The sequence below is a fragment of the Glutamicibacter sp. M10 genome, from assembly GCF_025452055.1.
Classification (GTDB): domain Bacteria; phylum Actinomycetota; class Actinomycetes; order Actinomycetales; family Micrococcaceae; genus Glutamicibacter.
Window position 1 is genome coordinate 2,586,229 of sequence record NZ_CP104918.1, and the last position, 57,671, is coordinate 2,643,899.

At 51.3% G+C, this 57,671-nt stretch carries 45 protein-coding genes, 2 tRNA genes and 6 pseudogenes (1 of these 53 running past the window's edge); 10 read left to right on the plus strand and 43 right to left on the minus strand.

The genetic code is table 11. The annotated features are described in order from the left end of the window. From N6V40_RS12700 to N6V40_RS12745, 12 genes are all read right to left on the minus strand, one after another. Positions 1-2,398, minus strand: partial view of a CDP-glycerol glycerophosphotransferase family protein gene (locus N6V40_RS12700; RefSeq protein ID WP_262197892.1) — the 5' portion only. Its footprint begins 1,475 nt before the window's first position; only the first 2,398 of its 3,873 coding nucleotides appear in the window; the start codon lies at positions 2,396-2,398; the stop codon falls past the left edge of the window. A 150-nt stretch (positions 2,399-2,548) separates the two neighbouring features. Further along, entirely contained in the window at positions 2,549-3,823 is a 1,275-nt protein-coding gene (locus N6V40_RS12705) for a CDP-glycerol glycerophosphotransferase family protein (protein ID WP_262197894.1), read from the minus strand. Between the two features lie 48 nt (positions 3,824-3,871). Next, positions 3,872-4,333, minus strand: coding sequence for an FAD synthase family protein (locus N6V40_RS12710; protein ID WP_262197895.1), 462 nt, complete (start codon positions 4,331-4,333; stop codon positions 3,872-3,874). A 155-nt stretch (positions 4,334-4,488) separates the two neighbouring features. Beyond that, positions 4,489-5,523 (minus strand): stealth family protein, encoded by a 1,035-nt coding sequence (locus N6V40_RS12715; RefSeq protein ID WP_262197896.1) that lies wholly within the window; start codon positions 5,521-5,523, stop codon positions 4,489-4,491. A gap of 545 nt (positions 5,524-6,068) precedes the next feature. Next, positions 6,069-6,629, minus strand: coding sequence for a glycosyltransferase family 2 protein (locus N6V40_RS17365; RefSeq protein ID WP_315973680.1), 561 nt, complete (start codon positions 6,627-6,629; stop codon positions 6,069-6,071). Further along, positions 6,554-6,820: a glycosyltransferase gene (locus tag N6V40_RS17370; protein ID WP_315973681.1), complete on the minus strand. Its 267-nt coding sequence runs from the start codon at positions 6,818-6,820 to the stop codon at positions 6,554-6,556. Before N6V40_RS17370 ends, N6V40_RS17365 begins: the two co-directional genes overlap by 76 nt. Beyond that, positions 6,733-6,957 carry a glycosyltransferase family 2 protein gene (locus tag N6V40_RS17375; RefSeq protein WP_315973682.1) on the minus strand — a complete coding sequence of 75 codons (225 nt, stop codon included), beginning with the start codon at positions 6,955-6,957 and terminating at the stop codon, positions 6,733-6,735. Before N6V40_RS17375 ends, N6V40_RS17370 begins: the two co-directional genes overlap by 88 nt. 44 nt (positions 6,958-7,001) lie before the next feature. Then, positions 7,002-7,823, minus strand: coding sequence for a CDP-alcohol phosphatidyltransferase family protein (locus N6V40_RS12725; RefSeq protein ID WP_262197897.1), 822 nt, complete (start codon positions 7,821-7,823; stop codon positions 7,002-7,004). Beyond that, the gene (locus N6V40_RS12730) at positions 7,820-8,857 is read right to left on the minus strand and encodes a glycosyltransferase family 2 protein (protein ID WP_262197898.1); all 1,038 of its coding nucleotides are present in this window, start codon (positions 8,855-8,857) and stop codon (positions 7,820-7,822) included. Before N6V40_RS12730 ends, N6V40_RS12725 begins: the two co-directional genes overlap by 4 nt. Before the next feature lie 7 nt (positions 8,858-8,864). After that, positions 8,865-9,584: an ABC transporter ATP-binding protein gene (locus N6V40_RS12735; protein ID WP_131089755.1), complete on the minus strand. Its 720-nt coding sequence runs from the start codon at positions 9,582-9,584 to the stop codon at positions 8,865-8,867. A 148-nt stretch (positions 9,585-9,732) separates the two neighbouring features. Beyond that, positions 9,733-10,581, minus strand: a complete 849-nt coding sequence (locus N6V40_RS12740; RefSeq protein WP_262197899.1) for an ABC transporter permease — start codon at positions 10,579-10,581, stop codon at positions 9,733-9,735. A gap of 134 nt (positions 10,582-10,715) precedes the next feature. After that, a complete protein-coding gene (locus tag N6V40_RS12745) occupies positions 10,716-11,555 on the minus strand; it encodes an LCP family protein (RefSeq protein WP_262197900.1) in 840 nt (279 codons plus the stop codon). 690 nt (positions 11,556-12,245) lie between these two features. Here N6V40_RS12745 and N6V40_RS12750 point away from each other — a divergent pair. Beyond that, on the plus strand, positions 12,246-12,959 hold the full coding sequence (locus N6V40_RS12750) for an SGNH/GDSL hydrolase family protein (RefSeq protein WP_262197901.1): 714 nt from the start codon (positions 12,246-12,248) through the stop codon (positions 12,957-12,959). 205 nt (positions 12,960-13,164) lie between these two features. On the opposite strand, the gene galU is transcribed toward N6V40_RS12750, so the two are convergent. Together galU and coaD are read right to left on the minus strand one after the other, a co-directional pair. Continuing rightward, entirely contained in the window at positions 13,165-14,064 is a 900-nt protein-coding gene (galU, locus tag N6V40_RS12755; protein WP_131088035.1) for a UTP--glucose-1-phosphate uridylyltransferase GalU, read from the minus strand. Between the two features lie 92 nt (positions 14,065-14,156). Further along, entirely contained in the window at positions 14,157-14,624 is a 468-nt protein-coding gene (gene coaD, locus N6V40_RS12760; RefSeq protein ID WP_131088034.1) for a pantetheine-phosphate adenylyltransferase, read from the minus strand. 112 nt (positions 14,625-14,736) lie between these two features. On the opposite strand from coaD, the gene N6V40_RS12765 reads away from it, so the two are divergent. Together N6V40_RS12765 and N6V40_RS12770 are read left to right on the plus strand one after the other, a co-directional pair. Beyond that, on the plus strand, positions 14,737-15,948 hold the full coding sequence (locus tag N6V40_RS12765; protein ID WP_262197902.1) for an aminotransferase class I/II-fold pyridoxal phosphate-dependent enzyme: 1,212 nt from the start codon (positions 14,737-14,739) through the stop codon (positions 15,946-15,948). Continuing rightward, a complete protein-coding gene (locus N6V40_RS12770; RefSeq protein WP_262197903.1) occupies positions 15,945-16,724 on the plus strand; it encodes a spermidine synthase in 780 nt (259 codons plus the stop codon). The genes N6V40_RS12765 and N6V40_RS12770 overlap by 4 nt, the downstream gene beginning before the upstream one ends. On the opposite strand, the gene rsmD is transcribed toward N6V40_RS12770, so the two are convergent. The 5 genes and pseudogenes from rsmD to N6V40_RS12790 form a co-directional block, all read right to left on the minus strand. Then, positions 16,701-17,285: a 16S rRNA (guanine(966)-N(2))-methyltransferase RsmD gene (rsmD, locus tag N6V40_RS12775; protein ID WP_262197904.1), complete on the minus strand. Its 585-nt coding sequence runs from the start codon at positions 17,283-17,285 to the stop codon at positions 16,701-16,703. The two genes, N6V40_RS12770 and rsmD, sit on opposite strands and share 24 nt — an antisense overlap. Before the next feature lie 18 nt (positions 17,286-17,303). Beyond that, positions 17,304-19,493 carry an ATP-dependent DNA helicase RecG gene (locus N6V40_RS12780; protein ID WP_262197905.1) on the minus strand — a complete coding sequence of 730 codons (2,190 nt, stop codon included), beginning with the start codon at positions 19,491-19,493 and terminating at the stop codon, positions 17,304-17,306. Next, positions 19,483-19,851 carry a fatty acid kinase subunit FakA-related protein gene (locus N6V40_RS17750; protein WP_396268662.1) on the minus strand — a complete coding sequence of 123 codons (369 nt, stop codon included), beginning with the start codon at positions 19,849-19,851 and terminating at the stop codon, positions 19,483-19,485. The genes N6V40_RS12780 and N6V40_RS17750 overlap by 11 nt, the downstream gene beginning before the upstream one ends. 33 nt (positions 19,852-19,884) lie before the next feature. Beyond that, positions 19,885-20,450: pseudogene (locus N6V40_RS17755) on the minus strand (DAK2 domain-containing protein); the annotation flags it as partial. Between the two features lie 22 nt (positions 20,451-20,472). Next, positions 20,473-21,516, minus strand: coding sequence for an LCP family protein (locus N6V40_RS12790; protein ID WP_131088028.1), 1,044 nt, complete (start codon positions 21,514-21,516; stop codon positions 20,473-20,475). Positions 21,517-21,651: 135 nt separating this feature from the next. Here N6V40_RS12790 and N6V40_RS12795 point away from each other — a divergent pair, with 135 nt between their 5' ends. After that, complete coding sequence (locus N6V40_RS12795) at positions 21,652-22,104, plus strand: DUF3515 family protein (protein ID WP_262197906.1); 453 nt, start codon at positions 21,652-21,654, stop codon at positions 22,102-22,104. A gap of 78 nt (positions 22,105-22,182) precedes the next feature. Here N6V40_RS12795 and N6V40_RS12800 read toward each other — a convergent pair whose 3' ends face one another. The 6 genes and pseudogenes from N6V40_RS12800 to leuC form a co-directional block, all read right to left on the minus strand. Next, on the minus strand, positions 22,183-23,295 hold the full coding sequence (locus N6V40_RS12800) for a D-alanine--D-alanine ligase family protein (protein ID WP_262197907.1): 1,113 nt from the start codon (positions 23,293-23,295) through the stop codon (positions 22,183-22,185). After that, a complete protein-coding gene (locus N6V40_RS12805) occupies positions 23,295-24,329 on the minus strand; it encodes an NAD(P)H-dependent glycerol-3-phosphate dehydrogenase (RefSeq protein ID WP_262197908.1) in 1,035 nt (344 codons plus the stop codon). The genes N6V40_RS12800 and N6V40_RS12805 overlap by 1 nt, the downstream gene beginning before the upstream one ends. 33 nt (positions 24,330-24,362) lie before the next feature. Next, a pseudogene (locus tag N6V40_RS12810) lies at positions 24,363-25,045 on the minus strand (lysophospholipid acyltransferase family protein). A gap of 98 nt (positions 25,046-25,143) precedes the next feature. After that, on the minus strand, positions 25,144-26,463 hold the full coding sequence (gene murA, locus N6V40_RS12815; protein WP_131088023.1) for a UDP-N-acetylglucosamine 1-carboxyvinyltransferase: 1,320 nt from the start codon (positions 26,461-26,463) through the stop codon (positions 25,144-25,146). A 256-nt stretch (positions 26,464-26,719) separates the two neighbouring features. Next, entirely contained in the window at positions 26,720-27,325 is a 606-nt protein-coding gene (leuD, locus tag N6V40_RS12820; protein ID WP_262197909.1) for a 3-isopropylmalate dehydratase small subunit, read from the minus strand. A 14-nt stretch (positions 27,326-27,339) separates the two neighbouring features. Then, entirely contained in the window at positions 27,340-28,779 is a 1,440-nt protein-coding gene (gene leuC / locus N6V40_RS12825; RefSeq protein ID WP_262199741.1) for a 3-isopropylmalate dehydratase large subunit, read from the minus strand. A gap of 122 nt (positions 28,780-28,901) precedes the next feature. Here leuC and N6V40_RS12830 point away from each other — a divergent pair, with 122 nt between their 5' ends. Further along, positions 28,902-29,627 (plus strand): IclR family transcriptional regulator, encoded by a 726-nt coding sequence (locus tag N6V40_RS12830; RefSeq protein ID WP_262197910.1) that lies wholly within the window; start codon positions 28,902-28,904, stop codon positions 29,625-29,627. A gap of 37 nt (positions 29,628-29,664) precedes the next feature. Here N6V40_RS12830 and thiL read toward each other — a convergent pair whose 3' ends face one another. The 10 genes and pseudogenes from thiL to N6V40_RS12880 all read right to left on the minus strand — a co-directional run bounded on the left by thiL (position 29,665) and on the right by N6V40_RS12880 (position 40,638). Beyond that, positions 29,665-30,486, minus strand: coding sequence for a thiamine-phosphate kinase (gene thiL, locus N6V40_RS12835; protein WP_396267842.1), 822 nt, complete (start codon positions 30,484-30,486; stop codon positions 29,665-29,667). Positions 30,487-30,680: 194 nt separating this feature from the next. Then, positions 30,681-32,324 (minus strand): GTPase, encoded by a 1,644-nt coding sequence (locus N6V40_RS12840; RefSeq protein ID WP_262197911.1) that lies wholly within the window; start codon positions 32,322-32,324, stop codon positions 30,681-30,683. Continuing rightward, positions 32,321-34,090 (minus strand): dynamin family protein, encoded by a 1,770-nt coding sequence (locus tag N6V40_RS12845; protein ID WP_262197912.1) that lies wholly within the window; start codon positions 34,088-34,090, stop codon positions 32,321-32,323. The genes N6V40_RS12840 and N6V40_RS12845 overlap by 4 nt, the downstream gene beginning before the upstream one ends. Positions 34,091-34,188: 98 nt before the next feature. Continuing rightward, a tRNA-Glu gene (locus N6V40_RS12850) sits at positions 34,189-34,264 on the minus strand. 48 nt (positions 34,265-34,312) lie between these two features. After that, positions 34,313-34,384 (minus strand) — tRNA-Gln (locus tag N6V40_RS12855). Positions 34,385-34,752: 368 nt separating this feature from the next. Next, entirely contained in the window at positions 34,753-36,258 is a 1,506-nt protein-coding gene (gltX, locus tag N6V40_RS12860) for a glutamate--tRNA ligase (protein WP_262197913.1), read from the minus strand. A 157-nt stretch (positions 36,259-36,415) separates the two neighbouring features. Further along, positions 36,416-37,180, minus strand: a complete 765-nt coding sequence (locus N6V40_RS12865; protein ID WP_262197914.1) for a fumarylacetoacetate hydrolase family protein — start codon at positions 37,178-37,180, stop codon at positions 36,416-36,418. Between the two features lie 47 nt (positions 37,181-37,227). Continuing rightward, complete coding sequence (galE, locus tag N6V40_RS12870) at positions 37,228-38,295, minus strand: UDP-glucose 4-epimerase GalE (protein WP_262197915.1); 1,068 nt, start codon at positions 38,293-38,295, stop codon at positions 37,228-37,230. A gap of 73 nt (positions 38,296-38,368) precedes the next feature. Then, positions 38,369-39,462: pseudogene (locus N6V40_RS12875) on the minus strand (branched-chain amino acid aminotransferase). A gap of 117 nt (positions 39,463-39,579) precedes the next feature. Further along, the gene (locus N6V40_RS12880; protein ID WP_262197916.1) at positions 39,580-40,638 is read right to left on the minus strand and encodes a 3-isopropylmalate dehydrogenase; all 1,059 of its coding nucleotides are present in this window, start codon (positions 40,636-40,638) and stop codon (positions 39,580-39,582) included. 194 nt (positions 40,639-40,832) lie between these two features. Here N6V40_RS12880 and N6V40_RS12885 point away from each other — a divergent pair, with 194 nt between their 5' ends. Then, positions 40,833-42,053, plus strand: a complete 1,221-nt coding sequence (locus N6V40_RS12885) for a sensor histidine kinase (protein WP_262197917.1) — start codon at positions 40,833-40,835, stop codon at positions 42,051-42,053. 6 nt (positions 42,054-42,059) lie between these two features. Next, a pseudogene (locus N6V40_RS12890) lies at positions 42,060-42,751 on the plus strand (response regulator). 79 nt (positions 42,752-42,830) lie between these two features. Here the strand turns inward: N6V40_RS12890 and metG are convergent. From metG to N6V40_RS12920, 6 genes and pseudogenes are all read right to left on the minus strand, one after another. Continuing rightward, positions 42,831-44,380 (minus strand): annotated as a pseudogene (gene metG, locus N6V40_RS12895) (methionine--tRNA ligase). 57 nt (positions 44,381-44,437) lie between these two features. Continuing rightward, on the minus strand, positions 44,438-45,442 hold the full coding sequence (locus tag N6V40_RS12900) for an NYN domain-containing protein (RefSeq protein WP_262197918.1): 1,005 nt from the start codon (positions 45,440-45,442) through the stop codon (positions 44,438-44,440). Between the two features lie 37 nt (positions 45,443-45,479). Next, on the minus strand, positions 45,480-46,634 hold the full coding sequence (locus tag N6V40_RS12905) for a glycosyltransferase (protein WP_262197919.1): 1,155 nt from the start codon (positions 46,632-46,634) through the stop codon (positions 45,480-45,482). Between the two features lie 50 nt (positions 46,635-46,684). Beyond that, complete coding sequence (locus tag N6V40_RS12910) at positions 46,685-46,960, minus strand: hypothetical protein (RefSeq protein ID WP_262197920.1); 276 nt, start codon at positions 46,958-46,960, stop codon at positions 46,685-46,687. A 90-nt stretch (positions 46,961-47,050) separates the two neighbouring features. Continuing rightward, positions 47,051-47,536, minus strand: coding sequence for a stealth conserved region 3 domain-containing protein (locus N6V40_RS12915; RefSeq protein WP_262199742.1), 486 nt, complete (start codon positions 47,534-47,536; stop codon positions 47,051-47,053). Between the two features lie 81 nt (positions 47,537-47,617). Then, positions 47,618-48,765 (minus strand): annotated as a pseudogene (locus N6V40_RS12920) (stealth family protein); the annotation flags it as partial. A gap of 503 nt (positions 48,766-49,268) precedes the next feature. Between N6V40_RS12920 and N6V40_RS12925 the strand changes: the two are divergent. Together N6V40_RS12925 and N6V40_RS12930 are read left to right on the plus strand one after the other, a co-directional pair. Then, positions 49,269-50,465, plus strand: a complete 1,197-nt coding sequence (locus tag N6V40_RS12925; protein ID WP_262197921.1) for a polysaccharide pyruvyl transferase family protein — start codon at positions 49,269-49,271, stop codon at positions 50,463-50,465. A gap of 122 nt (positions 50,466-50,587) precedes the next feature. Next, a complete protein-coding gene (locus N6V40_RS12930) occupies positions 50,588-51,337 on the plus strand; it encodes a hypothetical protein (RefSeq protein WP_262197922.1) in 750 nt (249 codons plus the stop codon). Between the two features lie 275 nt (positions 51,338-51,612). Here the strand turns inward: N6V40_RS12930 and N6V40_RS12935 are convergent, their stop codons facing one another. Continuing rightward, the gene (locus tag N6V40_RS12935; protein ID WP_262197923.1) at positions 51,613-53,448 is read right to left on the minus strand and encodes a glycosyltransferase family protein; all 1,836 of its coding nucleotides are present in this window, start codon (positions 53,446-53,448) and stop codon (positions 51,613-51,615) included. Positions 53,449-53,482: 34 nt separating this feature from the next. After that, a complete protein-coding gene (locus N6V40_RS12940; RefSeq protein ID WP_262199743.1) occupies positions 53,483-56,086 on the minus strand; it encodes a polysaccharide pyruvyl transferase family protein in 2,604 nt (867 codons plus the stop codon). A 278-nt stretch (positions 56,087-56,364) separates the two neighbouring features. Here N6V40_RS12940 and glf point away from each other — a divergent pair, with 278 nt between their 5' ends. After that, on the plus strand, positions 56,365-57,537 hold the full coding sequence (glf, locus tag N6V40_RS12945) for a UDP-galactopyranose mutase (RefSeq protein ID WP_262197924.1): 1,173 nt from the start codon (positions 56,365-56,367) through the stop codon (positions 57,535-57,537). Positions 57,538-57,671: the final 134 nt, after the last annotated feature.

The following is a 57,671-nucleotide window of genomic DNA, read 5'->3' on the forward strand; positions in this document are numbered from 1 at the left end:
TCGCTGGCAAGAAGTCATAGAAGATCGACGAGTAATCGGTGATCAATACGTCAATGACAGCAAGTAGTTCATTGGTGTCAATTGAAGAAGGGACTACGGTCGCGTCCAGTTCTGCGTCACCAATGAGTTTCTCGGCAAATCGGTGCGCGCGGAAGAGCATGTGGTGCTCCCCTTGGGCGAGTGTGGCTAGGTCCTCGACCAGGCCACTGACATCGTAGGACTGGTCTTTGAGCTGGCCACGCCAGGTGGGAGCAAACAGAACAATCTTCTGATGGTTATTAGGATCAATCCCCAATTCGGTCAGGATTTCATTCCGTCGCTGCGCGGTCATATTGACCATCTGGTCAATTCGAGGGCTTCCGGTCAGCGCAACCTGGGCTGGGAACAAGCCATCAAGATCGTGGTCCGTGCTCAGGGTCTTGAGCGTGTGGGCGTTCGGGACCATCATGTGTGTGGTCTGCAGGAAGTTGCGCTGCACGTTACGGTGCTCCGCCACTCCATCCTTCACGAGCTTACCCATGAACTTCAGCGGTGTACCGTGCCAGGTGTTTAATACCTGCTGGCCTTCACGGCGCGCGAAGTACGTTGGGAACGTGGCATTGTTGATCAAATATTTTGCCGTGCCCAGCAACCGGATGTATTTGTCAGAATGTTGCTTGATCACTGCAACATCAGGATCATTGGCCAGCTGTGCTGGAACCTCGGAGTATTCGTTGTACACCCAGGCGTAGCGGAAGTTTGCGAAGCGAGGATCCTGACGCATGCCGCGGTAGATCGCGTACGGATGGCAGTGAACATTCTTGCCGTGTGAAGATTCGAAGAGCACCAGGTGCTCATCCAGCTCTTCAACTTCGCGTGCATGAATGGCAAGAGCACCACGACGACGACCCACGCCCTTAAGCGCATCGCCTAGTCCTGCTACTGAGATCTCAGTGAAAAGAATCATGCCAACAAAGTACTGGCACGCCTTCTCAAATTCTCCCAGCTTGGCATAGGCCTGTCCGGCCCTAGCTTGCCACTGACGTTCTGTGGAGGATGCATGCCACAGTGCGGAGGAATACGACCGGGCAGCGACTGACCAGTCACCGGTGGCCGCAGCAATGGCAGCACGTTGGCGATGTTCATTGGCACGTAAGCCAGCTGCCTTCGAACCCTTGAACGAGGTACCGAGGTAGCCACAATCGGAAGCTGCCTGCAAATAACGTTCACTTGCTTCAGCGAATCGGCCAAGCTGGTGGAGGCTATGGGCATAACGGAAGAGCGCAACTGAACTTTCAATGTGCTTCTGCTCCGGCAACAAGTCAACAAACTGGGAAAAGCTTTGTTCTGCGGCTTCAAAATCGCCTGCACGAGAGAGAACTCGTCCTTGGGCGTAGCCGGCAAGCACTCGTTCTTGAACAGTGTCGGCTAAATTCTGCGCGCGCTGGTAGTAATCCGCTGCCTGGCGGAATTCAAACAGACGGGTAGCCGCTTCGCCGGCCCGGTAGTTCAGAAGGTAAAGATTATTGTTTTCTTCAGTGAGCGAAAGCTGAGTTTCATAGGCATCTAAGGCCTTATTCCAGTCATCCTCACGTTCGTGAATCTTGCCGATGCCAATACTTTGAACAGTCTTATCACGCGAGCGAAGTACAGCATTTGAATACGCTGCCTCAGCTTCGTCCTGCTTGCCTTGTTCTTCGAGGCTACGTCCCAAGCCGTACCAATAATTCACATGGCTATCATCAAGTTCTAAGGCTTTACGATAATACTTTTCTGCCTGCTCGAACCTGGACATGTACGTTGCGGCTTGCGCAGTAAGGAAGAACCACTTCGGATCATCGGCATGCTGGTTTTCATGTTGCACGCGAACATCTAGTTCACGCCAGCGCTGGCTGTTATTCAGTAGGAACGTGGCAATCGCCGAAGACGCCTTGGGATCATCCGGGAAATCTGAGACCAGCCCATCGAGGACCGATGATGCTAGGTCACCTTTTCTGGCCACGCGGGCACAACGGGCCCAGCGGATACGCCACGTCATCTTGCTCGGGTCACCCTGGCATGCCGCTTCAAAAAGCTCTAGGGCGCGCTCATACTTCTTTAGACGCTGCATGGTTAGAGCAAGTGTTTGAATCCAACCGTATCGATGGGGCTGACGAGCGATAGCCGCTTCAATTTGGTGCATGGCCTTGGTGTACTGCTTGCACTTGTATAAGCTGAATCCGTAGCGGAATTGAATCTCAGATGATTGCGAAATCCCGGTGGACAACGTCCGCTCGTAGTACCTTGCGGCAATCTTGTAGCGTCCGAGGCGCTCAATACGACGCCCTAACCCCAGAGCAACACGAGTACGAATTACATCCACCAGATTATTTCCTTCAAACATGGTCTTACTCTTGAGTACCAACCAACGAGTACTCACATAACTACCGATTCTGCCCTAATCTATTCGTGATTTACCCGATTGCGATGAGAGTGTTGGACTCGCGTCGGACAAAACTAGTGGCGGACCAAAAACACCCCAAGTCAACCGAAGGAAGACTTGGGGTGTTGATGAAAGACTATTTCAGATTTAGCTGTGCCATCCGCGGAAATTAACCAAGCTGGCTTCACGCTCAACAATCAGTTCCTGCACAAACTCTTGGAACTTCTTAGTTGAATCACCACGGCGCAAGTCACCGAAGTAGAACTGGCGCATCTCTAAACGCTGCCCACGGTGACTATCTTCAGTCAACGCATCATCTAGCAAGGCAGGAAGTGATTCAGCAGATTTCTTGTCAACAACATGGCAGGCCTGAGCGATCGGCGCATCACGATGTAGGTTTTTACGGTTGTTCCGACGGTCCGAAATCACCAAAGGCTTTTCTGGATGCAGATACAGGTAATCCAACCCAACGCTGGATACGTCGGTAATCAAGGCATCGGTGGACTCGAACATAGCAAGGATATTTCCTTGCTCGGAGATCACATGCCCGTTGCCTTCTTCAATGGCAATCTGGAGCAGTTCCTTGATCTGGCGGTGTGCTTGAGCCACGCCTGGAGTCTTGCTTGACTGCACGCGAGGGTGAGGCTTGTAGATGATCCGTAAATCCGGCTTCTCCAGCAGGGCTTCAATAATTGCCACACCGTACTGGTCCAACGAGGTGTAATTATTGTCCTCGTTTTCACCTTCCCACGTTGGCGCATACATGACGTCAAACTTTTCGCTTGGGGCCAGTTCAGGTTTGAAGTCAATGTCCAGCTGTGGGCGTCCAGTGACCAACAATTTGTTGAAGTCAAAGTCAATCAGCATAGCCTCATGACGCTTGATAGCTGCGGGGCCAGCAACAAAGACCTTGTCATAAGCTTTGGCTTTGTTTGAAACCATCGAAAGCTTGTCGCTCTCACCGTGGTTAACGTGAACATGGACCAGACGAGGATGATCCAAAGACTGGAAGTTACTACGTGAATTGTTTACGTAGATGACCAGCTTCAGATCATTGTCATCGTAGGCATCCATAAGATCTGAGAAACGGCGCACAAAAATCTTAGGAAGATCCGTCATCTTACTTGCTGCATTAAAAGCGCTGAGGGTGCGGAAGACCAACAGAACTTGTTCCTTCTCATGCAACTCTTCAAGCACAGGCAGCCACTGGTTCACCTGATAGATCTTGTCTGCACCGTCGCCAAAGTACACAGCAACGGAACCAGGCAACGGCACGTTGGATACACCAACATTGGCGCCAGCCGGCTTATTAACAAAGCCCATGGCCCGAGTCAGACGCTTACCCTCAGGCCGGCGTCCGACTTTGCGTAGTGCGACTTTAACACGGGACTTGATAGAGCTCTTGATATTCAAGCTAGACATAGAATCTTTCAATAAAAGGCTTCAGCAATACGGTGGTTAGAACTACGTTTAGCTCAGTTCTTTAACGATCTGGCTCAATGTATCCAGAGTACTCTTCAATGAAGCCACGTGACGCTCGTCGAATTCACTCAGAACGCGCTTTAGCTCAGTGGTTGAGATTCCATCGGTACGTGGCAAGTAGACAACTTCAACCTCGTCACCGAGGTCATCAAACTTGCCCTTCCAGTCTTCACCTATTCCAAAGACCTTTGCGTCGTACTTGGCGATGTCCAGGCGCTTCTGCTCCCAGTTCTCTTCCGGAATAGCCAAGTCAACGTACTCAATAGCCTGCACGATTTCGCGACGCTGCTCAAAAGGAACCACTGGCTTCTTGCCCTTAATGGCGTTGAACTCATCGGTCGAAACACCGACGATCAAGCGATCCCCCTTGCCCTTAAGGCGCTTGAGGATATTAAGGTGTCCAACGTGGAAGAGGTCAAAGGTGCCGTACGTAAGAACCGTTTTAGTCATTAGTATTCTCCTGCGGTAGTGAGCAAAACACCTCGGTGGCGAGGCCTAAATCACAGGTCCAATTCTGCCTGACCTGTGGTTGCTCATGTAATTGATGTATGAGAGTCTCAAAAAATCATGTCATGTTGAACTGGACGAAAACTGAATGCAGCGCGTCACTTCTCGTATGAAGATTTAAAGGGGAACAGCGCGTCCAGCACCCTCTTTGCCAATTGACCGCGTTTTTCTTTCTCGCTGACACTGGCAACTTCATTGAGGCAAAACATCTGCATGCCGCGCCCTCGAACAAGTCGATAGAGCTTCATTGGCAAGTGATCGCCGCCTAGGTCAACATACGAATAATCAATGTCGGCCGGTACACCAAGCCCCTCGGCGGCAGCAACATAGTGTGCGAGCGAGGAAGGCACCGAAATATCGTCAACGTGCCTAAACTTGTGTCTTGCCGTGGCTTCCACTTCATTGGGAAAAGTTTCCCTAATTAGTTTGTGGATACTGCGAAGTTGCGGATGAGCAACGTGTTTAAACTTCAGCGCTGTTGTTTTCCCGTATTTTGACTCGATCAGCCCTGCATTCAATTTAGCCGCTAGGTTTACTGCAAGACGCGGGTTGGCGGCTTCAGCGTAGTGGGCTTTCGCCAACGAGTACTTCACTGAACCACTTCCGGTGAAGAACACATTTGGGGACATTGGACGCCCGAAGAAGATGTCGTCATTGACGTAGATGAAGTGTGATGAGAGACCCTCGATATTCGCAAGCTGAGTTTCAATCGCATGCGAGTTAAATGTCGGGAGACATTCTTCTGGATCGTCAAAGATCTCAGCATGGCTAACAAGCTTGATCTTTGTGTTTTCCGTGTCCAACCAGCAAGGAACTTGCCCAGCTGTGACCAGATATATGTTCCGGATCCACGGCATGTTCATTTCCAAGGACCGTAGAGAATATTTGAGTTCATCCCTCGACGTATAACGACCGAGATCACGGCTGGTGGGATGCGCCTCTCCCGCTGGAACCGACTGTTTGAATTCGCGATACGAGGTTTGCCACTCAGGATCAGCAGAATCTACCCAGGTATAAACGGCATCTATGGGGGAAGTGAAGTCCTGGACGTCCGGTGCGAATGTCTTTCCGTCAGAATAGACAGCCCACAAAGCGCCAACCCCGGACTGTCGTCTACGGGTGATGCCTGGCATAGAATTAGAACTTTGGACAGACCAAACTTGCAAGGCACCAAAGCTAGCAGCAACAGAGTCAGCGCGTGTGAGCCTGAACCCATCTGCAGAGAAACCCTCGACTAGTAGAGCCCAATCGGATTTTGAAACAGTGGAAATGCCAAGCAAAGGATCTTGTGAAAACTCGACGCCTAAACGCTTGGCTACGGAACGTGAACTGGCAATATTCGCATCCCGAACGTCAGTGATGCTAAGCGCGCTATCCGCGGCGTTGCTGGTCGACCATACAAGAACCTTTTCCCAGAACGGATCAGGGAGACTACGGCTTAGCCGCCCTCTCCACCCGTGGATTCCCAAATTTCACACCGTCCAGCAGTCGTAAGTAACACGCATGAAAATCAGTTCCATGCTTCGTTCAAAAACATCTTACCGCTTGTTCATCCAAAGTTTGAACAGCACAGTGAGAAACATCGTACCAACAGGATAGAATGCGGCTTCGTTTCTTGAGGGTAAATAAAAGTGACTCTTTAGCGCCATGATGCCATAATTCCAGCTGCTGAGTTGTGTTAGATAATCGGCGGTCGCCCAGAAAGGGTCATCCTCAGCAAAGTAATCCAGCGAAGCTTTGCCCGCGGTTCCTTGTACCACGGGCTGCCTTTCCAGCCTGCCTTCCAGCCAGCCAGATACTGCTTGACTGCGTTTGGCTTGTCTCGCATGCGAAGGCATTCGATCAGCATCCATGTGGTCGGGTAGATAAAGCTGAAGGGAGCTGGCAGGTTTCGGCGAGCAAGCCACACCCGGTTACGCGCATTAAGACGGTAGAACTCTTCGTGCCTTCGTGGGTCAACTACTGGATGGGCGATACGCATATCGCCTGCGTACCAGACGTAGGTTCCGGTATCCCAAATACGCCATGCCAGTTCAATGCCTTCGTGGGCGTACCAGAATCCGCCGGCCCATCCGCCGGTGAGGTCGAATAGCACGCGAGTCGTGACCAAGCAAGTTTCGCCAACGTGGAATACTCGGCTCGGTTCTTCAGCAGTGCGCTTCTTTAGACGTGGAATCCAACGGGTTGGATCTTGATCACTGTGCTCCGGATCAGTAATTCGCGGCTGAAGAAGACCCATGCGTGGATACTTTTGAATCGCTGCACAGCAGCAATCAGAAAATCATCATCTAAGAACCAGGAGTCATCATCCAGGAAGCAAAGATACTCGCCCTCAACTTGTCCTACTCCTGCGTTCCTACCGGCAGGAATTCCCAAGTTCTCCGGTAAAAGTGAGTCTTGATGCCTGCAGGTATATCGGTCGGGTCCCAACCGTTTCCCACGACTACGGCATCAATGGTGACGTCTGACTGCGACAACAATGAGTCAAGAGCCCGACGTAGCTCGACCGGACGGTTGCCCATGGTCAGTACGACAACACCGATTGTTGGAGCCAATCGCTTTTCCATGCACTCCCTTTTCCGTTTATTCGAATTGATACTGCGTCCAAGCTCTAAGCCTTCAAACGCGACGACACCATGTTTGATAGGAAATGGCCAATATTCACCAGCACACATGCCGGTAGCAGGATCCAAATCATCCACTTTTCAGCTAGACCCGGAGCTCCAGCTAGAGCGGAAATAATGGAGCAAACCAGAATGAGCAAGCTTAGTTCCACGGCGTGCAATAGACGGTGGAACGGAAGGAAGCGTGCAAGCGAGCGCAGGCGGCCAATCAAAGTGGTCGTTGAAACAGCTCGTGCTTCGGCAGTATCTGGCAATTTAGTTAGACCCGCCATGCCACGCGCAGCATGAACCATAAGCGACTGCGAACGGTTCAGGACCAGCAAGACCGACAGGCAAGCCCCCATAAATAAGGTCGGCCAGGCTTGTTCAGTGAGCATGCCATCAGCGGACAGCTCCTTGAACACTCGATAACCCAAGGCAATGGGAATCAATGCCTCGGTGGTGTGGTGACCCACCATGTCGATGAAAATTCCACGTGGAGATTGTGAAGCGCGCCAGCGGGCTACCTCACCATCTGAACAGTCAAAGTACAACTGCACTTGGGACAGCACTACAGCAAGTACGGGCCCCCAGATGCCTGGGATCAACAGTGCCAAAGACATGCACCAACCAGCCAGAATCATCAAACCGGTCACGCCGTTGGCTGTGATTCGAGTTCTTACCAAAACTGCGGTCAGATAAATTGAGATGTGTCGCAAATACAGTTCAGCAGTCCAGTGCTCCGCATTTTTCCTTGCTTTGACCTCCGGCGGCTGGCAAACAGCGCGGAGTTGCTCAAGCGTTGGATTTTTTGGGCGTTGAACGCTCACTTAACACGACCCTTATCCAAGGTACCTGCGGCACCAAAAATACGGCCCTTCAGATAACCAGCAGCCCACGGAAGGTGAATGGATTGGAAAGCCGCAGCAGTCAGAAGTTTTTCTTTTAAGTTCTCACCCTTGGATGCTAATCCAGCTGCCACCGTGGCCGCCGCATAAACCATGGGCGCAGAGGCAGCAAGGTTTACGAGCGATTGCACCGGACGTGAAACACGTCCGCGCGTCAACGGCGCGAGGATCAACGCAACGGATCCAATGCCCACACCGGCCAACAGTAATGGCGGGATGTCATGTCGCAATGATTTCCCCTCCGGGAATCTGCGCGCAATCTCTCCACGCCAAGTTCCTGAGGCAAAGGACTGGCGTGCTAATGCCACGAAATTATCTCGTGGGTAATATCCAACTTTGAGTTCCGGATCAAACCAAACTTTGTGTCCCGCCTGGCGGATACGCAAACACAGTTCCCAGTCCTGAGCTCGCCACATGTTTTCGTCGTAGAAACCAACTTCATCAAATACTTCGCGTCGGAAGATTCCCAAGTAAGCAGACTCGGCTTCACCCTCAGGCGCACCGGAATGGTATGCCGGTCCCCCAAAACCAAATTTGGAGTGGTACGCCGCTGCAATAGCGCGTTGTACAGGGGTTTTTCCTCGCGCGTCCATCAGCCCGCCAACGTCGTGGGCGCCCACGCGATAAAGCGTTTCTACACCCCGACTCGTGTAATTGGCGGGAAGCTCACTATGCGCGTCAACACGCATAATGATGGGATGAGATGATTTTCTGATAGCTAAGTTCAGAGCAATCGGCGTACGTCCGAGCGGATTGTCGACCAAGATCAGCCGAGGATCCGAGGCCGCTAATCGCTGCGCAACTTCATCGGTATCATCGGTGCTTGGACCCAGAGCAATAATCAGCTCTTTATCACCGTCATAATCCTGGGTCAGAATTGAACCGACTGCTTCTTCTAGATAATCAGCTTCATTCAGCACTGGCATGACGTACGATACGCCGGGAAGTTCAGTCATTCGTCTCTTACTTCTTATGTTGCTGGTAGGCCTTGATCACAGTGTCCGGGTCGCCATCCATCTTCTGGACGCCTTTTTCAATCCAGATGCAGCGGTTGCAAGTTTCTTTAATGGAATTCATCGAGTGAGACACCAAGAACACGGTTCCGGCGTTCTCGCGGATCTCACGGATCTTGGCTTCGCTTCGCTTTCGGAACTTAGCGTCACCAACGGCCAAGGCCTCATCAACGATGAGAATGTCGTGTTCTTTGGACGCAGCGATTGCAAACTTCAGACGAGCGGCCATACCTGAGGAATACGTTCGCATTGGAAGATCAATAAACTCTTCCAACTCTGCAAACTTAGTGATTTCCTCACGCATCTGCTCAACCTGCTCACGGTTGTACCCCAGAGCCAAACCACCCAAAGTGATGTTCTTGTCTCCGGAAAGATCCGGGATTAGTGCTGCTCCAACGCCAAGCAGACTTGGACGAGAGCGAGCATACACAGAACCTTCGGCAGGCGGAGTTAGCCCTGTGATGGCACGCAGCAGAGTTGACTTACCGGAACCGTTGGAACCGATAATTCCGATGGACTCGTTTTCATACGCAACGAAAGAAATACCTTTCAACGCGTGTACGGTCCTAACTCCACGCATCTTTGGCTGAAGGAGCTTACGAGCGCCAGCGTTGCCCACGGCTTTACCACTGGAAAACACTTGGTACTTCACGTGGAGGTTATCGACCATCACGACAGGCTTGCGCAATTCATCGATCTTCAACGCAGAAGGCTTAATGTCCTCTGGTTTCACGACGTCTATGAAAGACGTGTCATCCGAAAAAATTGGGGCAGGCTCATACTCTGGATGCAATCCAGGGTTGATCAGATCATCAAAACTAATTGGCACGGCCGTAACGCTCCTCAGCCTTCCAGAAGTAAACAAGTCCAACGGTCAGGACTACGACCGCCCAAACGCTGAGGACAAGCCAGCTCATAGGATTGTACTCAGCGTCATTCATGATCATTGCTCGGGCAAGATGTAGTGTCTGATACAGAGGGTGGTAATCGAAAACGGTCACCAGCCACGGCCAGCTATTGAGAATTCGATCGACGCTGAAAAGAACGCCTGAAGTGTAGAAGAGCATACGCGTCACCAACGGCAGGATTTGGGTAAAATCCCGAACGTGCACAGTTATTCGTGCACAGATTAAAGCAATACCTATATTGAAGATTGTGAATAGCGCAATCAACGGAATGATCCCAAACCACGTCCATTTTGGAGTGGTTCCCAGAATCATCGCGTAGATGAACATAACTGCGACCATAGGCATCAGCGTCAGCAAATTTTGGGTAATCTGAGCTATCGGAAGGCTCAATCTAGGGAACGAGAGCGACTGCACTAACGCTTGATTGCCGGTTATTGATTTAGCACCACCGTTCATCGAGCTGGTGAAGAACTCAAAAAGAAAAACACCGATAACCACGTAGACCGGGAAATCTGGCCCCTTCTTGTCCCCTTGCAAAATACCAAAAATCACGCCATACATCAGAGCGTTCAGCGTTGGCTTGAGAACAACCCAAATCATTCCGAGGCGATTCTGTTGGTTCTGTTTCTGAACCCGAGCCTTCGCTAACTCATAAATGAATTCGCGGCGCTCCCAAGTTTGCCTCAGATAGTCGCCCAGTGGCGGACGCGCACCTACTCGGTGCAGGCCGAACTTGTCGGCCTCCTCTGCAACTGTCATCCCCAAAAGTCCTCATTCTCGAAGCTAACTGTGGCTCAGTTCGTAAGCACAGATGTTCAAAGTCTAGTAGATAGGATCAGTGAACCTCGTGATTCGACTTGACTATCAGCCGTTTTGTCACGCCGATCACAAGATTATTCGCTCTCTGGTGGATTTTCCTTGAGATACTCCGCCAGGTCATCCGTACGTAAGGCCTCACCTATTTGGGCGACGGCCTGCTCACTGGCAAGCTCGATAGATTGACCTTGGGCATCGACCGAACTTCCCGCGGTAGGCATTGTAAACATAGCCATATTCCTTGTATCCACGTTCTTTAGCTGCATTCCAAGGCCAACCAAGGTTGCTGCATCAAAATCTTCATCAAAGGTTAGGTAAGGCGAAACGGTGTCCACAATGTCGTAAAGCTTGACTGGATTCGTCAGCGTATCCGAAGACAAGAGCTTGTTGGCGGCCGAGGCAATGAATTTTCGCTGGTTGACTACGCGCTGATAATCACCGTTAGAGAACGACTTACGTTCTCTAACAAATCGAAGGGCCCTGTCTCCTTCTAGGGCAACTGTGCCCTTTGGATAGAAGTAGTCCGTGTCATTTGCGGTAAAAGGAATGTCGTTTTCCACGCTCACTCCCCCGAGCGCGGTCGAGAGCTCTTTGAAACCTTCAAAATCGACCATGGCGACATGGTCAATTTTTGCATCAAACATACCTTCTACAGTCTGCATTAGAAGCGGAACACCACCCAATGAAACTGCGGCATTGAGCTTGTTCTGACCATGCCCGGGAATATCCACATACATGTCTCGAACCATGGACATGACGTAAATCTGCGAACGGTCTTCCGGAATATGCACAAGCATCATTGAGTCACTACGCTGCTCGACAGCACCGCTCAAAGCAGCTGATCCGTCACTGTCATCATCGGCATGATCCACGCCAAGCATTAAGACGTTCATCGACTTATCTTCAGGATCCTTCACGGGACGGGCCTGCTGGTCTGCATCCGAAAAAGCCAAAGACAGCGAATTAGATTTTGAGTTGAACTGTCGTTGAAGATCAAAGACGTAGTAACCGGCTCCGAGCACACAAACCAACATCACTGCAACGACAGCGAAGAAGACACTTCTAGTTCGTTTCTTCTTTTTCCGTTCAACCGCTTTGCGCGTACTACGTGACGCAAAACCCGACGACTCAGGAACTTCTTTTTCAAACCAACTCCACGGGGATGACACACACCGAAGCAAACCAACGATCCGCGAGACTTCGCGCAAGCAAACACAATACCGACGCTAGTTGTGTTTACCCTGAGCAAAATCAGCCGATGCGCTCGTGATAATTACCACGACTAATCCACGAAATCAGAGAATAAGCCGATCAATATTGCTTTGATACGTCACTGATCTATCGAATTAATCAAGAACTGAAGTTATTGAAAAGAAAGTCCAATACGGATGTTTGGGTGAGTCAACAAGAACAAACCTGCAGAATCAGACTCCCATGGAGCGAATCCAACACTTCTCAAAGTGCGATGCATGTTACCAGATCTCCAAGCTGACCGACACCCAGTATTCACACTCCACCGATAAACTAAGTCCTGCCGTCAAGAAGTAAGAGAATCGTCTTTGTGGGAGTGCCGAGTGCCTGACCACCCCAGCACCGATAGGAAATCCGTGGGTCGCAAGCTATCAATCGGACTAATCATATTAATCGTTCTTGCCGTAGGAGCAATTCCGGTAATTCGAAGCGTCACCACCTCTTCAGATCAGGCCAATGAGTCACTGCCAAGTACCGATCCGCAACAGACCACCACGATCAACACTTACGACCGTGTGCTGTTTGCGGGCGATTCCATCACCGTCGGTCGTGATGCTCAGGAACTGCCCAAGAGCTTTCGTGAACTTGTTGAGCAAAAGCTCAGCAGCGGAGGAACGAATTCAATAACGACCATTGCCAAGTCCGGTGCGAAGTTAAAGTACGTCGCCGAGCGCAAGGAACTGCCCTCAAAAGTCGACCTGGCGATCGTTGAGCTGGGGACCAACGACATAAGGGGACGCACACCGGCCCAAGTGTTCAAGCGTGAATATCAGGCATACTTGAAAAAGATCAAAGCCAGCTCGCCAAAGGTAAAACTGGTTTGTCTAGGCGTGTGGCATGATTCAAAATCAAAGAATACTCAAGCACTAGATCGCATCATTCGCGAATCATGCCTGCAAAACGGTGGCACTTATATTCAAATCTCCGACATCTTTGATCAGCCAGCCAATCGTGGGCCTGCCGGCGCCGTCACTTGGAAAGGGAAGTCAGACGCATTCCATCCAAATAATTTGGGTCATCAGGCCATCGCGAAAAGGCTTAGCCGCGAACTGGGGCTGCAGGCCAAATAAGATTTGGGGTTAGGCGACCCATTCCGTTCTGGTATCTCTAGTGGCAATTCAGCTTCACGATGGACACATTTCAGCACCAGATCAGCTGAACCTTTGGATTCCACGAAGTTGAAACCTGAACCCTCAAAATCGAAGTGGCGACCTAGATTTTTCTAGGTCGCCGCTTTTATAGCGTCTATGCCATCCGGAACAGGCCGGGAGCTCTCTAGTCGTCGAGTCCTGCTACAAAGTCCTTCAGCCAGGTCTTGAGTCCTGCGCCGAGATCTTCGTGGTCTACTGCCAGAGTGATATTTGCCTGAAGGTAGCTCAGCTTGTCACCAGTGTCGTAACGGCGTCCACGGAACACAACAGCGTGCACACCAGCGCCCTCTCCTTCTGCAGCAGCAAGAACTTGAAGAGCGTCAGTCAGCTGAATCTCGTTGCCTCGTCCTGGAGCGGTGTGCTCAAGTACTTCAAACACACGTGGGTGAAGAAGATAACGTCCAATAATCGCCAAGTTGCTTGGTGCTTCGTCCACTGCCGGCTTTTCAACAAGCCCGTTGACCTTGACGTATTCTTCGCCTTCAACGACTGATACGTCGGCGCAACCGTATGCGCTAATCTGCTCTGGCTCAACTTCCATCAAAGCAATCACAGAACCACCGGTTTTTTGCTGAACTTCAGCCATCACCGAAAGCAACTCGTCACGCTCATCGATCAGGTCATCACCAAGCAAGACAGCGAATGGTTCATTACCGACGTGCTGCTTAGCGCACAAGACTGCATGGCCGAGCCCCTTTGGGTCACCCTGACGGACATAGTGAATGTCGCCCAAGTGAGTTGCTTCGTGAATTGCAGCAAGTTTTTTCTTGTCGCCCTTAGCCTCTAGCGAGTACTCCAACGATGGAACACGGTCAAAGTGATCCTCAAGAGCCCGCTTACTACGGCCGGTAACCATCAAAAGGTCGGTGAAGCCAGCCTTTACAGCTTCCGAGACAACGTACTGGATAGCTGGCTTATCGACAACTGGCAGCATCTCCTTTGGCATTGCCTTGGTTGCTGGCAAGAAGCGAGTACCCAAACCTGCGGCTGGGATTACTGCTTTAGTGATGACTCGTGGATTCATTTTAGAAATACCGTCCGAAAAAGTGAGAGTGATCTTTCAAGACCCTAATCTTATATCTACCCTGTGTAATTACCAATTGCGTTAAGCATCAGCTATTCAAGGAGCCGTTTTTTGACTGAACGAGGGAAGTACTCGTCAACGTCTCCACCCAGTGCTTGAACTTCCTTCAAAAGTGAAGAAGACAGATGAGTGAAACGAGTATCTGCCTGCAGGAACACCGTCTCGACGCCAGTTAAGTGTCGATTCATGGTCGCCATTGGGATCTCATATGCGTAATCCACAGTGCTACGAAGTCCTTTGACTATGGCCTCGGCACCGTTTTCCTTGCAGAAATCAGCTAGGAGCCCCTGTCCCATCGGGACAGCTGTTACGCCGCGCAACCCACCGACGGTCTCTTCAACCATTGCTACGCGCTCGTCTTCACTAAACCGATACTTCTTGGAATAGTTCGTAGATACAGCAACGATCACCTCGTCGAAAAGGCTTGCCGCACGCGCAATGATTTCAACGTGACCATTGTGGATTGGGTCAAAGGATCCGGGGCATACTGCTCTTCGCATGAACTGAATCTATCAAGAACTCAGCTCAATTGTTGGTTCTAAGGTAAATGTCATGCAACCATTTGTTGACTAAATTGCCAACAAACCATTGCAAGGCACTCATAATGAACCTATGGGTATTTCAATGACTCCTTGGCAACGTACAGCGCACGGGGCGAATCTTCTGGACTCTGCCGGTCAACCCGGAGTGACGATCTTTGAAGAGATCACCGCACTCGCCAACAAACATAATGCAATCAACTTAGGTCAAGGTTTCCCGGATACTGAAGGTCCGGAGGAAGTCCGCCAAATTGCTATAGATTCCATAATGGGCGGGGCCAATCAGTATGCGCCGGGATCCGGAACCCTGCAGCTCAGAGAGGCAATCTCAGAGCATCAGAACCGCTTCTATTCGTTGAAGATCGATCCACTATCCGAAGTAGTTGTAACGACTGGTGCAACCGAGGCCATCGCCGCGGCGCTACTGGCTTTCATAGAACCAGGCGACGAAGTAGTAACTTTCGAGCCGTTTTACGACTCTTATGCGGCCATGATCGGCTTGACGAATGCGCAGCATAGGGTAGTCCCGCTGCGGGCTCCCGCGTATGAACCCGACCTAGATGATCTTCGCAGTGTAGTCACGGACCAAACTCGAATCATTCTTATCAATAACCCACACAATCCTACGGGTGCGGTATTTTCACTCACTGTTCTCAATGAGATCATTGCCTTGGCTCATCAGCACAACTGCATCATCGTCTCCGATGAAGTCTATGAACATCTCACCTTTGGTACGAAGCATGTTCCGATTGCAAGCCTGCCTGGCGGTTTTGAACGAACGCTCACGATCTCGTCTTCCGGTAAATCATTTTCTTTCACGGGTTGGAAAGTCGGCTGGGCCACTGGTCCTAAAGAACTGATCGCGGCGCTTCGAACAGTCAAGCAGTTCCTCACCTACTCCTCAGGCCCAGCTTTTCAGCCAGCAATTGCCCAAGCTTTACAGCTACCAGTTCCATTCTTTGAAAGATTCGCCGCGACACTAGAGGAAAGCGCAATAGCGTTGTCCCGAGGGCTGGAGGCGGCTGGCATCCCTGTCATCAGGCCCAAGGGCACATACTTCCTTGTGGCAGACATTAATCAATTTAAGCGCAAGGATGCCGTGGAGGTAGCACGATTGATGCCTGAACAAGTCGGTGTCGCTGCGATACCGTTGTCAGTGTTTGTGCGCCCCGAAAACATGAAGCACTATCAAGGCTTCTTACGATTCGCTTTCTGCAAACAACCCCAGGTGATCGCCGCTGCAGTAGAAAAGCTCCAGCACCTACCAGAGGTATTAAACCGATGAGCAAAACAGCAAAACGTTGGCTTGGATTCGTTCAAGAGCACGCAACAATTTATGATGACGATTTGATCCCAGGATCAAAAATACTGGCCATCGGTGATGCTCCGCAGTCGCATGTGAACTTGGCGCACCCTGAAGAGGTCTTCTACGAATATCTTGCCCGCATTGCTAATCATTTGCAGGTGCTGCGCACCCCGGATAAACCGCTCAAGATGCTCCATCTGGGTGCAGGAGCTCTAACGCTGGCCCGGTGGGCCAGCGTTGTCTACCCTTCTAGTACCCATGTTGCAGTCGAAATTGAGCGTGAGCTACTGGACTTTGTCCTAACTCAATTGCCGCTACCTGCACAATGCCAGCTGCGACCAATTGTCGCCGATGCAAGATCGGTCTTGAGCGATCAACTAGCAAATGAAAAATTTGATGTCATAGTTCTGGACATCTTCTCTGGTCCGGAAGCTCCCGGACACCTGACTACAGCTGACTACTACTCAGAACTTCTTAATTCCTTGTCTGAGGGCGGACTACTATTCGTTAACATTGGCGATGATCCCCCGTTGAACTTTGCGAAGTCTCAAGTCGTTGTAGCTCAGTCTGTCTTTAGATTTGTGATGCTCAGTTCTAGCCCCGAGATGTTTACGCAACGCTATCCGGGAAACTTGATCCTCACCGCCATGCAGAGCCCATTACCCGAAGACATGGTTGAGCGATGCCAAGCAGCCGGGCCATATCCTTCAGAGGTGCGGCACTCGCTGGACCTAGACCGGTTCAGCAAACCATAGGTGCGTTTCTCCGTATTTTTTATCTGAGAAATTCTCTAGGCCCTCGGGCCAGGTTGGTTCGGGTGAACGAGCCGAGCGTTCGATAACAACTGTCGCGTCATCAGCCAGAATCTTGGATATCTTGCCCAAAGTAACCGTTAGCTCTTCTTCGGTCAGCGGGTAAGGAGGATCTAAAACGACAAGGTCGAATGTTCGGTTCGGCAGACCCGTACTGCTTGACACGAAACTGTCTAGAACTGAATCAACAGAACCTCGATGCACAGCAACCACCGATGCCTTTAGCGCCTTGTTAACCATGGACGCATTTTGCTGGCAAACACTCGCTGCCTTAGGCGCTTTTTCAACAAGCACAACTTGGCGTGCGCCCCGGCTTGCCGATTCAATGCCAAGAGCGCCCGACCCTGCAAATAGGTCCAGAACGCGTGCACCAGAAAGCACGTCCCAGCTCTCTAAGCGGGAAAACAGTGCTTCCTTGACTCGATCCGTAGTTGGTCGCGTCGCATCTCCGGGTACTGACTTCAACGGATTTCCGCCCGCTGCACCGGCAATAATACGGCTCATTCCAGCCTCAATCTTTAGTTAGTTCTTATTCAAAAATTCTTGAGATGACTCGTCCACCCAGGAACCAGCCATCTTCAGCAGTTCTGGGTATTTGTTTTGCCACTCGGATACATTCATCAGCGCCTCAACATTGGCCCTGGCCTGCTCAATGAGCTTACGGTCCTTGATAATGCTTAGCTCTTTCAAGGCTGACCTACTTCCGGACTGCTGCGCACCGAGAATATTGCCTTCCCGACGTTCAGCCAAGTCCGCTTCAGCCAATTCAAATCCATCCATGGTGGACTCGATTGTTTTCAGTCGCCCCACCGAAGGATGGTCAGCATCCAGCCATGTAGTCATCAGGCACGTTCCCTGCAAGCCGCCACGACCAACACGTCCGCGAAGCTGGTGTAGCTGTGAGATTCCGAATCGTTCAGCGTCCATGATCACCATGAGAGTCGCGTTGTGGACGTCAACGCCAACCTCGATGACCGTCGTGGAAACTAAAACATCGATGTTGCCCCCTGCGAATGAGTCCATAACATCTTGCTTGTCCTCTGAGTCCAATTGCGAGTGCAATGCTTCGACCCGTACGTTAGAGAAACTTGGCATGCCGGCCAGTAGCTCCATCATGGCTTCAACGCTCATGGTTTGGCCCGATGATTCTTCATATGTCGATAGAAGTACACCTTGTTCTGCAGCGGTGTCAGTGATCCTAGGGCACACAACATACACTTGGTGCCCCTGACTCACTTCTTCCGTAATTTTCGAGAACAACCGTTCCCGGAAACTGGTCAGTTGCATTGGCACAATATGCGTTTGAATGGGCGCACGTCCAGCTGGCAAACGCTTGATGGTAGAGATGTCTAGATCCCCAAATACTGTCATCGCGACGGTACGTGGAATTGGAGTGGCCGTCATGACCAAAGTGTGTGGAACCGCGTCACCAGACTTGGCTCGCAACGCATCGCGTTGCTCAACGCCAAATCTGTGTTGCTCGTCAACAACGACAAGCCCGAGTTCGGCAAACTGCACCTGGTCGCTAAGCAAGGCATGGGTACCGATAATCAAGCCGATCTCGCCACTGGCGATGCCCAACAGGGCTTGTCGTCGTTGTGCCGTTTTTGCAGAACCGGTCAGAAGAGCTACGCCAGCCCCCTCGCCTTCACCGAATAGTCCTGGGTCTGCAAGCCCGCCCAACATCTTAGTAATGGACGCAAAGTGCTGAGCGGCCAAAACTTCCGTTGGCGCTAAGAGGGCGGCTTGTCCCCCACCATCAATGACTTGGAGAATTGCCCTCAATGCGACGATCGTTTTACCGGAGCCCACTTCACCCTGTAAAAGACGGTGCATTGGATGTGGTTGGGAAAGATCAGACGCAAGCTGATCCCCTACTTGTAGCTGGTCTTCGGTCAAGGTAAAAGGCAATTGCGCTTCAAACTTGTCAGCCAGCTTCCCGGACTGACGCGGACGCGCAACGGCGTGCTGGGCACCGAGCTGACGACTACGTTCAGCGAGGGTCAGCTGCAATACAAATGCTTCTTCATAGGCAAAACGTTGACGGGCAACGTACGCGTGCTTCACCTCGCGTGGCGCATGTCGCTGCAGGTACGCCTGGAAACGCTGGGGGTAATGATTTGATCCAAGAAGGTCATTAGGGAGAAATTCAGGAAGGTTCTCTTCGGTGACGTGTGGGAGAAGCAGCCCTATCAAATCTCGTATCCGTTTATTGGGCATCTTTGCCGATGCCGGATAGATAGGAATTGGTCGAGGGTCCGCTTGGGAGGCTTCGTCCAATACTGCGTAGTCTGGTTGGCTGAGTTGTAAGTGGTCTTGATACCAACCAACTTTTCCACTGAACATCGCGATAGTACCGACAGTCAGATCCGTGCGCGCTTGATAACCATTAAAGAAAGTCATCTTCAGTTCTTGTCCGCCAGAGCTCAGCTCATCACTAACCGTAACTTCATAGATGAAGCCTCGGCGTGAGTGCATCTGACGTTGGCTAACGTTGACAACCTGAGCGACCACGGTGACGTGTTCATCAAATGGCAACTCAGCGATAGGGGTCAGCTCACCGACTTCAACATATCGACGCGGAAAGTGCCACAGCAATTCCCCTACTGTTGTATATCCAAAAGCCTTTTCCAGTGCCGTGGCGTTCTTGTCGCCAAGGTAGGTGGAAAGTTCTGAAGCCTCAAATGAAACCAGGGTCTGTTCAGTCATCATTCGTGCACAAGTCGGTGACGCTGACATTTACGGGATCGCCGTATTTCCCAATTAGTTCTATGGCTGGCTCTGCTTCAGGAACATGGACATGGACTCGCCAACGATAGGTATCTTCTTCCAATTGGTTCACCGGCGACATGATCACCGAATTGCCCATGGCGTCTAGCTGACCACGCAACGTGGCCGCACCCAAGGCATCTAAGGAAACGGTGCACATGACTTCAACCCCGGACTCGGTTTCTCGATTCAGGTGAACATGCGGATCCTGAACCCTGTAGCCATGGAATGATTCATAAGATTCAAAATCAGTGACGTCATTACGGATCGCTGCACAGAGCTCATCAATGATGATCAGCATTCCCACTGCTCCGGCATCAACAACTCCGGCCTCAAGCAGTGGTTCCAATTCCGTTTCCGTACCCTTGACCGCTAGCTGCGCCGCCTGAGTCATTTGGGTCAACAGTGCGTCTAATGCAGCACGGCTTTCGAGATCAGTCTTGATGTGCGAAAGAGTCGATCCGGCAGCTAGAGCTATCGCATTAATTACCGAAAGCATGGTGCCTTCAACCGGTTCACTCAATGCCGACCATGAGCGTATCTTTGCCCGCTCCAATCCCAGAGCGAGCAGAGGTGCGGTCAGCCGTTCGTGGCCAGTCCATGGTTCACTGAGGCCGCTAAGAAAGACGGCAAAAGGGTTCCTGAGTTACCGCGGGCGGACTCCATGGACGCGCGCGCAGCAACTTCAAGAAAACCACCGATATCGTCACTTTTCAGTTCACTAACTGCATCGTGCCCAGCCCGTGCGGTGAGGTAGAGATTGCTCCCGGTATCCCCGTCTGCGACTGGAAAGACGTTGATGGCATTAAGTCGATCAGAGTGGTTCCCGAGACTCTTGACGCTCCGCGCAAGCCATACATGAATTGCGCGCACGGAGGTATCGAGCTTTTGGGGAGTCATGGATTCCTAGTCCTTAGTTGAACTATTTAGATAGATCAGTGGTGTTCACGAACTCAGAAACTTTATCGTCCTGAAGCGCTTGACCAAACTTATCAATGGCTGCCATGTCTGGAACCACGATTGACTGACCATCTGCGGATCGACCGGTGCCACTATTTGGAAGGGTGAAGAATTCCATGTCGCTCTGACGGATGTTGAGCATGGAAGATGCATATGAAGCTACCTGAGCAGAATCAAGCGAATCATCAACAGCAATGTATGGGGCAATCTGTCCCACAGCGTCTGACACCTTTGCAGGGTTAGTCAGGGTGTCTTTAGACATGATCTGACCAAGCAGGGCCTTGACGAACAGCTGCTGGTTCTTGACGCGCTGGTAGTCGCTCTCGGGGAACGCGTGGCGTTCACGAACGAACGCTAACGCCTGATCACCGTTAAGGGTCTGAACACCTTCAGGGAAATTATTGCCCTTGAAAGATGTTGAATTGAATGCACGTGGATTGTTGATGGTCACGCCACCAACGGCATCAGTGAGTCCCTTGAATCCTTCAAAGTCAATTGACGCAACGTGATTGATGCGAACACCGAATAGACCTTCGAGGGTTTCAACTGCTTTGGAGACACCACCATGGGCGAAGGCCGCATTAACCTTTGCTTCACCTACACCTGGGATGTTCAACCAGGTATCACGCATGATGGAGGTGACGAAAATATTCTTGTGATCCGAAGGGATATGAACCAGCATCATCGTGTCGGAACGACCGCCATTTGGCAGTGTGCCAAAGTCTTCGCTGTCTTCAGACGCGTCTCGCGTGGCCCGAGTGTCTGTACCTAGCAGAAGAATATTGACTGCATCCTTGGACTCGTCCTTAACTTCAGGACGGGTGTCCTCGTTAGGGAAAGCATCCGCAATCTTGCCACTCTCAGAGTCGAATGTTCGCCCCAGATTCCAAAGGTAGCCGGCGGCTACAAGCGCCGCAATTGCGACCAAAACAAGAATACTCAGTACTATCGCGCGGCCAGTATGTTTTTTCTTTACTGGCTGACTCGCATGTGCATCGAAGGACATATGCTACCTTTCACAGTTTCATCTGAATACATCTTATCTGTCAGCGTAGGGATGTAGGCTTATGAAGTGTCTAAACTCAGTGTGAATTCCGAAGTGTCGCCGAAATGTTATGCAAATATAAAAAAATTTGCAGCCATGGCAGCAAGCGTAGTTGCACTTGCTTCTCTCACTGCTTGTTCATCGGTCGCCGCCGTTGATGCTGCACCTGACGCGGCCAATCCTGCGTGCGCAGAAATGATGGTAGCGCTACCTGATTTGATCGGGGACTCACAACGACGGTCCACAACTTCTCAAGCTACCTCAGCTTGGGGCGATCCTTCGCAAGTAGTACTGCGTTGCGGCGTGCAAGTTCCTACGCCTACTTCAGATCCGTGCGTATCAGTCAATGATGTTGATTGGGTTGCTCACGAAGATGAAAAGACAAAGATCTGGACACTGACCACCTACGGACGCACCCCTGCGACAGAAGTGGTGCTTGATCCGAACGTCATACCTTCCAGCACGGTGCTCGCTTCCCTTTCTGACGCGGCGGCCAAGATTCCAGCCCAAAAGGCGTGTGTTAGCGTCGATAAGGCAGAAAAGCTGTAGCCAAGAACCACTGAGCAATAACAAAGCGAGGAGACGAATCGTCTCCTCGCTTTGTTATTTGCAAATGCAGTATGTCGTTTAGCGCAGTCCTACGTTTCGTTCAGTCGCCAAAGCTATGAGCTCATTGATGAGCTCTGGATATTCAATACCAGTCTTGTCCCACATTTGTGGGTACATGCTTGACGGCGTAAAGCCCGGCATGGTGTTGATTTCATTGATGATCCACTCGCCCTCGGGCGTGTAGAAGAAATCAACGCGGGATAGACCTTCTGCGTCCAAAGAGTCAAAGGCTTTGACTGCAAGCTCGCGGATTTCTGTGGTGGCTTCATCACTCAGTTCAGCGGGGCAACTGAGCTGGGCTGCGGTGCCATCCACATATTTCGCTTCAAAGTCGTAGAAGGTGTGTCCGTTCGCTGCGACGGCAACTTCACCGGGCAACGAAGCTCGTGCGGCTGAACTACCGCGGCCTTCCAATACGCCACACTCAATTTCGCGACCAACGATGCCTTGCTCAACGATCACCTTTGGGTCTTCGGCCCGAGCGACATCGATTGCGGCGCGAAGTTCCGATGGGACATCCACCTTGGTGATACCCACAGAGGAACCTGCACGGGCAGGCTTTACGAACAGTGGGTACTGAAGATTCTGGCAACGTTCTAGAGCAGCTTCGCTATCACGCAGCCACTGCTTATTGGTGATGACCTCGTAAGGTCCAACGTTGAATCCGGCGCCTTCGAAAACAACCTTCATGAAGTGCTTATCCATGCCCATGGCACTGGCTGCAATTCCGGAGCCGACGTATGGAACGCCTGCAGTTTCCAGCATTCCCTGGATCGATCCATCTTCACCGAAAGGACCGTGAAGCAGTGGGAAGACCACATCGACTTCAGCAACCTCAGAAATGGTCGCGCCAGTCAATGACTGAAGAGATGTTGTATTGGTTTCAGGAGACAGCTGCACCGGGTGGTCAACGGAGGAGATCTCCGGCAGTTGGCCGGAGTCCAAAGCCCAGCCCTCTGGGTCTTTGTCCAGCAAGGTCCAGCCACCGTCACGAGTAATTCCCACTGGAATTACGTCAAACCGTTCACGATCAATGGCATGCATGACACCGGCTGCCGTTACACAAGATACGGAGTGCTCAGATGAACGACCGCCGAAAAGGAGCAGAACTCGGAGTTTACGATCGACCATTAGTGCTGTTCTCCTTCAGACTTCAATTCACGAGAAAGTAGACGTGCTGCCATGTTTTCAACACTTAGCGTACCTTCAAGAACCATGACTACTGCTTCAGTAATTGGCATTTCGACCTTGTGAGTCTGCGCCAGATCAAATACTGCACGTGCAGACTTGATGCCTTCAGCAGTCTGGGACATGCGGTCATTGACTTCTTCAAGGAAAAGTCCCTGCCCCAGCAAACGGCCCGCTGTGTTATTACGCGACAATGATGAGGAGCACGTTGCCACCAAGTCACCCAGGCCGGAGAGCCCTGCCAAAGTATCTAGTCGGCCACCGAGTGCGAGAACTAGACGAGTGGTTTCTGCCAAGCCGCGGGTGATGACAGTTGATTTTGTATTATCGCCCATGCCCATGCCGTCACACATTCCAACAGCGAGGGCAATGATGTTTTTGACGATTCCGCCAAGCTCCACGCCCAACACATCATCATTGGTGTAAGGACGGAAATATGGTGCTGAACAAAGTTCTGCAATCCACTCAGCAGTTTCTGAATCTGTGCAAGCTACAACCGAGGCAGTTGGCTGCTCACGGGCAATCTCCATTGCAAGGTTTGGACCTGAAAGCACGGCTACTTGTTCGGCAGGCAATCCAGTCACTTCCGAAATGACTTCGCTCATGCGTAGATCGGTGCCGCGTTCCAGACCCTTCATCAGCGAAAGCAAAACCACGCCAGGCGCAAAGTGTTCTTTGAACGCCTTCAGTTCCTGTCGCAACGACTGGGACGGGATGGCAAGAACCACCAAATCCGCATCCGTTAGCACTTCACGCTGATCTGAGGAAGCCGAGATGTTCGCCGGAAGCTTCGTTTCACGCAGATAGCGCGAATTGGTGTGGCGATCATTAATTTCTGCAGCTGCGTCGTCACGGCGAGCCCAGATTTGCACCGGGGTCCCCTTGTCCACAACGGAGTCGGCAAGCACTTTGGCGAAGGTGGTTCCCCAGCTACCGGCACCCATGACGGCAATTTTACGTGGAAGCGGCTTAGTCATTATCTGTCCTCTAGAAAGTGATGATGAAGTCGATTAGTTTTCTGGCTTTTCGAAACTACGCCCGGTCTGAGTTTGACCGTGTTCACTGGGATCCCAGCGAGTCGCCGGAGCTTCTTCTTGACGAAGTTCAGCCTGCAAACCGGTAATTGCATCCATGATGCGGTCCGTTGCTTCTTGGAGAACAGTGCGAGTCCGAGGACCGTCACGCAAATCATCAAGGTTTACCGGCGCACCAACAGCGACGGTCACGTGTTTGCGAGGGAACAGATACATCTTTTGGAATACCTGGGCAGTAATTCTTGGTCACCCCAGTGGGCCATGGGAACGACCGGTGCACCGGTCTGCAGCGCAAGACGCGCAGCACCGGTGCGACCGACCATTGGCCACAAATTTGGATCTCGGGTAAGGGTGCCTTCTGGGTAGATCACAATAACTCCCCCAGCGTCCAGAACTTTTTGCGCTGATTTCAGAGATTCACCAGCACTAGCTGAACTACGTGTCACCGGAACCTGACCGGTCTTCTTCAGGAACCAGCCAAGCAAAGGAACCTTAAACAAAGATTCCTTTGCCAGCCACCGTGGGAGCCTGCCGTTACTATAAATTGCGTGACCAACCACCAACGGATCGATTTCCGTCAAGTGATTAGGGCACACAATGTAGCCACCCTTTGGAAGAGAATCAAAGCCCTTCCATGACTTGCCTGTCATCACGTTCATGCCTGAACGGACAATTCCTGCCAAGACAGAAAACACAAGTTTGGTGCTAGCAGACTCTCCGGGAGCCAGGATCTTTACCACGTACGAGATCCCCTTAGTTAGTTGCTCAGCTCGACGTTTGCGCCCAGACCCTGAAGCTTGTCCATGAAGTGCTCGTAACCGCGGTTGATGATTTCAATCCCGGTCACACGGCTGGTACCTTCAGCTGCCAAAGCAGCGATCAGGTGCGAGAAGCCACCACGCAAGTCTGGAACGTCAATGTCTGCGCCGCTGAGTTTTGCAGGACCGACAACAACTGCAGAGTGCTTGAAGTTTCGCTGGCCAAACCGGCAAGGAGTGGAACCAAGGCAGTCAGTGTGCACCTGAACCGTAGAACCCATGCGCACCAATGCGTCGGTGAAACCGAAACGGTTTTCATAGACCGTCTCGTGAATTACCGAGACACCCTTAGCCTGGGTCAAAGCAACAACCAACGGCTGCTGCCAGTCGGTCATGAAGCCGGGGTGAACGTCGGTTTCGAGGATCAACGGATTCAGATCTCCACCTGGGTGGTAGAAACGAATGCCGTTGGACTTGACCTCGAACTCGCCACCAATCTGGCGGTATACGTGCAGGAATGCGGTCAGGTCACGCTGCTGCGCGTCCTGAACGAAAATATCACCCTTGGTCACCAGCGCTGCCGAAGCCCATGAAGCTGCCTCGTTGCGGTCTGGCAGGGAGGTGTGGTCAAAGCCGCTGAGCTTATCTACACCCTGAATACGGATCACACGGTCACGGTGTACAGAGATGATTGCGCCCATCTTCTGCAACAGCGAGATCAAATCTAGGATTTCTGGCTCAATAGCTGCGTTACTGACCTCGGTAACACCCTTAGCGCGAACCGCCGAAAGCAGTACCTGCTCGGTGGTACCAACGCTTGGGTACTGAAGGTTCAGCTTGGCGCCGGTAAGACCGTTTGGAGCCGAGATACGAATGCCATCAGGAGCCTTGTCTACGACTGCACCGAATTCGCGAAGAACTTCTAGATGGAAATCGATTGGACGGTCACCAATGCGGCAACCACCAAGGTCTGGAATGAAGGCTTCACCCAGTGCGTGGATCAGTGGGCCACAGAAAAGAATAGGAATACGTGAATCACCAGCGTGCGCATCAATTGCTTGATTCGACGCGGTCTTCACATTGGTTGGATCCAGCGAGAGGTCACCGGTGGTTGGGTCCTGATCAACCTTGACTCCGTGGATTTCAAGCAAGCTGCGTACTACAACGACATCTTTAATCTCCGGTACGTTTCGCAAAACCGAAGGAGTGTCACCGAGCAGAGCTGCAACCATGGCTTTTGGCACTAGGTTCTTAGCTCCGCCGACTCGTACGGTGCCCTTAAGTGGGACACCACCATGGATCGTCAAGATCTTACCCATGTATGAATTACCTCATCGCGTAGTCGTTATCGCCCGCCGAAGCTTTTGAGCTTTCGAACTGGCAGGACTTAGCAAGCATACCGCTTATCAGGCTGTTGATACGTTCAGGTCATCGTGTGGCGCACACATTGTGAGCATGCTTTCAGCCACGTCAGCCTTCTCGCACGGTATGTGCGTCCTTAAAGAAGGTAGGTCCGTTCTTCACCTATTTGAACAGATGAGAACGGACCTATTATTCCGCAATAGCGCGTGAGAATTATCCGGCGGTTTTAGCAGGCAGGGTTCTTGGCTTGTATCCTGGACGCGTGGCTTCATACGCCGTGATGGCGTCTTCCTGCTGCAAGGTCAGCCCGATGTCATCCAAACCTTCCATCAGGCGCCAGCGAGTGTAATCATCAATTTGGAATGGAGCAGAAATCGATCCACACTGAACCGTGCGTGCTTCAAGATCAACGCTCACTGTAGTGCCTGGATTATTCTCCAGTTCCTTCCAGATCAGCTCAATATCGCTTTGAGCAACCTCGGCAGCAACCAATCCCTGCTTGCCAGAGTTCCCACGGAAGATATCAGCAAATCGAGCTGAGATTACAGCTTTGAAGCCGTAGTCTTTCAGCGCCCATACTGCGTGCTCACGGGAAGAACCGGTACCGAAGTCCGGGCCTGCTACCAACACCGAACCTGCGTTGAACGGTTCCTTGTTCAGGATGAAGTTCTCGTCTCGGCGCCAGCCAGCAAACAAGGCATCCTCAAACCCAGTACGCGTAATACGCTTCAGATAAACGGCGGGGATGATCTGATCCGTGTCCACGTTGCTCTGACGCAGTGGGACACCAATGCCGGTATGAGTAAGAATCTTTTCCATGATGGTAATCCTTTCTAGACTGCGGCCGGAGTATTGGCCAGGTCGCTAGGTGAAGACAGGGTTCCGCGCACTGCGGTTGCAGCTGCAACCAGGGGTGACACCAAGTGGGTACGCCCACCCTTGCCCTGACGTCCTTCAAAGTTTCGGTTGGAGGTCGAAGCGCAACGCTCCCCTTCGTCCAACTGGTCTGGATTCATTCCCAGGCACATTGAGCAACCGGCGAAACGCCATTCTGCTCCAAAGTCTTTGAATATCTGATCCAAGCCTTCTGCTTCGGCTTCCAAGCGAACGCGAGCCGAACCAGGAACGACAATCATCCGCACGTTTGGATCTTTAACCTTGCCCTTGACTACTTCTGCAGCCGCTCGCAGATCTTCCATGCGGGAGTTTGTGCACGATCCTAAGAAGACTGTGTCAACACGAATGTCCTTCATTGGCGTTCCGCCAGTCAGGCCCATGTAGGTCAATGCGCGTTCGCAAGCCTTACGGTCATTCTCGTCTTCATAATCTTCCGGAGAAGGAACACTCTGCGAGAGCGAAACGCCTTGACCAGGGTTAGTACCCCAGGTGACAAACGACTCAAGTTCATCAGCATTCAGGAAGACTTCTGCGTCAAAGCTCGCGCCTTCATCAGAATGCAAGGTGTTCCAGTTGGCAACTGCTGCATCCCAGTCTTCGCCTTGTGGCGCGTGTGGACGTCCCTTGACGTATTCAAAAGTCGTTTCATCTGGAGCAATCATGCCAGCGCGAGCGCCAGCTTCAATTGACATGTTACAGATGGTCATACGTGCGTCCATGGACAGTGAACGAATTGCTGAACCGCGGTATTCAAGTACGTAACCTTGGCCGCCACCGGTACCGATCTTGGCAATAACAGCCAAGATAATATCCTTCGCGGTAACGCCCGGCTTCAGAGTGCCCTCGACGTTGATGGCCATGGTCTTAAAAGGCTTCAGGCTCAAAGACTGAGTAGCCATGACGTGTTCAACTTCGGAAGTTCCGATACCAAATGCCAAAGCGCCGAAGGCACCGTGGGTTGAGGTGTGAGAGTCTCCGCAAACAACAGTCATGCCAGGCTGGGTCAGCCCCAGCTGGGGGCCGACAACGTGAACGATTCCCTGTTCCTTGTCACCCAGCGAGTGCAGACGCACGCCGAACTCTTTACAGTTCTCGCGCAAGGTTTCAATCTGCGTACGGCTGGTGAGATCAGCAATAGGCTTATCGATTTCAAGCGTGGGAGTGTTGTGATCTTCTGTCGCAATGGTCAGATCTGGGCGACGAAGTTGACGTCCCGCTAAGCGCAAACCTTCAAAGGCCTGCGGGGAGGTCACCTCGTGTAATAGGTGGAGATCAATGTAGATCAAATCAGGCTGACGGGCTTCGCCGTTGCCTTCTCCATGGCGCACAACGTGTGCGTTCCAAACTTTTTCTGCCAATGTCTGGGGCGACTGCATGACGGACATGCGACACACTCCTCAAGCTACGTAATTGTGGTAGTTCAACTTTGACACTTCACAGAGAGTCTTTTCCAGTATGCGGACTTGAATCTCAAATAATGAGACGTGATACTGACTGTATGACTATTGGTAGCGGTGTAGGCGTACTCGACAAAGCAGCGGCTATTCTCAACGCGCTTGAGAATGGACCCACTTCCCTTTCTCAGCTTGTGGACCTGACCGATATTTCACGTCCCACAGTGCATCGAATTGCTCAATCCTTGGTGCATCACGGACTCGTTGGACGAGACATGCATGGACGTTTTGAGCTGGGCAACCGGTTAGTAGAGCTGGCTAGCGCCGCCGGCGAAGACCGTCTTGTGAGCGCCGCTGGACCGATTCTGATTAAGCTTCGAGATATCACCGGTGAGAGTACTCAGATTTTCCGCAAGCAGGGTGACTTCCGTGTGTGTATTGCCAGCGCAGAACGACCTATCGGCTTACGAGACACCATTCCGGTAGGAACACAGCTATCCATGAAGGCAGGCTCCGCCGCCCAGATCCTGCTTGCGTGGGAAGACAATGAACGCATGGTTGATGGACTTCACCATGCCCGCTTCACTCCAACAATCCTCGCCGGCGTGCGCAGACGCGGTTGGGCCCAATCACTAGGCGAACGTGAACCAGGCGTCGCTTCTGTTTCAGCTCCAGTCCGCGGACAGTCTGGAAGAGTCATCGCCGCGTTATCGCTGTCAGGCCCGATTGAACGTCTAACCCGACAGCCCGGCAAGATACACCATGAAGCGGTGACCAGCGCGACCCACGAACTTTCCGAACTACTGCGCGTTCAGAACGACCACGTCTAAGCGCTGAGTTGCACTACGCTGTGGTCGCTAGGCTGAATTAGCTGAAGTGATCAAAGCCCGCGCCTTCAACGACGGGCTTGCCACCCACAGCCACTACAGACCGACGGCCACTGCGGGCAGTGACTTTGCCAATGACAGTGAACTCTTCTGGCACATCCGAAGCCTTCGGGAAAGCAGCCAGGAGTCCAAAATCCTCACCTCCGTGCAAAACCCACTTCATCGGCTCTTGCTTGGTCAACGCGGCAGCTGGCTTTAACCGTTCAGCAAATTTCTTGAGAACCTCAAGATCAAAATCAACGCTCACACCGCTGGCTTTAGCCATCCGGGTGCTGTCACGAATCAGCCCATCCGAAATATCCATTAGTGCATGAACACCAGCTTCTGCGGCGCGAGGTCCAGAGCCCAGTGGAGGCACAGGCCTACACTGTCCAGCGACTAACCGACGCACAGCTCTGTTCCAGGCTGCTGAGTCGCTTTGATGCTCCAGTACTTCTAGACCAGCACCAGCATCACCCAAATGGCCAGCCACAGCTAAAAGGTCACCCGGCTTGGCACCGCTACGCAGAATTTTTCCATGCTCAGATTCACCGAGCACCGTGGTAGTCACCGAAATTTCTGATGCCTTTCCAAGATCACCGCCGAGGATAGTCAGTTCCTCTGCTCCGAGATACTTGATTGCATCCGTAACGCCCTGCGCAAAATCCTTGGCCCACTCCAATAGCGTGTTTCCAGGAAGGGATAGCGAGATAACAGCCCCCGTGGATTTGCCACCCATTGCGTTGATATCAGAGACGTTTTGGGCAATTGACTTCCACCCAATGTCATAAGCCTTGTGTTCTTGACCGCTGGGCCAGACCAATCTGAAGTCTTGATTTTCAACTAGCGTGTCAACCGAAACGAGAACTTCTCCCCGGCCACGCGCAACGCACCCGCGTCGTCACCGGGACCCAAGCTCGCTTTGCTTGAATCAAGAAGCGGCAAAATGGCGTCAAGTATTCCTTGCTCGCCAAGGTCACCAACCGTAGCTTCGGATTGAAAATTAGTCACGGAGTTCTATTCGGCTTTCTTTGCTGCCGAGCTGATGAGTTCGGCATAACTGTTGTAAATGTTCAGGTACTGATCAACCGGATCAACGATTGCCGTCCGGACCAAACCCGACACAGAACGTTGAATATTCTTCAACGCTTTTCTACCTTTAACTTTAGCCACTATTCGATTGACGAACGAGCAACCTATACCCAGCACCACGCCAAGCAACACACCAATGACAAGAACCAACGTTGGTACGGCTATGCCCTCTATGCGCGGTGCTTCTGGCAGGTCAAATTGGAAGTAACCGGCCACCGGGTAGGCCGCGAGCCAAAGAGCCCCTGCCAGTGCAGCGAGCAGTGCCACCCACTGAACAAACTTGATCACTGGCCACCACCAAGAAGAACGTTCCACCCCAAGTGGTGTTGCGGCGATGGCTGAGTCTACTGCGCTGTCCAACGAAGTAACGTTTGCGCTGACATCATCTCTAATCGGTTCATGCCAGCTCTCCGGCAATTGACTTGTAGCCTCTGCTACGTACTTGTCGATCCCATGATCAATAGCCGCGGATTCTGCGACCGAACGCTCTGGACGCGAAGTAATGGACAAATCAGAAGTTTGCCTACTACGCCCCAAATTCATTCTCTGCAACGGGTCATTTCGCAGTCGGATCAACCACGTGGTCAGTGGCCAGCCGGTGCGTTGCGCGCCACGAAGCTTGTACGAAGTTTCAACAGCATCAGCGATGTACTTTGCTCCATGCGCATTGGCAATTGTCTGTTCAAGCTCTGCTTGATGCATTTGCCCCGGCAAACGCACCTTTTCGGTACTCAAATCACCGTTGAGCTTATGGATAACTTGATCTACGTCAGAACGTAAACGCCGAGTAGACAAAGCCTTGTTCTTAGCGACAGTTGCAATCTGCTTCTGAACCTCGTCCAGACCCTCGCCAGTCACTGCAGAAGCACAAACTACCGGCAACCGTTCAAGACCAGATTGCGCGAGGATCTCGCGCAGTGAATGCACGACGTTCTTGCGGTCTGATTCTGCAACCTTGTCGATTTGGTTCAGGACAATCACAATATTTCCCTGCTGACTGCGCAAGGAATTCAGATATCCATGATGAATCGACGCGTCGGCGTACTTCTGGGGATCTAACACCCAGACTAAGAAGTCCACTTGACCAACCAGCCGGGTGGCAATTTCGTGGTGTTCTACTCTTGTAGAGTCCATATCGGGCAGATCCAAGAGCATCAAGCCTGAGTCTAGGGACTTCTTGGTTACCCTTCTTTTCCCTTCCGCAGACTTCTCAATGACGTGGCGGTCAGTGACTTCTAGCCAATCAAGAAGTTCGTTGGCACCTTCGGTCTCCCAAATGGCTGCGACGGTCTTTGTTGTTGTAGGACGAATGACCCCTGTGGTTGCTAGCTTCTGGCCAACGAGTGCGTTGAAGAGTGTGGATTTTCCGCTTCCGGTAGCCCCGAATAACCCAACTACTACGTGGTCAGCTGATAGTTGACGACGTGATTCAGCTTTGTTGATGACTGCAGCGGCTAAATCTATACTCTCCGTGTCCAGGTATGGTTCAGCAAGTTGCATCGCTTGGACGACGCTGTTGATCTGCTGATCAAGACCATTGGCTGCGCGGACTACTTTGCGTTCCGTCATTTGCGGGCCCCCTTGCTGTTCAGGCTCTCCGTTGCACGGTTCAATGACTCTACAACCTCAGGCTGCGAGTGTCCGTCTATTTCATTTGTGTAGATCTCAGATGTATTTGCAATGAGTGCTTTTGCTCGCGTATCAAGCATTTTTCGTGCTCGTGAAGCCATGCGACGCACAGCGTCCTCACCAAAAATCGCTTCCAAGACCTTCTGGCCAACTACCGCAGAGCCACCGGCAATACCGATCTCTAGCCCGGTGAGCCCAGCGGTAGAGGCAAAGACCACCACCATCAAGATCACCGCGACTCCATTAACACCAAATGCAGCCATGCGGGCTGTCTTGCGTTTGCCCGCACCTTCTTCACGGATCATCTCAAGAATGTCTTTTTGCCATAGCCGAATACTGTCGGCAGCTTGCTCATTAAAGTCAGCGGCGGGCCGAGGCGAACTGAGTTCGCCTCGAAGCACTTGCCCCAGAGGTGTGTTTTTCCAAGATCTGTCTATGTCGTGGCAGGCATTGGTAATTTCTGCAATGAAAACTGTATGGAGTCCAGATTCAATCGCCTGTTCCACTTTATGAGTCGCGGCTGGCCGTCCAGAGAAGAACGAACTCACGCGATCGCGCATGCGGCCAACGGCACCTTCAATCCCGCGAAGTAGCTCACCTGCGCCAACGAAGTCTTGCCACCGGGACAAGATTTCGCCTCGAAGAAGCGAACCGTCGTCTAACCCTTCATTAATTCTCGCCAGCGCTTGATCGAACCTGTCGGAAGTTAGTTTGCGAAGTTCAGCAAGTTGGCTCTCCTGATCTTGCACTTCAGCCAACAGCTCACCTGCATCAGCTGTGGTTCTGCGCATTGCTCCCTCAAGCGTCTGGGCGGCTAGTTGCTGTCGTCTGGTCGCATCCGCAGCCAGCTCGCTAAGCCACTGAGATAGTGGAGCTACTTGGTCTGCCGGAATTAGCTTGTCCTCGCTTAGCTGCGTCTCGTTCAGTACGTGAAGCAGCGCAGGATCAAGATTCTTTTCCGTTAGCAGTCGTCGTAGATCAGGGACGATATCTTTCTCAGCGCCCAGAGGTACGCGATTGAGTACGACGCACACAGTAATGTTTCGAACGCCGGCGTCGGTGAGCAGATCCCACGGTAGAGCATCGGCATACCGGTTAGCTGTGGTGACAAAAATCCACAAATCAGCGGCGTTCAAAAGCTGTCCCGCAAGCGCTCGATTATCGTCAGATACCGAGTCAATATCCGGCGCGTCCAAAATTGCTAGACCTTGCGGAACGCGTTCGTGTGGAGTCATGAGCAGCGCATCACTTCGAGATGAGTCCCCGCCAACAGCGAAGCCCTGCCCGGTTACTCGGATGAGTTCCGGTAATACGCGTTCCGAATCGAAAAATGTTTGGTCTGCAGGATTAAATGCAAGGACGGGAGTGCGAGTGGTTGGCCTCACGGCACCGGAAACGCTGACTTGCTCCCCCAGCAGTGAATTCACCAAAGTTGATTTTCCTGAACCGGTAGACCCGCCAACCACGGCGAGCAACGGCGCTCCCAAGTTTGATACGCGAGGCAGTAGGTAATCAGCAATCTGGTGCAAGGTTTTGGCACGCAGCTCTTCGCTTTGGGACACAGCTTCTGAAGGGCCGTGAACAAAGACTAATTCGGCGAGTGTGTCTCGTAGTTCAGTCAGGTTCTGGGTGGCGACGCTGCTGAATCCTCTACCACTGGCAACAATACTTGCTGCGTTTTCGCTCTGATCTGAATTCGACTCCATGTGCACCATCTTGCCTTATGACAACGGTGATTAAGGAGAGCCCAACGCAGAATTTTGGGGCAAAAGAAAAAACCACGGATTTCTCCGTGGTTTTAATATGGTGACCCCAACGGGATTCGAACCCGTGTTGCCGCCGTGAGAGGGCGGAGTACTAGGCCGCTATACGATGGGGCCGTATGCTGAAGACGGATCTTCAACTCACCAAATTGCTTTGGTGAAGCGCTGGGATACCAGGACTCGAACCTAGAACGACAGAACCAGAAACTGCTGTGTTGCCAATTACACCATATCCCAATGTGACTTGGAGGTTTAGGGAATTCAGATACTTCTGATTTCCGGTCACTCCCGCAGCACGAGATAAAACTATACAGCTCTACGATTATCAACACAAATCGTGAACTGTGTTCGTTTCTAAGGAGATATTGCGCGACATGGTGCGGAAAAGCTCAGTTCAGTTGACCTTTATCAAGCACAGAACCCAGTGTTTAGTATCTGTGAATTAACGCACTCTTCCTACGGCTAGCCAAGAACGAAACAGAGAGTTCTGCGTCGCAGGTAGACCAACGCGTCCGTGACACAAAAACGTCGCCCCGAGGGCTACAACAAAAATGCTGCGGCGCCTCGGAGCGACGGTTCAAAGCAAGAAAACCTTCAGTGGCTATCTATCGGCTTTCACCGAATGCACGCAGGCGGTTCAGGCTCGATTCGCGTCCCAGGATTTCCATTGACTCGAAAAGCGGAGGAGAAACTCGCTTGCCTGAGATGGCAACACGAGCTGGACCAAATGCCTGACGAGGCTTCAATTCCAGTTCGTCAACGAGCTTTGCACGCAGGGCAACCTGAATCTGTTCAGCATTCCATTCGCTGACAGTTTCCAAAGCGGCTACTGATGCATCAACGACCTCGACCAAGTTAGCTGGCATGCCCTTAAGCGCATTGTCAGCGATAACGATCTGATCATCTGATTTGAAGAGGAACTCAAGCATGTCTGTAGCTTCGCCGAGCAAGGCAATGCGTTCCTGCACCAGTGGAGCAGCCTGATCCAAGATCTCATTTTCGCGCGCGGTAAGTTCTTCACCAACAAGCTGAGCAGCCTGAAGGTAAGGAACCAAACGGTCACGGAAATCTTGTGGCTCAAGCATGCGCACGTGAGTACCGTTGATAGCTTCGGCCTTCTTCACGTCAAAGCGTGCTGGGTTAGACAGCACGTCCGTCACGTCAAAGGCTTCAATAAGCTGATCACGCGAGAAGATATCTTCATCAGCGCTCAGGGACCAACCAAGAAGAGCCAAGTAGTTCAGCAGGCCTTCTGGGATGAAGCCGTTGTCACGGTGCAAGAACAAGCTTGATTCTGGATCACGCTTGGAAAGCTTCTTGTTGCCCTGCCCCATAACGTATGGCAGGTGACCAAAGCGTGGCATGTACTGTGCAACACCAATGTCGTGGAGCAGTGCGTACAGGACAACCTGACGTGGAGTAGAAGACAGCAAGTCTTCGCCACGAAGCACGTGAGTGATACCCATCAACGCGTCATCGATAGGGTTGACCAGCGTGTAAAGCGGCTGTCCGTTGGCGCGGACTACAACGTAGTCCGGAACAGTGCCTGGTTTGAAGGTGATCTCTCCTCGAACAAGGTCGTTGAAGGTCACATCGTGATCCGGCATGCGAACGCGCAAGACTGGCTCGCGGCCTTCTGCCTTGAACGCTGCTTTCTGCTCATCGGTGAGTTCACGGTCAAAGTTGTCGTAGCCCAGCTTAGGGTCACGACCAGCAGCCTTGTGGCGCTCCTCTACTTCTTCCGGGGTGGAGTAGGACTCGTATACGTGTCCAGCTGCACGAAGCTTTGCAATGACATCTTGGTAGATCTCGCCTCGCTGTGACTGACGGTAAGGCTCGTGTGGTCCACCCACATTGACGCCTTCGTCCCAGTCGATGCCCAACCAGCCCAATGCTTCAAGCACTTGGTTGTAGCTTTCTTCCGAGTCGCGCTTTGCGTCGGTGTCTTCGATGCGGAAAATCATCTTTCCACCGGTATGACGAGCGTAGGCCCAGTTGAACAGGGCCGTGCGGATCAAGCCAACGTGTGGCGTACCTGTGGGTGATGGGCAAAAGCGAACGCGTACTGGGGTGTCTTCGGTTACTTCAGGAATCAGCGATAGATCAGTCATGGTGTCTACATTCTATGCCTTTGAAGCTGAAAGTTGCAGTTAAACCGCAAGGCTCCCGATCACATAAATGATCGAGAGCCAGTGCGGTTCCACCAATTTGATGATGGCAAGTTAGGCAGGATAGCTAGGGAGGGCCTGTCTGCCTAGTAGACGATACTTAACGTCTAAATACACTTCGCAAGGAGCCAATGCCCTCAACTTCAATTTCAACTACGTCTCCAGCTTCAACCAAACCAACACCCGCTGGAGTACCGGTCATGATGACATCACCTGGCAGGAGGGTGAAGGCCTCGGAGGCGCGAGCCACTAGTTCGTTCACTGGCCAGATCATCTCGTTAGTAGATCCGTCCTGACGGACTTCCCCGTTAACGCGAGTCACAATGCCAACGTCGTCTGGGTCTGCGAGTTCAGTTTCGATCCAAGGACCCAGTGGGCAAGATCCGTCGAACCCCTTGGCGCGTGCCCACTGCGGATCTGATCGCTGTGCGTCCCGTGCGGTCAGATCATTTGCCACTGTGTAGCCAAAGATAACGTCTTGAGCTTTGTCTGCTGGAACATCCTTGCAAATGCGGCCAATGACCACAGCCAGTTCACCCTCGAAAGAAACTTCTTCAGAGAATGCTGGCAGAGTGACCGGGTCTCCGTGACCAACTACCGAGGTGTTGGGTTTAAGGAACATGATCGGTTCCTTTGGAATCTCGTTACCTAGCTCCTTGGCATGTTCGCGATAGGTGCGGCCGAATCCGACAACTTTGGAACGAGGAATGATCGGCGCGACAAGCCGAACGTCATCCAAGCTATGGGTCGCACCAGTTGTCTTGATTCCCTGGAAGAACGGGTCGCCCGCGAGAACGTGAATATCATTTCCATCAACAACGCCATAGATTGGGTCGCCATCAACTACAAATCGAGCAATACGCATAATTACCAGTCTATATCCCTACCACAAGCGTGTTTAGTCCGAAACGACTATTCTCGTCCGAGATAGGCGACGATTTCTTCGTCTGTTGGTTCGAGCAGGTGGTCAGCCTCAAAACCCAAAGGGTTTTGCTTCTGCCAACGCCACATGTCTTCAACCATTTGTTCCAGCCCTCGCTCGGCTTTCCAACCGAGTTCAAGACGGGCCTTCTCGGGGTTAGCGTAGCTCTCAGCAACGTCACCAAGTCGACGGTCAACGATTTCATACGCCACAGGTTGACCCGAGACTCTTCTAAAAGCATCGATAACTTCCAACACGCTTGAGCCTGCGCCCGTGCCAAGATTCCAAACGTGCACTCCGACGGACTTGCGAAGGAAGTCCAGCGCTGCCAAGTGCCCGGCCGCCAGATCTTCTACGTGAATGTAGTCTCTGACACCAGTTCCATCTGGTGTCTGGTAGTCCCCACCGTAAACACTCACTTTGTCGCGACGCCCGATAGCAACTTGGGCAACGTATGGCATGAGGTTATTTGGGACACCTTGCGGATCCTCGCCGATTTGCCCAGATTCGTGGGCACCAACCGGATTGAAATAGCGAAGATTCGCAATTGACCAGCGTTCGTCTGAAGCACCCAGCTCCTCTAACATCTCTTCTATGTGAAGCTTGGTGCGTCCATATGGGTTGGTCGCACTCCGTGGCGTAGCTTCTACTAAGGGCAGAGCGACAGACTCGCCATAAACAGTGGCAGAAGAACTAAACACCAAGGTTCGACATCCGGCCAGACCCATCGCATCCAACAGATTAAGAGTTCCGGTTACGTTGTTTCTGTAGTACTTAAGCGGTTGGCTGACCGATTCACCAACTGCCTTCAAACCGGCAAAATGGATTACCGCATCTGGTTTAGCGCTTACCAAAGTCGCTTTGAGCAGATCTTCGTCTAAAAGATCCACTTTATGCAGGTTTACCGACAAACCTGACAATTCAATAACCCGACGGATCGATTCTGGCGAAGAATTACTAAAGTTATCTAAGACCGAAACTTGGTGACCTTCTTGCAACAGCTGAAGGACAGTGTGTGATCCTATGTAGCCAGCACCACCAGTAACCAGAACGTGCATAATAATCCTTTTCCAATTAAACGAAGGCCTCGGGAAATAATCCCGAGACCATCGTAGTCGTTTGTTATGGCCTCTAAGCCAAGCGCTCAAGCCAACCGTGTCGATCTTCAACGGTACCCAGCTGGATTCCCAAGAGTTCTTCACGGATAGACATGGTCACTTCACCTGCTGGAGCACTTTCGTTTCCGATAAGTTCATCTCCATTTTTGAGCACACCAATCGGAGTAATGACTGCGGCCGTACCACAAGCGAATGCTTCGGTGATTTCGCCTGAAGCGATTCCGTCACGCCATTCGTCAAGGGTAATCTTGCGCTCTTCAACCTCCATGCCACGATCCTTGGCAAGCTGAATGACAGACGAACGGGTGACACCTTCAAGGATTGTCCCGGTCAGTGCAGGAGTGATGAGCTTCTGATCTTTTGTTACAAAGAAAACGTTCATGCCGCCAAGCTCTTCAACAGCATTGTCGTTGAACGAATCCAGGAACAAGACCTGCTTGCAGCCGTGCTCTTCCGCTTCCAGCTGGGCAATCAGGGAAGCAGCATAATTGCCTCCACACTTAGCAGAGCCAGTACCACCACGCCCGGCTCGGGCGTAGTCTTTGGAAACCCAGATGGCCACAGGCTTGAGCTCTCCCCGAAGTAATTACCGGCTGGAGAGGCGATGACGCGGTAAGAAACTTCTCGCGCAGCGCGCACTCCAAGGAAAGCTTCAGTAGCAATCATGAACGGGCGCAGGTAGAGAGCTTCACCTTCACCAGTTGGGACCCACTCGACATCGGTAGCAACAAGCTTCTTCAAGGAATCAACAAACACGTCCTCGTCCAGCTGCGGCAGAGCCAACCGCTGTGCAGACTTGTTCAAGCGCGCAGCGTTAGCCCGCGGACGGAAGCTCCAAACTGAGCCGTCCTCGTGACGGTATGCCTTCAGACCCTCAAAGATCTCCTGACCGTAGTGAAGCACCGAGGCGGCAGGATCCATGGCGATTGGACCGTAGGGTTCAATTCGAGCGTCATGCCACTGACCATCGCGGCCACCTTCATTGGAGGTCCAATCGACAACTGCAGTGTGGTCAGTGAAGAAATCTCCAAAGCCTGGGTTAGCCAAAACGCTGGCGCGCTCCTGGGCGCTCTTGCGACTTGTTGAAAGATTTTCGGTGAATTCCATCTACTCTTGGACTTCCTAGCTCAATAATCAAAAGAACGGATGCCCCACGTTTACGCGGAACATCCGTTCGTGGAATTGCCACCGGTTAGAAACTAACCGGAAACGTCTGTTTTCAGCTTATGCCAGTAGAGCGACAATTGCATCGCCGATTTCACTTGTGGTGCGATTATCGGTCAATTCCTGACGCGAAGTGATCTCTTTTTCAACAGCTTGCTCAACAGTGCGCGCTTCTTCTGACAATCCGAGATGATCAAGCATCAAAGCCACAGACAGTATGGCAGCCGTTGGATCAGCCTTTTGCTGGCCAGCAATATCAGGAGCGGATCCATGTACCGGTTCAAACATTGAAGGGTAGGTGCGCTCCATGTTGATATTGCCGCTGGCAGCTAGTCCGATACCGCCAGTTATGGCTCCGGCCTGGTCAGTCAAGATGTCACCAAACAGGTTGTCAGTAACGATGACATCAAAACGAGATGGGTCCGTGGTCAAGAAAATCGTGGCCGCATCAACGTGCAGATAGTCATGAGTAACTTCAGGGAATTCCTCAGCAACTGCTTCCACGGTTCGCTTCCACAAGTGACCTGCGTGCACCAAGACGTTGTGCTTGTGAACCAAAGTCACGTGCTTACGTTCGCGTTCTGAAGCGCGGCGGAATGCATCACGAACCACTCGCTCAACACCGTAGGCAGTGTTCACCGAAACCTCGGTGGCAATTTCGTGCGCGGTTCCGGTGCGCACCGAACCACCATTGCCGACATATGGTCCTTCGGTACCTTCACGAACAACGACAAAGTCAATGTTGCCCGGGTTAGCCAGCGGGCTCTCGATGCCTGCATAGAGCTTGGATGGACGTAGATTCACGAAGTGATCCAAGGAGAAGCGAAGCTTCAACAGCAATTCACGTTCAATGATTCCTGAAGGAATACGAGTATCACCAGGAGCTGCGCCTACGGCACCAAAAAGAATGGAGTCGTGCTGCTTGATCGCAGTCAGCGTCTCATCTGGGAGAGTCTCACCAGTTTCAAGCCAGTGTTCTGCGCCAAGTTTGTAGTAAGTGAGCTTGACGTCTTGCCTGCCACCATTAGTGACGAACTTTAGAACCTTGACCGCTTCAGTTATAACTTCTGGGCCAATCCCGTCACCTGGAATGACCGCAATATCAATTTCATTTGCCATGGTTCAATTCTAGCGACCAAAGTCCAACATGTGAGAGTGTGTCTCATATTATGAGAACCCTGCGACTTTCAGCTGCAGACTTCAAACCTGAGCATGACGTGCACTGTCTCAACGACTCGATATCCTAGATCTATCGGACTCCGCTGTATCGGTTTCACCTGTCCGCAACTGACACCACTGAATTGAAGGAAGCATTGTTTCTTGCTAATCCCCACCGTCGCATTGACGGTTGGATCCGCGCGAATCCCCGACGCGTAGATTTCATCACCGGGCTTGTCTACACACTTTTCTGCGTGCCCGGCACCATCGGTCTAACCGGCTCCATGTCGGGCTCTGCAATGTTGTCCATTTTTGCGATTGCCCTTTTGCAATCCGCTCCAATGATGGTCCGCAGACGATTCCCATGGGCAGTGACTCTGGTTATTGCCGTGGGGCACCTGCTGCAGCTGGCCTTTGATGGCCTGATTCTTCCGTCTCAGATTTCAGTGCCGATAATGATCTACACCATGGCCGTGTACGGGAAACGCTGGCAGTCATTCGGTACGCTTGCTCTCGGGTTTCTAGGCGCCATACTCGCGACCTTCAAGCTTTTCAGCCCATCTCAGTACAGTCCAGAAGTCTCAACTGGGTTCTCCGCTGACATGATCTTTTCCTTCGTGGGCTTGGCGCTGCTCGTTACCCTATCGTGGACCTTTGGTGACCTGGCGCGGACGCGCAGACTAGCTATGAAATCTTTGAAGGATCACGCAGACAGACTGGAGAACGAACGAATCATGGAACGGGCTTTGGCTGCCTCAGACGAGCGAAACCATATTGCCCGAGAAATGCACGATATCGTTGCTCACTCACTCTCTGTGATCATTACCCAAGCAAATGGCGCACGCTATGCAGCGGTCAAAGATCCGCAAATTGCAATCGACACTTTGAAGACTGTCTCTGATACTGGTCGTGCCTCACTCAAAGAAATGCGCCGGCTCTTGGGCGTGCTTCGCAAGGATGAAGAACTCCAAAATCGTCCGTTGCCCTCCTTAACTGATGTGGATGACCTGGTTGAAATAGCTAGGAACTCCGGACTCGAAGCGAAGCTGGAAATAGCTGGCACACCGCGCAAGGACCTACCCGCCGGAGCAGAGCTCACCGCATATCGGTGTATTCAAGAATCCTTGACCAACGTTCTGAAACATGCCGGCACCAACGTAGTTGCTGAGGTGTTACTCACGTGGACTTACCGTGGCCTTGATCTTCGCATTACAGACAACGGGCGCGGTGCCGGGGCCATCAAATTAGAGGGCAATGGACAAGGGCTAATCGGAATGAAAGAACGAGTAGCCTTGTACGACGGTACTTGTACTTCCGGCGCACAACCATCCGGCGGATACGCCGTAGCAGTATTCATCCCATACTCTGAGGACTAAACACACATGGAAAATATCAATGCCATCAAAGTCGCATTGGTTGATGATCAGCTACTGGTTCGTAGCGGATTTCGAATGCTCATCGATTCACAAGATGACATGCAAGTCATTGCTGAAGCAGGTAACGGTCGAGAAGCGATAGCTTCTCCCTGACCTCACAAGCCGATGTCATCCTTATGGATGTTCGCATGCCTGAGATGGACGGCATAGAAGCCACCCAGCGTTTGCTTGGCCCATCAAAGCCAGCAGCAGACGGACCAAAGGTCATTGTTCTGACCACATTCGACATGGATGAATACGCCTTCAGTGCCATCCAGGCGGGCGCTAGCGGATTCCTCCTCAAAGACGCCCCTCCTGAAGAACTTCTGGAGTCAATTCGGACGGTCAATCGCGGAGATGCAGTCATTGCGCCTTCAACAACGCGACGACTACTGGATCATATGGCGCCATTGATGAAAAAGGCTTCGGCTCCTTGCAATGAACAGTTAGCGGGTCTGGTCGATTCACTGACCCGCCGTGAGCGAGAAGTCTTTGGCCTGATTGCACGGGGTCGCTCAAATCCAGAAATCGCTCAAGAATTGTTCCTATCTGAGGCAACTGTCAAAACACATGTCGGCCACATTCTCTCAAAGCTTCAAGCCCGCGACCGTGTGCAGGCCGTTGTCATCGCTTACCAGACCGGAGTAGTTAGCCCGTAGGTATGACAAATACCGGCCTTGCAAGGAAATCAATTGACCGAAGTCCTGTAAGGCCGGCATTCTCTATCAGAAGCTAAATTTACTTTTCTTCTTCGTACCGCGGGAAGACTGGCTTCGGAGCTGGCAATTCCGTGCCAGGAACCAAAGCAGTGTCGAAGTATTCGAAGGTGCGAGCCGAACCCTCGCCAACAGCCAGCGAATTAAGCATGGCAGTCATGGTCTGAGGCAAAACTGGCTGCAAGAGCAAGGCGACCTTACGGACTACCTCGATGGTTACGTACAAGACAGTGGCCATGCGCTCAGGATCTGTCTTCTTGAGCTTCCATGGCTCTTGCTCTGCGAAGTACGCGTTGGTATCACCAAGCACGTGCCAAACAGCTTCAAGCGCCTTGCTAAACTCTTGGCGCGAGTAGGCATCTCGACTAATCTCCAACAGTTTGCCAGCAGCATCAAGAATTTCCTGATCCTCGGCAACAAACTCTGCAGGAGTCGGAACGACTCCCCACAGTTCTTAGCCACCATGGACAATGAACGCTGAGCCAAATTGCCAAAGTTATTGGCAAGGTCGCCATTGATGCGAGCGACAATGGTTTCGTGGTTGTAACTTCCGTCCGCACCGAACGGTACCTCGCGGAGGAAGAAATAACGCACCTGATCTAGTCCATAACGGTTCACAAAATCGTCAGGTGAAACAGTATTGCCCAAGGACTTAGACATCTTCACACCATTGTTGTGCAAGAAGCCATGAATCATCACGCGCTTAGGCAACGGCAACTTGGCGGACATCAGGAACGCTGGCCAGTAGATTGCGTGGAAACGAGAAATGTCCTTGCCAATAACGTGTACGTCAGCCGGCCAGTACTTTTGGAACGAAGCGGAGTCAACGTCTGGGAATCCAACACCGGTGAGGTAATTGGTCAGTGCGTCAACCCACACGTACATCACGTGCTTTTCGTTACCCGGAACCGGGATTCCCCAATCGAAGGTTGTTCGTGAAATCGAAAGATCGGTCAGACCACCTTCAACAAAGCGCACTACCTCATTAAATCGAGTACGGGGTGCTCCAAAATCAGAATTGTTTTGGTAGTAGTCCAGCAACTTGTCCTGATACTTGGACAGACGGAAGAAGTAGGATTCTTCTTCAGTCCACGTAACCTCGGTATCGGTTTCAGTGGCGTAGCGAATTCCGTCTTCACGGACTTCAGTTTGCTCTTCGGTGTAAAACGCTTCATCGCGTACGGAATACCAGCCAGCATACTTGTCTAGATAGATGTCATCATTGGCTTCCATCCGACGCCACAGCTCCTGAGCTGCAGCATGGTGATCCGCGTCAGTAGTGCGGATAAAGCGGTCGTAGCTTGTTCCCAGATCATCATTCATCGTCTGGAATGCATCCGAATTGCGCTGGGCAAGTTGCCCCGGCGTGATTCCCAGCTTTTCAGCCGTCTGCATCATCTTCTGACCATGCTCATCAGTGCCGGTCAAGAAGAATACGTCGTGGCCGTCAAGTCGTTTGAATCGAGCCATCACGTCGGTGGCCACAACCTCGTAAGCGTGGCCGATGTGCGGAGTGCCGTTCGGGTAGGAAATGGCAGTGGTGATGTAAAAAGGTTTCTGCTGAGAAGTCACGATACAAATTTACCTTAGCTTGCGTGCTTTAGAGTTCTTCAAGTCGTTGCTTGCTTGTCACATGATCTTGTCTAGGTACTCCCAGAAGGCACTTCTTAAGGTTCTGCGGACAGTCTGCTGATCAGTCTTCCACTCCCCCAACACCTGCGCACAGTCTTTGAGTAGCGTCCTATCAATCTCCGGTGGCAACTGTGGCTTATCAGCCATTAATTCCACCACTTCAGACTGCGTGGTAAAGGCAAGCCATGACTCAGCGACCTTTGCACCAATCTCTTCGGCTACCTTAAGCTCTTGTTGCTCATAGGCAGCGTTGCCCTTATAGCCAGGACGTTCACCGCCACTGGAGTACACAACTTCCAGGCTTGGTTCCGCTTGAACGGACGATTGAACCACAGGTTTTTGAGCCATCATCGCCGGTGTTGGAATAGCTGGCTTTGGCACGGAAGGAACTGCTGAAGCCGTTGGAGCACCCGCAATTGCCGAGGTCGTCTCCGAATGGTGCTGATCCCATTCCAGTACCTTGGTAAACGCACTATCCAATAACTGGTTAGGGATGGTTTCTATGTAATCCGCCGTTAGTGCCAAGTGTTCGGCCACCGAGGCTACGCCTAACCTGCTATCGGACTTAGCGACGCCAAGAAGTACCACCTTCATCCCGAGGTCTTGAGCCTCTTCTACAGCTTCAGCAAGATCATCATCGCCGGAGACAAGGTAGGCAATGGAAGCTGAGCGATTTCGAGCAACACCAACTAAATCCAAAGCAAGACGCAAGTCCACGCCCTTTTGCTCTCCGTTGAAAGAAATTCGACCCAGGCGAACTTTCACGCCAGGAATGAGTCCAATGCGTTTGTGCTGCTCGGTAAAGAGTCCATCCTTGGACGCGTCATACCAATAGACTCGGAGATTATTCAGCCCGGTATTTTTCTTTACCGTCTGAACGATTCCCCGTACTAACGATTCGTAGTGAGTAGTAAATGCTGATCTTAGGGTTGTACCAGCGGCGCGGTGACCGCCAAGTGAGAGTAAGAATCCAGCGTCAACAAATATTGCAGTTTGGTTCATCAATTTTTAATCCTAAGAAAACAGGGATATTTTCATTTCACTTTAAATTAAATGCCAGATTCCAACGTTGCATAATTGCCGAATCTGAAAGGTTGTTGTCAAACCATTCCATGGATTTGTGAGAGAACTCAGATCTCATTAAATCATCATCCAACAATCTTACAACGTTATCAGCAAGTTCGAAGTTACTTCTACCCTGAACCAGAAATCCATTCATGCCGTTAGAGATAAGTGAAGCGGGGCCATATTTACAATCAAATGCAACAACTGGAGCACCGGAAGACATTGCTTCCGCGATAGTCAGTCCAAAGCCTTCACTCTCAGAGGTAAACATGAAAACTTTAGAACGGCTCATTTCCAGCATAGGCGCGCTTGTCACACCCCGTAGAGTCACGTTGTCACGAAGCCCGTTCCTGATTACAGCTTTTTCGATTCGTTCCCGTTCACTTCCTGAGCCGAAGATTGATAGCTGTGCTGACGGCAAACGGTCCACGACAAATTTGAATGCATCAACCGCATCCTCGACGCCCTTGCCAGTTTCCAATCGTGAAATAACCGTCGCATCATAAATGCGCTGTTCAGCCATCACGACGCTCCTGTCTAACGATGCAATCCGATTCGGAACTACAAACAATGAATCGTTGACACTGAATTCACGGCGCAATTCCTGGGCCTGCTCTTCAGTCAAACAAATGACACCATCAAACTCGCCTAAACGATCAAAATAAGCCGCGTAATGCTTCCGCAATTTATCATTAGTCCCACGATGATTCATATGAATAACGGCGAATACTCTAAACCGCTCATTTCTCATGCGCAGAAATTGAGGAGGAACGTTATTGCCATCGCATAGCAGTATATTTTCAGTAGACTTCGCGCAGACTACATCTCTGACGAAGTCTCGACGCCAGTCCCATATACTTTTGTAGAACTTGACCTCTCCATCTACGCCCCAGGACCAGAAACCGCTATATCGGCCCGTCTTCGGGTTTATCTCCTGCTTAAGATAGCAGTACCCATTCTTACTCAAAAAGCTTTCATTAACCAGATGGCCATTTTCGAAATAACGAACGATAAATGGAGACGAACGACTATAATAGACCTCTTCCTTGCTGAGCGAAGAGGATTGATTAAAATATTGAATTTTTGTCAGTTTTCGAGTTCCAAGCGCGCGAAACACTTTCGCTTGCATTACGAGATTCTCGTCGAAATATGTTTCGATTATCTCATTGGAATTATGTGTTACATGCTGGTTCGGAGAATTGAAGTTCTCCGGCCGATAGCCGGATCTGGATGAAAAAGTTTATCGAAGTAGTCGTACGGGTTATAGATTTTAACATTTGGGCGTAACCTACCACTCTGCTTCTGCTCGTCGATCTCCAGGTCAAAATTAGGCATGAACTGATACAGAAAGACGGCGGCCTCATTGCCCGCTTCAGCAAGTAGAGACATTCTATTTAAAACAGCACCTGTGAGACCGCCTGGGCCAATATCAGGAATAATTGATAATATCTTCATATTTTATGAATCCTATTTGTAATAAAATAAAGCTAGCCTACGGTGACATGTTATCACCGTAGGCTAGAAAATTGACGCTACAAGAAGCGATTACAGCTCGAATTTACTCTTTACGGGTAGCAAGAGTTCCAATGAATCGCGAATAAAAGCATCGGTTCGTGTGCGTTCCTCAACGGACTCAGGTGTTGAACCATCATTGATGACGATACAGTCCTTATCACGACGATTAATTACACGCTGCATACGACTACGGCCATCTGGTGTCGCCGGATCGATGTAGTCATACTTGATCTGGCTTGGAACCGCTTCGCCTACAGCTAGCGCATAGTTAAAGTAGAACGATCCAGAAACTGCGATATCAGTCGCATCTCTGAACTGCGCGGCCCTGGTTACTTTAAAAGCTTCTTGGAATTCGTTCTCAGCAGCTTCAACAACCTTCCTATTTATTGCACTAGGCGTGTGGAAGAACTTTCTAGAGAAAGGACTGTAGCCCTTGGAATCGAGCAGTTCTCGAGCATTCTTGGCCGCAACACTTGAAGCGTTATCCGACACTGATACAGGTGTAAATTCAACCATTGCTTTCGAGAAGAATACTCGTGAGAGACCGTTTCCGAAGAAGAACGCAGATGGATCGAGCGGCCTGGTCAAGAAGAAATCATCATTGAAATACAGGTAATGATCTGCAAGTCCCTTGATTCGGTGCAAATTCGACTCGATGGCGTGAGAATTGAAATTCGGCAAGCCTTCAGTGTCTGGCCAAATGTCTTCGTGAGACACAACTTCTACTCGGGGTTAGTTGTGTCAAGCCATGCCGGCACCTGTCCCGCGGAAACTATCCATATTTTTCTAATCCACGGAGCAAATTGATCGATTGACCTCAGGCTGTATTTCAGCTCATCGTGGTCTGCAAACCTCGCATCTGACACTGCGTCGTCTATAAATTGTTCTTCGTCGAGCACATGCAGTGCGCTAGCTTTTTGGGCCTGCCAAATATCGTCAGCTCCGTCGACCCACGTGTAGACCGCATCTATCTCAAAATCAACTTGTGTAGCGAGTGGATTCCGCGCCTTTTCTAGCGAACTACGGAACTCGGCATCTCTGCTGACCGGATTCGGAAGCAACGTTGCATTTTCATTCCAAACCGGTGCCACAATTACTTCTTCAAACACTAGAGGAGTCTCATCATCGCTTGTTTCAGAGTTCACTTCAACATTCAGCGGAATTTGAGAATCAACCCAAAAATTAAGAACGACACCTTGAGTTGCTCCAGCACGGAAATTGGACGTCGGGCTGTAGGCCACGCGCTCATAGAGACGTATCGCCCTGTACCTGTTGGACCACTTTATTTCTCGCAGAAGTCGAGGGGCTCCTGCAGATTTTCCATCTTCACGGACGAACTGGAAATACCAGTGTGAAAGTTCAGGTATGCCGCGTAGCACCGTAAGTAGTCGACGGCCGTTGTCTTCCAGAGTGTGGATGGTGGCCGGAGCGTTAGCCTTTGTCGGCAATTCCCAGTACAGCATCCCTTCCTCTTCGAGGACTTGACTGATAATCGCTTGTGAATCTTTTCGTACATCACTCAAGTTCATTTTGCGTGTTACTCGGAACAACATTTGTTCGCCAGCCGAGGGAAGCAACATTAGATCGGATCGAACGTTTGATTCCCGAAGCTTCCGTAGGGACTTTTTCTTTCCCTGTAGTCGGCTTACGTCGTCAATTCGCGACTGCACCTTACGGTTTATCTTATTTCCAAGTCTTTTGGCTTTATTCGCAATTACGTTCACAAATCTATTCCTTCGTCGCATAAGTTCCAACAGCTTCGGCGTACCAGATTGGGTCAGTCACACTAGTACTCTGATCACAAGGATACAGCTGGGCAACTTCGCGAGGAAACTTTGCCACATAGTTTTACCAACGACTGAACTTCGTTTTGGTCCTACTTTGCGACTAGACACACACACATGTCTCAGTCAGGTAGGGGGCGAGACTCTGAATCCTTGGCAATCTTTCGACGATCCCAGCCTGCTGTATACCTGTTGGATGATATCCCGGCACCCCGTGCGACATTCGCGTGTAGTCGCAGAAAACTGACCCTAGTATTTCCGGCTCTTCCAACGGCTGCGGATGGACTATCACAATCTATAGATGGCCGAGTATCGTCATCTAAACTGTTAGCAGCCTATTCACTTCTAGACCCGTTCTTGTGGAACAACCCCAGGATAGTCCGAAGACTTTGGTAAAGTCTTTGTGTTGTTGCGAAAGCAAAATGCACGAACGAAAACTCCACTTCCAGGATTAGGAATCAAGTATGAGCGCGAACGAAGCTGCGATGAAAGTTGTAGTGGCGAAGCTGGCCAACGACAGTCGGGCAACTCAGCTATTCACCCGTTTCGATTCGTCGGCACGTGCCGTATCGGCACGGGTACCTATGATCGGTTCCAACGTGATGGTCAGGGCAGTTGCGAACGAAAGTGATGACTTTACTGTCGGAATCACGGGGGTAAATTCCGGCTCTCAGAGATGGCTCCACGATTTTCTGGTTGTCGATACGAGAATCTCGTTCACCACCGACGGAAAAGAAATTCACGCCACGGATTTGAACGTTCGGTATGAGTCTCTTGTTGAAAAGATGATCTCGGCCGCCGAGCTGGTATTAGCTTTCCGTAAGCAAGAGGAGCGCGGTACATATCCTGCGGCGACCACAGTCAATACCTATTGGTCATCCGGAACTTTGAATTTTGGAGACTGGGTCGGCCCTCATCTACTAAAACAAATGACAGGTCGCCAGCCTATTCAGGGCAACCGGCAAGGCCAGTCAACCCGGATTCTTTACACCGTTGGTTCGGTTGCTGGTTGGTTCAAACGCAATAACGTGGACGTATGGGGTAGCGGTCTGATCAAACCTTTGTCCGATGACGAGATTGCCGTGCGACGCCAACTAAAGGGAATAAAAGTACACGCTGTCAGGGGAAAGCTTACCCAGAAAAACCTAGTGGATTCCCTCGGGTGGGAGGTACCCGACGTATACGGTGATCCAGCGCTGCTACTTCCTGACATGATCTCAAAGCCCGACGTCAAACAACATGAAATTGCGCTTGTCCCTCACTATGTTCACCGAGATGCGGTTCTGAGCGGAACTCCTGATGGTGAGCTCACCAAGGTTGTTGACGTGCGCAGGGACATTCGTGATGTTATTCCCGCTATCGCTGCCAGCAACGCAGTAGTTTCTTCCTCCCTTCACGGCCTAATCACCGCTCAAGCCTACGGCATTCCTTGGGTGTGGTTGGATGTTCAGGACCAGCAATTAACCGGCAAAGATTTCAAGTTCAATGACTTTTTCTCATGCCTCGATAAGGATGCTGTCTCCAGAGTGTCAGTATCAAAGAGTGATCTGGCCAGCTTGCCAATAGAAGAAATAGCTAAGCAAGCCTCTCTGCCCGCTCTCGAGATCGACTTATCAAAACTTCGAAACTCACTTCCGGTACCCGCAATTTCTACACCTTAATAGGAACTAAACGGTCACAGCAGCTGTCAAATCCGATTTGAACAGAAAGAAGAATTTTGCACGACGCGAGCTCACGCTCCTTGATGCAGAATTCGAGCTACTCATCAAAGGACGGGCATTAAATGAAATTCCTAATTGTCGGCGACTCGCACACTCAGTATTTTGGTCTCACGAATCAAGTTCGAGCATTTATGCCTACGCTACGAGGGATAAAATCTACGGCTAAGGTGGTAAGCGCCTCTACAGTATCCGGTGTAGGGAAGCTCGATTCGACGCTCGCTCTGGGTGAGAACATCAAGCTCTGGAAGGAGCAGGAAAATCCAGACTTTCTCGTTCTTAATCTCGGCCAGGTCGATGTAGAGCTTGGATTACCATTTCGCCAGTTCGTACAAGGTTCATCAGAAACTCCCGAGTACTGGCTAGATTATTTTGTTGAAAAATATTTCGAATATCTAGTCAGCCTAGAGTTGAACGACGCAAAATTGATCGTAAAGGGGATCAATTTGCCAGTCCTCTGCTACGACTGGAAGAAGGCGATAAAATATATTTCGAGGATCGTCACGGACAGATTCTCCGACTCAACTGAAGATGCGAAACGCAAGGATGCTGTAGTTGCAGCCCTAAATGAAAACTACATGTCTGATATCTTGAGAACAGATCTGGCAAGATCATTCAATCTAAAACTGAAAAAGAAATGCGACGAGCTGGGTTTCGGCTACTTTGATATCAACGAGCAGCTGACCGATTCCAGCTCCGAGATGATTCATCCTCGATTTATCCCTTCGAAGTTTGACCACCATGTAACCGACTCACTTGAAGTTCGTCTTGTGCATTGGAAAGCACTGCTAGGCGTGGCACGAAACATGAACTAGGTAGTCGTCGCTTACTGGTGGCATGCTTAAATAGCGTGTGGTTATGATTCGACGCAGATGTCAAATTAGCAGTATGGCAAAACTCTGTTTCGAATGCCTCAGTGGTAATTGCGTATCTGTTCACGAAATTATTATCGGAGATGCATCAAGGATCTTGCCTTCCAGGTTTGAGAAGGCAAGTTTCTCATCTTCAGTGTTGGTCTCTGAGGAATCATTTGCTTTGGCTTGAAGCCGATTCATTTGATTTCACAGAGACCAACGCGAAGAAATTTATCCTAGCTTGTTACGTCACGATCAAGTTTCAACTTTTCTGTCCAGTAAGCGTCAGAAGTCAACTGGTCGTATCCGTCACGCCATCGTCGAAGGTTCTCTTCGTAGGTCGCCCGCAACCGCAACGTGTTTCGTACAAGCCTGATAGTTTCGCGCCAGAACTTTTTCTGACTTCGGCGAACTACGTAGGCAGAGGACTGATCTGCGTTGAGGTAAGTGATTTGCTTTGCACCAAATGCCACGTGGTAGTCGTCTCTAAATGACGATGACAAAGTTAAGTCAGCGTCAGCCTTCTTGCCCATTGGCAGCAAGTGTCCATTCAGAGAAGCTAAGAGTATCGCTCTAATAAGACGCGACTTTTCACCATGAAGTTCTTCAGGTCGTTCAACGACTGGCTTCCATGCTTCCTGCCTAGTCAATGCCTTAAGGTCTGTACGTCGTCTTGCCATATCCGCATGCTTATCGAAGAACTTTGGTCCTCGGAGGACATCTTCAAAGGCAAGGTTGATTGCCGAGAGAGTGTCGTAGTGGAATCTCATGGCATTGCGTTGGTAGAAGCTCAGTACCATCTGTTGCAGTTCAACCCATGAACGTTGCTTTTCTGGCAATGACAGGTGGTGTACCAAGTGGCTTCTGAAATCTAGGTACCAGGTCATAGGCGATGCTTTGTCAGTGAAGTTCTCTTGAACAGACGCAACGCCAGGAAGCGAAACGATGTCAAAGTCGTTGACCAATGAGAAGCTCACGTCGTCTCCACGAACAAAGAATGGGAACGGCAAGTGTTCCACCTTGTCAACGGGGAACGCGAAGAACCACCAACCAGCGTAAAGATCTTCCGGAGCTGGAATAGTCGTCTCGTATTCCATTTCGAACACGGCATCTCGCGAACGCAGATCTAGTCCGTGGTATCGAGGCTTACATCCCAGATCAAACTCCGCGCCATTTTCCCAGATCTGCCAACGGTGTGAAGCGTTGATCATTGCACCTGCAACGGCAGTGCGGGAGTCTCGGGCATAGGCTAATAGCCACCATGTGCGGGACAAGGCTTCCATCTGTATCGATGCGTCGTCATCCATGAATAGGCAATGTGTAGCGCCGATTTCTCGTGCGCGCAATAGACCACGTGTGAATCCGCCAGCTCCGCCCAAGTTTTCATTGGGAATGACTTCGACGCCGCCACCGTCTTCGACTTTGAGCGAATTACCGTTATCCACAACAGTCATGCTGATGTGTTCTTTGATTGCCGAGTCCACAAGGAACTCACGGAAACGGGAAATCGTATCTTCTACTTCAGCTTCTCGCTTGAAGGTAGTTACCGAGAGCATCAGCTCCGGGGTTCGCACTGGCTTCGCTGTAGTCGCCCACGCAAAATCTTCAAGCTCGCCATCTTGCAATGCCATCAGGTCAAAGAACAGCAGCGATTCTTCCGGTGTCTCCTCGTCTACTAGGACCGGATGGCGATACATGCCGTCTAAGGTCACCACTTCGCTAACCAACTTGTGCCACGACTTATGACGGTCAGCTTGGAAGACGGTCAGTTGGAAGTGCCCTTTGCCTTTGAGCTGAAGTTCTAGTGGGATATCTCCACAGATCCGCTTCCACTTCCCATAATTGAACACGTTGTAGTAGGTGCCCGTAGAGAGCAAACCACCAGGCGCAAACTCTGCCGCTCCACGGCTCAGTGAAATGCCAACAGGACCGTAGACATGAAAATGTGCTTCTTGTTCGGTCGAAATCCCAGCCTGTAGCCAAATCCCAGGCTGTACAGGGTACGTCTTGGTGGAATCAGCCATGTCAGGTCCTTCAGTCTGTTCCAATTCAAATGTTGCTGGCAACGTCATGCTTGTGTCACCCTCCTTACCGATGAGTTGTTGGTTAGCCATGTCGCTTCAGGATGCTGTCGGCTTCTACGCGCTTTGAGCGTGGAACCAGGACACTTTGGTCAAAGTTACCGACAGCAACAAAGGCGATGAAGACTTCATTCTCAGGAAGATCAACAATGTTGCGAATCTTCTGTTCCTTCTCGACTCCCATGGCTGTGTTCAGCAGGCATGACCCCAATTCCATTTGGGTTAGACCCAGCAACAACGACATCATGAACAGCCCGCCATCGACGAAGGGCTGATTGCGTTCCGGTGCGAAGAGGAAAGCATCTAGATCTGCAGTCACCAAGAGCAGGCGTGGCGGGGCATTGAATCCAAAGAATCCACCCTGAACTTCAAGTAGCTGCTTGATGATCTCTGGATGATCAAACTGGTGAACACGTGCTCCCTGACGGCTACAAACCGATGGTGACTGCATGGCAATCTGAACTGCGGAAGCAATCGCTGAATCATCAACAGGAGTGTCGTTGAATTCGCGTACGCTGCGACGCCCGTAAACGACTTCCATAAATGCACGGTCATCATTAGGCGTTTCAACCGGGTCTTCGCGGTGCTTCGAGGCCGGGAACGCTCCGCCCTCCCCCAGCTGACCCTTTGCGATTACTTCTTGCGACTCCACCGAAAACAAGTTTCGGAAATGAGAGACATCCGTATTGGTCTCCTCGTTGCGGGCGAAGTAGGCCTTCATCACCGAAGCTGAGCTTTGAACGATGGTGTCGTCCGTGCCCAAACCACGCGATAGCCAAGCATTCATCTCTTTTGCAAGACCTGGGATGGCAATTCGTCCGAAGCCCGGACGGAAGTTGCTATGGGTCAGTCCCTTTTCAATTGCGTGCGCATGAAAGAACATCCGCGCGCGGATCCCGGTTACAGAGTCTGCTGACCTTCCGCGAGTAAAGGAACGAACTTGCTGCTCGAAGTCATGGTTGGCCAGCCGTCGTGCCTGCTTGGAGAATCCTTCCACAATTTCGTCTGACTTTTTGGCCGCTGGAGCGCTGGGGGTCGTAACTTTACCCGTTGCATCAGAAATCGAAATTTCGTGTACTTGCGCTCCGGCCTTAGGACCGGTGAAGTGCAGTGCTCCAAGCATGATCTGGCTTAGCCCCTGCTCCGCTACTGAGAACTCGAACTCATCGGTGCGCAAGCCTCCCGAACCGGCAGCTACTGCCGCCTTGCCGATCACTCGGAAAGTTCCGGATTCAGGGTTACGTAAGTGCACATTGATGCTCTTAGTCTGCGTGGTTGGTGTCCACTGAATCTTGATGCGCTTTTTTGAACCTGGAGTAAGTGGCTCTGGAAGATTGGTCCAAACGTGCTTTCCACGAAGTTCTTTGTCTTTTACGACGCTCAGTGAAACGCCCTCTGCGCCCTTGTCGATGGACCAGACGTCGCTGTTGGCGGAGAAGTCTAGGTCCAGGGTGTGGCTGTTCTTGCTGGCTGCCGCGGCTGCTGTAATGGCCTTGCCGTTTACAAGTGCGGCTGTCGACTTTACCTTGGGGTTCAAAGCTGCCTTGAGCCACTCAAGCGATGTCTTACGCCCGTTCTTGATGTAATTGCGGGCCTTGGTGAAATCGATGGTTCGAGTCACGTTTGGATTTTCATTCACGGTCTCAGTGGTATCACTTTCATAGACGCGGCGGGTGTCACCAAATCCGAGTGAGGCAAGCAAATTCTTGAATCGGTCCGCACCACGCTTGTTGTTGTAGATCGATGAGAATGGCTTCTCAAAGATTACCGAGAACGCTGTGCCGTGGAAGCTATCGGTGACTACGTAGCTGGCATCTTTGTAAGCACGAAGGAAGTTTTCTGGTGAGTCGGCTGCAATGATCTCTGCACGAGGTTCATCAGACCAAATCTCTTCTGCTACCGAGCGTCCCTCATCGGGGTTGCAAATCACGAGGATTTTATCCAAGCCTGTTTTTTCAAGGATGGCTACTGCCGTCGACTTCTTTTCCTCTGTTGGGTCCAGAAGGAACACTGCCAAGTATTCACCCTCAGGTGAGATCGACGCCTTAGAAGCCAGCTTGTTGTAGTGTTCCTGGTCCAGAAGGAATACCGGATCAACTACGAGGTCTGCTTTGACGCCAAAGATGTCGCTAGCCGTCTTCACTGCATAGTTCTCACGTACAGAGATAGCTTTGAACTTTTGAAGATTCTGCGAGTGCTTTTCAACGAAGTCCGGCTTGAACTTATCAGTTCCTCGATTGCCGAAAGACGTGCCGTAGGCAACTCGGTTTCGGTCCGGTGCGACAAAGTCCAAGAACAGATCATCGTTGACGCGCCCGATAAGCGGGTTCCACAGCTGGTCACTGCCAACGACAAACGTTTCAGCGAGCTCATTTAGCTGATCCAGATCTGAGTAATGGAGCTGATCCGTGTATTCGTATCCGGTGCGGCGCGCAAAATCCATTGACAGGATCTCGTTTGGCCATTGCACACGGAAACCGTTGTAGCCGACAGGTTCATGCACCATGAGAACCGAATGGCCGAGGTTTTCGATGGCACGGTTCAAACCGTAGTAGGTCAGAATTGATCCGTAATTCTTGCCGTACCACCAGCCGAGGACGGCCACATCATACTTATTCTTCGGATCCACCAAGGGGAAATTCCTCATTCCTTGTCTTACGCATCAGGCATGAACTAACGCATTGCCACGTCGTACTTCTGTAGGCCCGGATGCCATTTGTCAGCGAATTCTCTTATGCTGGAGCGATCCGAAACGGACTTTCCGTTGGCCGCAAAAAACTACATTATCAATAAACCAATTCCTTCACCTTTGAAATTGACCCACCGGCAAATTTGTTTATATTAAGTACACCTCCCGTTAACCTTCAATACGACAGCTCGTTACTGCCGAATGAATAAATTGCATGTATGGATACAGACTTATTAGTTGTCGGATCAGGATTCTTCGGTCTCACCATTGCCGAGCGCGCCGCAGAAGCTGGCCTCAAAGTTACGGTAATTGACCGGAGGTCACACATCGGCGGAAACGCCTACAGCGAAGCAGAGCCTGAGACTGGCATTGAGGTGCACCGCTACGGGGCTCACCTGTTCCACACATCAAACGAGCGTGTGTGGGAGTATGTGAATCGCTTTACCAGTTTCACCAACTACGTTCACCGTGTGTACTCCACTCACAATGAACAGACTTTCTCATTGCCGGTAAATTTGCACACGATCAATCAGTTCTTTAATGCCGCATATACCCCAGATGAAGCACGTTCTTTGGTTAAAGAACAAGCTGGGGAGTTTGACGTTGATACCGCAAAGAATTTCTACGAAAAGGGTATCGCCCTTGTAGGACGCCCACTGTTTGAAGCATTTTTCGCTCACTACACAGCCAAGCAATGGCAGACTTCTCCGGAAAAGCTTTCAGGCGATATTGTCAGCCGCCTTCCTGTTCGCTACAACTACGACAACCGCTACTTCAACGACAAGTACGAAGGTCTACCAACGGATGGGTACACGGCTTGGATTGAGCGCATGGCGGATCACCCGAACATCACGGTTCACCTGAACACTGATTTCTTTGATTCAAGCCAACCGTTCAACAAGGACGACCTAGCCGGCCAGATTCCGATTGTTTACACCGGACCCATTGATCGTTACTTCGACTACAGCGAAGGTGAGCTCTCATGGCGAACCCTGGACTTTGAGGAAGAAGTTGTGAATGTCGGCGATTACCAGGGAACACCGGTGATGAATTATCCAGATGCTGACGTGAATTTTACTCGCATCCACGAGTTCAAGCACTTCCACCCTGAACGCAAAGACAGCTACCCAACTGGCAAAACTGTCATCATGCGGGAGTTCTCACGCTTCGCTACAAAAGAAGATGAACCGTACTACCCGGTCAATACTCCAGAAGATCGTTCCGGATTGCTCGCCTATCGTGACCTCGCGAAGCAGGAACAGAATGTGTTCTTCGGCGGCCGTCTTGGCACCTACCAGTACTTGGACATGCACATGGCAATCGGCTCTGCGCTTTCCATGTGGGACAACCAGATCTCAGCGATTGCTGAGGAGCAAAAGGTCTCGCAGTAATAGGAGATAGCACTAAGCTTTCGGGGTGTGTTCGCGATTTACACGCGGACACACCCCGTTTTTTGTCAACGCATCAGAAAGAAACAGCGTGTACGCAAACAGCACGTAATCCGTGGCGGCTTGCTGCGAATGCG

Coding starts and splice junctions, on each gene's coding strand:
- N6V40_RS12915 (WP_262199742.1), bottom strand. CDS start 47,536: ATGGTTGAATTTACACCTGTATCAGTGTCGGATAACGCTTCAAGTGTT.
- N6V40_RS17375 (WP_315973682.1), bottom strand. CDS start 6,957: ATGGAAAAGCGATTGGCTCCAACAATCGGTGTTGTCGTACTGACCATG.
- N6V40_RS12705 (WP_262197894.1), bottom strand. CDS start 3,823: ATGTCTAGCTTGAATATCAAGAGCTCTATCAAGTCCCGTGTTAAAGTC.
- N6V40_RS17365 (WP_315973680.1), bottom strand. CDS start 6,629: ATGGGTCTTCTTCAGCCGCGAATTACTGATCCGGAGCACAGTGATCAA.
- N6V40_RS12795 (WP_262197906.1), top strand. CDS start 21,652: ATGGCAGCAAGCGTAGTTGCACTTGCTTCTCTCACTGCTTGTTCATCG.
- gltX (WP_262197913.1), bottom strand. CDS start 36,258: ATGACTGATCTATCGCTGATTCCTGAAGTAACCGAAGACACCCCAGTA.
- galE (WP_262197915.1), bottom strand. CDS start 38,295: ATGCACGTTCTGGTTACTGGTGGTGCTGGCTACATAGGATCACACACT.
- N6V40_RS12865 (WP_262197914.1), bottom strand. CDS start 37,180: ATGCGTATTGCTCGATTTGTAGTTGATGGCGACCCAATCTATGGCGTT.
- N6V40_RS12770 (WP_262197903.1), top strand. CDS start 15,945: ATGAGCAAAACAGCAAAACGTTGGCTTGGATTCGTTCAAGAGCACGCA.
- N6V40_RS12830 (WP_262197910.1), top strand. CDS start 28,902: ATGACTATTGGTAGCGGTGTAGGCGTACTCGACAAAGCAGCGGCTATT.
- N6V40_RS12900 (WP_262197918.1), bottom strand. CDS start 45,442: ATGAACCAAACTGCAATATTTGTTGACGCTGGATTCTTACTCTCACTT.
- N6V40_RS12710 (WP_262197895.1), bottom strand. CDS start 4,333: ATGACTAAAACGGTTCTTACGTACGGCACCTTTGACCTCTTCCACGTT.
- glf (WP_262197924.1), top strand. CDS start 56,365: ATGGATACAGACTTATTAGTTGTCGGATCAGGATTCTTCGGTCTCACC.
- leuC (WP_262199741.1), bottom strand. CDS start 28,779: ATGCAGTCGCCCCAGACATTGGCAGAAAAAGTTTGGAACGCACACGTT.
- N6V40_RS12780 (WP_262197905.1), bottom strand. CDS start 19,493: ATGATGACTGAACAGACCCTGGTTTCATTTGAGGCTTCAGAACTTTCC.
- N6V40_RS12840 (WP_262197911.1), bottom strand. CDS start 32,324: ATGACGGAACGCAAAGTAGTCCGCGCAGCCAATGGTCTTGATCAGCAG.
- N6V40_RS12800 (WP_262197907.1), bottom strand. CDS start 23,295: ATGGTCGATCGTAAACTCCGAGTTCTGCTCCTTTTCGGCGGTCGTTCA.
- N6V40_RS12740 (WP_262197899.1), bottom strand. CDS start 10,581: ATGACAGTTGCAGAGGAGGCCGACAAGTTCGGCCTGCACCGAGTAGGT.
- N6V40_RS12925 (WP_262197921.1), top strand. CDS start 49,269: ATGAGCGCGAACGAAGCTGCGATGAAAGTTGTAGTGGCGAAGCTGGCC.
- N6V40_RS12935 (WP_262197923.1), bottom strand. CDS start 53,448: ATGACGTTGCCAGCAACATTTGAATTGGAACAGACTGAAGGACCTGAC.
- N6V40_RS12735 (WP_131089755.1), bottom strand. CDS start 9,584: ATGGTCGATAACCTCCACGTGAAGTACCAAGTGTTTTCCAGTGGTAAA.
- N6V40_RS12880 (WP_262197916.1), bottom strand. CDS start 40,638: ATGGCAAATGAAATTGATATTGCGGTCATTCCAGGTGACGGGATTGGC.
- N6V40_RS17750 (WP_396268662.1), bottom strand. CDS start 19,851: ATGCTGATCATCATTGATGAGCTCTGTGCAGCGATCCGTAATGACGTC.
- murA (WP_131088023.1), bottom strand. CDS start 26,463: ATGGGTAAGATCTTGACGATCCATGGTGGTGTCCCACTTAAGGGCACC.
- rsmD (WP_262197904.1), bottom strand. CDS start 17,285: ATGAGCCGTATTATTGCCGGTGCAGCGGGCGGAAATCCGTTGAAGTCA.
- coaD (WP_131088034.1), bottom strand. CDS start 14,624: ATGCGAAGAGCAGTATGCCCCGGATCCTTTGACCCAATCCACAATGGT.
- N6V40_RS12805 (WP_262197908.1), bottom strand. CDS start 24,329: ATGACTAAGCCGCTTCCACGTAAAATTGCCGTCATGGGTGCCGGTAGC.
- N6V40_RS12730 (WP_262197898.1), bottom strand. CDS start 8,857: ATGACTGAACTTCCCGGCGTATCGTACGTCATGCCAGTGCTGAATGAA.
- galU (WP_131088035.1), bottom strand. CDS start 14,064: ATGAATCCACGAGTCATCACTAAAGCAGTAATCCCAGCCGCAGGTTTG.
- N6V40_RS12905 (WP_262197919.1), bottom strand. CDS start 46,634: ATGCAAGCGAAAGTGTTTCGCGCGCTTGGAACTCGAAAACTGACAAAA.
- N6V40_RS12910 (WP_262197920.1), bottom strand. CDS start 46,960: ATGAAGATATTATCAATTATTCCTGATATTGGCCCAGGCGGTCTCACA.
- N6V40_RS12765 (WP_262197902.1), top strand. CDS start 14,737: ATGGGTATTTCAATGACTCCTTGGCAACGTACAGCGCACGGGGCGAAT.
- N6V40_RS12715 (WP_262197896.1), bottom strand. CDS start 5,523: ATGCCAGGCATCACCCGTAGACGACAGTCCGGGGTTGGCGCTTTGTGG.
- N6V40_RS12790 (WP_131088028.1), bottom strand. CDS start 21,516: ATGTCCTTCGATGCACATGCGAGTCAGCCAGTAAAGAAAAAACATACT.
- N6V40_RS12930 (WP_262197922.1), top strand. CDS start 50,588: ATGAAATTCCTAATTGTCGGCGACTCGCACACTCAGTATTTTGGTCTC.
- leuD (WP_262197909.1), bottom strand. CDS start 27,325: ATGGAAAAGATTCTTACTCATACCGGCATTGGTGTCCCACTGCGTCAG.
- N6V40_RS12845 (WP_262197912.1), bottom strand. CDS start 34,090: ATGGAGTCGAATTCAGATCAGAGCGAAAACGCAGCAAGTATTGTTGCC.